Below are 57,671 nucleotides of genomic sequence, written 5' to 3'. Positions count from 1 at the left end.
CTTTGCTAGAGATTCTGTTTTTGCTTTATCAGCATTTATTTTTGCTAATTCTTCTTCAAATTGTGCTTTATTTTTTATTTCAGATGCATGCTCTTTTTCTACTTTTTGTAATACTGTCACAGTATCTTTAGCCAACTTATCAAACTCCATTGATAAATCTTTAGAACTTTTTGCCATCAGTGATGCATATTGTGCAGTCGAATCAAAAATAACCATTGCCTCATCAGTCCATCCATCTTTCATCCACTTGTAACTATCTAAAATTTCTCTTGTGATTTCTCTTGACTGACCTTTAAAAGCTGATATTGTTGCTTTACTTTTACTACATAATGTTAGTAATGACGCTTGTAACCCATCAAGATCTCCTTGCATATCTTTTCCATTTAAAGCACAAAATGCAACATATAATAAATCAACTGAATTATTCAGATTCATTAACATATCATCTAATTCTATTTCCTGTAATAGACTTTCTTTTGCTTCTACAACTAATGGAATCGTTTTTTCTGGCAATCCATCATATTTCACTTCATATTTTTTAATTCCATCATTCCATTGAATTTGACTATCTGTAACTTCATATTTCATAACTCCATCTCTCCTATTGTATGAACTTATCAAAACATCCACACTTACTCCATTTTCTTTCATTTAGATTTTTTTATTTGAAACTATACAACCTCTAGGATATGATTTTTGAACACAACCTTTCCACTTAGGTGTTGATTCAATCACAATCCCATCACCTACATAAATACCAATATGTCCTTCCATCCAAACTAACCAACCTGGTTGTAATTTTGTAAAATCAGTTGTGACATGAGAACACTTGTTAATCATAGTATTCGCATTAATATCAGGAACACCATTCTTTCCATATTTACCATTTTCTGGATATCCCCATAAAATACCTTTAATCAATCCACTACAATCAACCAAATAGTATCCATCACTTGTCTTGGCATTCATAAACTTTCCTAATTGATATCTTGTTTTCATTCTTTCAATCTGTTTTGCTTTCTCAATAAAATCATTAACTTTCATTTCCGTATCCTCCTTAATAAAAATATAGTTTGCAAGTTATATCACCTATTCATTAGGTGCCCTCACCTCCTTATCTTCTATATTAATTAAATAAAAAGAGGAAAATGCGCTTGCTTGTATTCAATACAAATACACATCTCCCTTTACAATTTCTAACAAAATTAAACCCTATTTTTTCTATTTTATAATTATATAAAAGCAACATAGAAAATATTTTTCATTATTGCTCATTTCCTTTTCTTTTTGTCCCTTATAAAAATTCCTCATCCCCTTTAACAATATAATCTTTAAACGAATCTGGATTCTTATTATATTCATTAATGATAGTCATATAAATTTCATTATCGAAATGAATCACCTCTGGTTCCTTATCTAATAATTCAAGAATTTTAGAACTTGTCACAACACCACATCCCAATTGGCTTAACCTTTCTTCCAATATAGAAAGATATAATACTTGATTAACAGAGTCAGAAATCTTCTGACGCAATATAGCTAATTTCTTTGTATCATCATCAATATTTTTATAAATTTTATTACATTCTTCTTGGTTTTTTTGACAAAATACCCTTGCTTCACTAATGTGGTTTTCTAGTTGATGAATCATATCCACAGCGTTTTCAAATTCTTGCAAATATCTATTATATTTACCTGACCTTTTATCCTTAATTGTCATAATTAATCCTACATATGGAATGAATTTTTTTGATCTCATATTCTTCAATTCTTTATCACAATTATCTCTTGCTTGAGTATATTGTTGGATATCAATAGTCCATTTTTTGATTTTGATATCATATTCCTCTATATTATTTTTTAATTCTTCAATATTTTTTCTTTGAACATTGATCGTATTATAAAGATTTGTCATCTCTTTTTTTAATTTAGGAGCATTTTGAGAAGTCTCCTGCAAATTTTTTTTAGCATCATCTAACATTTTTTTGATTTTTGGCATAAATTCATTTAAGACTTCCTGATATTTTTTTGAATTTGAATCTAGTGAAGCAAGCATCCTATATGTTTTCTTCCCTGTACTTAATTGTATTTTTAGTTGTTGAAGTGTCTCATTCATCTTTCATTCCTCCTTGTATCTCATATTTACAAATGAGAATTTATATAACATATATATTAATTAAATATAATATAAAAGGAGAAATGCTTGTCTTTTATACAAATAAATCGTTTCTTTTTCAAACATATTTTTTAATAGTAAAATTGACAAAAAAATATCTTTAAAGAATTTACACCTCAATTTATTACTAGCATGGTGTGTGTCCATCCTTTTGTTGATTGAAAAGAAAAAAACTGTAACGGTGAATAGTCCAACTATTTACACGTTACAGTTCTTATTGCATTATTTATATAAAGAATTCAATAGAATTAAAATATTTTCAAATAAAAAAAGAAAAATGGAATTTTTTTGTGTATATATAAGTATAGGGATATTTTAAATGATAAATCATTGTTTTCTTATAGCAAATATTATAAAATATCCTTATAGACATTCCTCATCTGTTTTTTTACTGCCTTTCATATAAAAAGGAGGAATTGTTTATGAATCAACTATTAGAAACAAAACCAGCAGATGTTGTCGCTGATTTTCTTAAGGATAAGCTGAGATTTGCTGATTTTGTGAATTTGTTTCTTTTTAACGGCAGACAGAAGATCGCACCTTCTGATTTACTAGTTTTTGATAGTGACAGCTCGACTGTCTTCTATCAGAATGAGGGGATTGCTTCCGTTGGTAAACGGAGGGATTCCATCATGCTTGCAAAGATCGATGATATTGATGTCATCATCGCTATTGAACATCAGCAGGCTATTGACTACTCCATGCCTTTTCGGGTTTTGCTGTATGATACAATTGGCTATAATCAGCAGTATAACCAGTCAGACAGAAATGCAAGAAGAGCCTTTCATCCTATTCCAGTGATTACCTTTGTATTATATACTGGGCAAAGACATTGGATACAGCCAAGAACGCTGACAGATATGATGAAGATTCCAGAAAGTATCAGAGAAAAGATAAACAACTGGAATTTAAATGTCATTGACATCAAGACCATTGAAGTGAATGAGAAACTCCACTGTGAGGATAATCAGAAAGTGATTGGAGCAGTTCAGCAGTTCTATTGCTGGGATGGGGATATCAGCCGTTTAACAGGAATGGTGATGTCGAAGGAAGCAGCGGTAGTCGTTGCAACGATTATTGGAGAAGAAAGAATATTAAGAATGATTGAACAGGAAGAAAAGGAGGAAATTGATATGTGTACAAGTGTAACGAACGCTTTAAACAAAGCGACACTGCAAGGAGAGCAGAAAGGTCGAGAATTGGGCTTAAAAGCTGGAAAGATTGAAGTCATTATGAATCTATTGAAAACGAAGTTAGGAGATTTATCCGATGAAGTGATGAATCAGATTCAGGCATGCAATGAAGAACAACTTGATTTATTGGTTAATCATTATGCTTCTATCAATAGTGAGCAGGATATATTTGATGCCTTATCATGATAATTTTAGATATCAAAGGAAGGGACAGTAATCGTTGTAACAATTATTGACGAAGAAAAGGAGGAAATTGATATGTGTACAAGTGTAACGAACGCTTTAAACAAAGCAACACTACAAGGAGAGCAGAAAGGTCGAGAATTGGGCTTAAAAGATGGCTTAAAAGTTGGAAAGATTGAAGTGATTACGAATCTATTGAAAACAAAGTTAGGAAATTTATCTGATGAAGTGATGAATCAGATTCAGGCATGCAATGAAGAACAGCTTGATTCATTGGTTAATCATTTGATTACTATCAATAATGAGCAGGATATATTTGATGCTTTATCATGATAGTTGTAAATATCAAGGAAAGAGATAGTAATCGCTGCAACAATTACTGAAGAAGAAAGGTCAGTATGGAGAACATAAACCCATGTCCATCGGTCGAGGCTGAGACATAAAACCTGCTCCACTTACAGAGAAAACTGCTACAAAATCAAAAAGGCGAGAAATCGCCTTTTAATTTTACTAATTATTCCTAGGAAAAGAAAATACGGGAGAAAGGAATTCATTTAAAGAACGAGTAAAAGAAACAGTTATTAACCAAAAATATATTATATTATTTTTGTTAAGAATCAATATCTTATTTACTCTCGTTATTTCGTAAGAAAAGGTTACTACATCCTGTCAGCTGAAAAAGATAATTTTTTTCCTATGCTTCCTATATTTATTATCTTTATGACCTTGCTGAAAAAAATGAGAAGGACTATGATTATAACACTATTCACACATCTATCTTTTCTATCTGTTTATCATTTTTCCCACCTATTGACACATTATAAGTCCGTATATAATGACATTGATGTTTCTATTAAGTAATTTAACAAATTAAACTCTCATAACTTATATTTTAATGATTAATTGCTAGTTCTTAAAACGTATTTACCCTGTGTTATTGTGGATGACCCCTTTATCCTCCACTCTTGACACAAAGTCAAAAGAAAAGGAAATCAAATAGAATTATTTCTACTTGGTTTCCTTTTTACATTAAATATTTACTTATATTCTATAATAGGAGAATTTATAATTTGAACATCTTCATTGATATGATATTTTGTAAGATGATGTCCTTTGGCATCAACAACAACTAACATCGTCATATCATTAATACCATCAGCTTCAAATTTTGCCTTATCATATTGAATTAACAAATCACCAGATTTCACCTGATCACCAACCTGAACAAAGACTTCAAAACCAACACCACCTAAATTCACTGTATCTAATCCAACATGAATCAAAATTTCCATTCCATCTTCATTTTCAATTCCAACAGCATGTTTCGTATTATCCATAACCATTGTGACTTTACCATTACAAGGTGCATAGATTTTCCCCTCTATCGGTTGAATAGCAATCCCATCACCCATCATCTTTGTCGCAAAGACTTCATCTGGTACATCTTCTATAGCAACGCTCTTCCCATTCGCCATTGCATAAAAGGCTTTGTTTTTCTTTTTAAAGAATCCCATATTATTTTAACTCTGGCCAATAATCTTTATTGGCTTCAATCATTTCATCCAAGATTTGTTTTGCAACTTTTGCACTTGGTACAATTTTTGATAAAGTCATAGCTTGCCACATTTTTTGGTAACTTCCTTCAATCCATGCTTCAACAACTAATTTTTCTACTGAAACTTGCTGTTCCATCATTCCCTTTTGGAATTGTGGAATGGCCCCTTGAACAACTCTTTCATAACCATTGATACCTACATAACAAGGAATTTCTACCATAGCAGTTCTATCAAAGTTCTCAATAGCTCCTTCATTAGGAACAATTAATAAGAATTTTTCTTTTGTATTTGTTGCAAGAGCACAAGCTAAGTCAACAATATATTCAGCATGTGCATCTGGTTCAAATCCACCATCTTTTGCAGTTCCTTTATCAATAATATTTTGACAAATTGTAAAGATATTCTTTTCACGATGTTCCATAACTTCATTAGCACGGGTATGATTTGGATCAGAATGTTCAACAACATAATCAGGATATAAATAATATTTTAAATAAGTATTTGGAATTGTATCTGGATCTAATGCATAAACATCTTTGGCTTTTGCAAATGTTTCAATCCAGCTTTGTTCAACATGTTGATTTGTTTTAGACAAAGCATCTGCAAATCCATTCGCAGCCACATGTTTTTTAATTTCTGGCATTAAATCATTTCCTTTTTGATCTTTAATAGAATGCCACCAACCAAAGTGATTTAATCCATAATATCCAACATCTAATTCTTTTCTTGAACTTAAACCAATCATTGAAGCCATTTTTTCTTCTAAGTCAATTGGCATATCACAGATATTTAAGATTTTAGAATTTGGACGTAATCTTCTTGTAGCTTCAGCAACAATAGCTGCTGGATTTGAATAATTTAACATCCAAGCATTTGGTGAATATTTTTCCATATAATCTAAGATTTCAATAACGCCACCAATTGAACGCATACCATAAGCAAGTCCTCCTGGCCCACATGTTTCTTGACCAACAACTCCATATTTTAATGGAATCTTTTCATCTTTTTCACGCATTGCATATAATCCAACACGAATATGACACATAACAAAGTCTACATCTGTAAATGCTTCTTGAGGATCAGTTGTATAACCAAATTCCACTTCTGGAGCATTTTCTTTTAAATAGATTTCACAAGCTTTTGCGATTGTTTCTTGTCTTTCTTTAAAATTATCATAGAACTTAATCTTTCTAATAGGGAAACGATCCATATGTTCTAATAATAACAAACAAATTCCTGGAGTAAATGTACTTCCTCCACCTGCAATTGTAATTGAATATTTTTTTTCTGCCATTTTCTTTCTCCTCCGTTTTTACATTAATCTTATAGTGGCAAACAAGCTAATACAGCTTACCAACATCACAAGCATACTTCCTCCACCATTGACAAAAGATTGCTTGATTGTTGAATTTTTAAGTGTAACTAAAACTGGAATATTGTAGTATTGGATAGCACGATAGAAAACATAAAGTAACATCATCAAATAGAATAGATTCATTGTTAACATTTGAGCAACTAATAATAGAATCATATTAATACAAACAAATTTTGTATTACCTTTGATTAAATTCTTTTGAATTAATTGGACAAGATAAGCAATATAAGGATTAATCATTGCGATTAAGAATACAACTGTTGTACTTGGATCTTGACTTAAAAGCTGTTGAAATGTGATACCATTCATCGATGCTTTTAATGATACATATAAGTAACATATTAAAGGAGTAATTGCTAGGAACACTTTTGCGATCATAAAGTATCGATTCATTTTTTGAAGTTCTTTATCTTGTTTTTTCATTCGTGCCATATTTTCTACCTTCCTCTTTCTATAATAAACCCTCAAATTCTTCTCTAACTGATGGAACTTTTAAACCAACAATAACTTGTATATTCGTTTTTGTCGCCTTAATACCATGAGTTCCAATGTTTTTAAAATAACTATCACTTTGTACTAAAGTTTCATCTTTGACATTCACACGTAAACGTGTTGCACAGTTTGTCACATCAACAATGTTATCTTTTCCACCTAATGCTTCTAAGATCATTGTTGCTAAACTTCCTTGAGTTGCTCCACCTGATTGTTTTTCTTTAAAATCAGCTTTACTGTGGAATGTAATTTCTTCATCATCTTCTTCACGACCAGGTGTTGCAAAATTGAATTTTAAAATTAAGAATCTGAAGACAACGAAATAAATACCTGTAAAAATTAAACCTATAACTAATAATGTTAAATATGTTGGCCAATGATTTGCCATTAATGGAATAAAGTTTAAAGCTGAAATTTCAATCAATCCACCTGACATTGCTCCAACAACTCCAAACATGTAGGCAACTGTTGAAAGTGTTGCTGCCAAAATTGCATGGACAACAAATAAAACTGGTGCGATAAATAAGAATGTAAATTCAATTGGTTCTGTAACCCCACAGAAAATTGCTGTTAAAGTAATCGGAATTAATAAACCTGCGATTTTCTTTTTCTTACTATCTTTAGCAGTCATATAGAATGCTAAGGCAATTCCAGGACAACCAAAGATTTTTGATAAACCTGTTAATGTTGGCCAGGCATATGGTGCGAGTGTTTTCAATGATTCACTACTTGATGCAAGTTCAGGTAATTGTGTTGCCCAAGTTGAGAAGACTCCACCTGCAACAACTGCTGAATCATAGAAGAATGGGAAATAAAGTAAGTGATGTAAACCAAATGGGATTAAGATACGTTCCATGAAGATGAACACCCAAACACCTAGAGCTCCAGCTCCAGCGATAAATCCCTGAAATGCTCTCATTCCTGATTGAACCATTGGCCATAAACTCGCTGATAAGAAAGCGACAGGTAAGAGAACAAAGAATCCAACAATAACGACAAATGATGAACCACTAAATGTTCCCATCCATTCTGGCAACTCTGTATCGAAATAACGATTGTGTAAGAAAATAACAATCCCTGAAATAAGTAGTGCTCCAATCATTCCCATATCTAATGTCTTAATGCTGGCAACCATTGTTAAACCACTTGTTCCACCAACTTCAGCAGCAAAGTCGACACCAAATGTAGATCCCCATTGACTTAAGATTGTACTTAAGAAATATTGGAATGTTAAATAAAGTACTAACGCTTCCATACAACATCTTGCCTGTTGTTTTTTAGCAAGACCAATTGGTAGTCCTACTACGAATATTAATGGTAATTGATTAAAGACTGTCCAGCCACCCTGTAAGATAACATTCCAGCATTGATACCATAAACCATCAGGACTAGCAAGCCCACCCATAATGGCTTCGGTTGTAAACAATGTTCCAATTCCAATTGTAATACCAGCAAAAGCAAACAGCAGAACTGGTGTGAACATTGCTCCTCCGAATCTTTGAATTTTTTGCATCATATCATTTTTCCTCCCTCGTGATATCTCTTGCACGTTTATAGTAACCCCTTTCAAAAAAAAGTACAATACTTCTAAGAGACATAGGAACAAGACCCATTTCCAATGATTTATCACATCAGGCGTGAATTTTCACACATTAAAAAAGTGTTGATCAATTCAACACTTTTTTAATTTATATAGATTGATCATGAATAATCATCAATGAACTGTGAAACTTTTTCTTCTCTTCCAACAACTGCAATTGTATCATCACATTTAAAATGATATTGAGGATTAATTTCTGTTTCTGTTTTCCCATCATGGTGAATAGCAATAATATTTAATCCATATTTTTCACGAACTTTCATTTCTATAATCGTTTGTCCGACCATTTGTCTAGATACCTTGATTTCCATCACTTCTATTCCTTTTCCAATAGAGATAGAATCAATCATATTATCTCTTAATATTTTCTTAGCAATTCTTAAAGCCATATCTCTTTCAGGATAAACAACCTGTGCACCTAATTTTTCTAAGACTTCTCCCTGTTCACTACTTGTGGCTTTGGCAATCACTTTAGGAATATTTAAATGAATAACATTCAAAGTTGTTAAAATACTTGTTTCAATCTTATCACCAATACAAATAATAGCCATATCACAATTTTGTACACCAATATCTTCTAAAACCTCTTTTGTTAAACTTTGTGCTACAAATGCATACTCTGTATAATCCCTTAATTCTTTCACTCTATCTTCATCTCGATCAATCCCAATGACTTCTTTTCCAGCCTGAGCCAGAGTTTTAGCTAATGGCATTCCAAATCTTCCCAAACCAATAATCGCATAACTTTTTTTATTTTTCATTTTCTTCACCTATCCTATCGTTATATCTTCTGTTGTATAAACAGCCGTTGTTGGCTCTTTATAACTTCCTAATGTGATAATTGTTATGGCACCAATACGACCAACATACATTGTGAAAATAATAATCACTTTTCCTATAATGCTTAAATGTGGCGTAATTCCAGTTGATAGACCAACCGTTCCAAATGCTGAAGTACTTTCAAACAATAATTGTAAAAAAGTATAATGTGGTTCAAACACACATAACAAGAAAGTACTTATCATAACAACACAAAGTGATAATAATGTGACTACAAAAGCTTGTTTAATCACACTATCTGAAATTCTTCTTTTAAAGGCAACACAATGCTGATGCTTGATAATACTGCGTACAACATTTCCTAATACAAACAACGTACTTGTTTTTATACCTCCTCCTGTCGAACCAGGTGAAGCACCAATAAACATTAAAATAATTAAAACAAAGAGTCCCGCATTACTAAAGTTTCCTAACGGATATGTTGAAAATCCTGCTGTACGCGCTGATACACTATGGAAAAAAGCACCTAGCCATGTCACTTGATCAGTCATTTTTATAAGAATTGTTCCAACTCCAATTAAAAATAAACTCACAGTTATGACTGCTTTAGAATGTAAAGAAAGTTTTTTGAATGATTTTTTATTTTTCACATCAATAATCACTAAAAAACCAATACCTCCTAAAATAATCAATCCACATGTTACCAAATTTAATAAAACATTATTTTGATAAGGAATCAAATTTGTTAATCCACCTAGAATATCAAAACCAGAATTATTAAACGCTGCAACAGAATGAAATACACTAATCCCTAGTGCCTCTATAGGAGGATAATCCTGTACAAAAACAATAAAGCTTAAAACTGCTCCAACAAACTCAAATAACAAAGTCATTTTTAAAACATCTTTCACTAATTTAACCAAACCACCATAGCCACCAATATTCCATGATTCCTTAATCAGTTTTCTTGCCTTAAATCCTACCCGCTTCCCAGTTGCTAAAATAATACTAACGCCTACACAAGTCACACCCAAACCACCAATTTGAATAAGCAACGCAACAATTGTTCGTCCAAACACAGTAAAATGCTCTGCTGTATCAATGGCAATTAAACCCGTTACACAAACAGCACTTGTTGAAGTAAAGAGAGCATCAATAAAAGTGACATGTGACCCCACTCTAATTGAAATAGGCAACATTAAAAGCAATGAACCAATTAAAATCACACTTGCAAACCCCAATGCGATTAATCGTGGAGGGGATGAATGCGCTCCTATTTGACTTACTCTTTTTAAAATCCTTTGCATAAATAATTTCCCCCTATCTTTCTATGAAAACAATTCATCAATTTTCAAACTATCTCTTTTAGAATATTCAAAAATTAATTGTCTATACCTTAAAAAACCAGATTCATCATAACTTAGAATCTGGTTTTTCTTATGCTAAAAATACATTTGTTGAATAAATAAAGTATAATACTTTATGCCAGACTCCACCACATATTCAACAAAACTATTCAATTATTCTTCAATCATTTCAGGTTTCATTTTCATTGCAGCTACCGCTTTTCTAATCTTATAGAAACTTTCTGCAATGTTTAAACCATGATCTCCAATACGTTCAAAATCAGTTAAGATTTTGGTATAAACAACACTATTTTCAGTTGTACATTTCTTTTGTTTTAAACGAATTAATTGATTAATATTAAATTCACGATTTGTTTTATCAATATTCTCTTCAATAATATCAACCTTATCAACAAGATTTTTAAACTCATCATATTTCATAATCTTCAATTCATCTAATATATTGGTACATAAACTACTCATAATGCCAATTTCATCCATTGCTTCATCAGAAAAATGTCTATTTTCATCATGTAACAATTTCGCACGATTTGCAATATTAACCGCATGATCTCCAATTCGCTCTAAATCAGCCGATACTTTCAAGAAAAGACCTATTGTTTGAGAACCTTCAAGTGGAAATTCATTAGAAATAGCATTGGTTGTAAAATCTACAATTTGTTTATTTAAAAAATTAATATAATCTTCACTTTTTTGTAATTTCTCATATTTTTCATCTTTATAACTAATCATCAGTTCAAAAGATCTTCGCACATTATCAATTGCTACATCCAACATATTTTGTGTTTCATTAAATAATTGCGTATTCGCAATAGCACTTGTTCCAATATGAAAATCATTTGTAAAAATATTAAAATCTAAATACTTCACATCCATACGATCTTCATGTCCTTCTTTTTCAGGAAGAATTTTATACGTAAGTTGGACTAATTGTTTTCCAAATGGAAGTAACAGCAATGTTGTGACAATATTAAAGACAGTATGCACATTTGCGATTTGAGCTGGAATATTACTTGGTGTTAAAGCTTGCATCCAATGAGCAAATGGCGTCACCATACTAATGAATACAAATATCAATGTTCCTATAATATTAAAGGACAGATGTAAAATCGTTGTACGTTTCGCATTACGTCCTGTTCCTATAGAAGCCAGCACAGCTGTAATACAAGTTCCAATATTTTGTCCAAATAAGACATAAATAGCAGAAGGTAAAGTAATCACTCCACTCATAGCAAGTGCTTGTAAAATACCAACTGAAGCAGATGAACTCTGAATAACAGCAGTGAATATTGCTCCAACTGCAATACCAATCAATGGATTTTCAAAATTAGAAACGATACTTATAAATTCTGGTGAACTTCTAAGTGGTACCATTGCCCCTGACATCATGTCCATTCCCATAAACAAAATACCTAATCCTGCTGCAATAGTTCCAATTGCATCCAATCGTTTACTTTTGAAAAATGCAATCAATGCAACTCCAACAAAAGCAATAACAGGTGCCAATGCAGTAATATCTAAAGCAATTAATTGTCCCGTAATTGTTGTTCCAATATTAGCTCCCATAATCACCCATACAGCATTTTCAAGCTTCATTAAACCAGCATTAACAAAACCAACTGTCATAACCGTTGTTGCTGATGAAGATTGAATAAGTGCAGTAATCAGAGCTCCAACTCCTACTCCTAAAAAACGATTTGTTGTTAATTTTTCAAGGATTGTTTTCATTTTATTTCCAGCAGCTAATTCCAATCCATTTGACATCATTGTCATCCCATATAAAAATAATGCCAAGCCTCCTAATAAAGCAAATACATTCGACATTTCCATCCCTTTTTTGCCTCCTAATGATATACAAACAAAGATTAACATTTCATTTACATATTGTAAATAAACTTAACACAAACTTAACATTTCTCAGCCACTTTTTTTATGATTACCAAAAAAATAGTGGTTTTATTCGTATATAAAGATTAAAAAAACATGCAGCAATAATATTTAATGTCTACATGTTTTTTTATCTTTTAATGATTATAAGAGGTACATCTTTCAAAAGCAGATCAATCAAAAAACAATTTACAAATTGACTAATATCTCTTTATTCTATATACACACCATATCAATTACTGTCATCACTTATTTATTCTTTTTAAACCAATAGTCTTTATTTGTTTAATTGATAAAAAGAAAGCTTATCATTCTTCATTCATATCCCTTTCACGTATCTGTAAATCTTCCATGACTTGAGGATATATTTTATCTAATTTATAAAAATGATAGATAATTGGAAGCAAGGATAAAGAAATAATTGGAATAATAAAATACATAATTTTTATAGCATGAATAACATTAGCTGATTGTACTGCTAATAATCCGTTATAACCAACTGACCCTAGTACTCCCATAGCAACAGCTGCTGCTAATCCTGCACCAATTTTAGCACCAAATGTTGTACTTGAATATAGCATACCCTCTACACGATATCCAGTTTTCCATTGTCCATACTCTATCGTATCTGCAATCATAGCAAATATAGTTCCAGATGTGCAGGCATTTCCAATCCCGCGAATTCCTGAACAGAACATAAGCCAAGAAGCTGATTCAGGATTAAAAAGCATAAGACCTTGTGCTCCAATTGAAACAAATGCTCCAATAACCGCAGTATTACGTTTACCAATCTTACGAACTATAGTAGGAAGAATAGGCATTGTCAAAATAACTACAGCTGTCGTAATTGCCATGAAGAACCCAGCAAAATTTTCACTTCCAAGAACATATTTTGCATAATAAGTTGCGCAACTCATACTGATTCCCATTCCAATAGAATAAACAACCCAAATTCCAACAATAACTAACCACTGATCATTTTTAAAACATAACTTCAAAGTTTTTACAAATGGCATTTTTGTTTCTTTTTGTTTAGATGATACACGAACACGCTCTTTTGTTTTAGCAAAACAAGTAAAAAATAAGATTGCTGCAATAAAACCATATAACAATGAAGCTAAAACCCATGATTTTTGATTGCTACTTCCACCTAAAGAATTGACAATGGGAAGTGTCATTGCATTAATAATTAACGATCCCATTTGAGCCATTGTCATACGAAATACATTAATAACCATACGTTGATCTTGACTGCGCGTTAATAATGAATTTAAAGCTCCATATGGCACATTAATTGCAGTATACAAAACAGTTGTAACTAAATTATATGTAATTGCAACATAAATATATTTTCCTGTATCCCCAATATTAGGCACCAAAAAGATTAATACTAATGAAATTGCAATCGGAATAGCTAACCACAATAACCATGGACGTGCTTTTCCGTATTTAGATTTAGTTTTATCCATTATAAATCCCATTATAACGTCACTAATACCATCAAATACACGCGAAAATAAAATAATCATACCAATAATTCCTGGATTTAATCCTAATGCATCCGTATAAAAGAAAGTCACATAAGTTCCTGATAATACAAGAATTAAATTGCTTGCCAAATCACCACTTCCATATGCAATCTTTTCAAAAAGACCAATTTTTTCTTCATTTTCATTTAATTTCATATCTTTTTTCATTTTTTCTCCATTCCACTACAATTTTCATGTAGATTCAAATATATATAAAATGATTTTCATTCCAAATACTATTGCCTTACACATAAGGGAGGTTGTATCTCGCAAAGCATTTGGAATGAGCACATCAATTTTAATGCTGTGATTTATTATCGCCCATTGCAGCCAATAGGGCTGCAAAAGTAACTTCAGGTAATGCCTCATGATAATGCTTTAGTAATGCTGTATCATAATCGTGGGCTGAACGACATTCTTTATCAAAAATCATTGTAACTTCATCATCTTCTTTACAAGCATCCCACTTTGGTATTCCTTCATGATTTGGATTTCCTGTGTAGGCAAAATTGATAATAGCTTTTGACATTTGATCTTCTAAACGATCAGTAATTCCTGGTGTATTGGCTATTGGTACTTTATCAATGTTATGAAATACAAATGGAATATCACTACAATGCCATGCACATCGTCCATGATCACATGGGAATTCATAGGCAAATACATAGGAATAAGTTGGTGCCTCTTTATATTTTGCTTTAGCTTTTACAAGTTCCTTACTAGAATCCCTAAAAAATGGATCAATAAACAGAGCATCAACAATTTTCTTGTCTGGATAAGCTATTTTAAAAGACTCGATAATTTGTTCAGTTTTATCTTTAAAACGTGCTGATAATATCTGTCTCATTTCATCTATCGTCAATTCTTGTTTATTAAATGGAGCAGGATTTAAACTTGCAAACTCACTATATACACTTCCTACAATTAATGGTGTTTTTTTAGCCTGTTCACTAAAGTAAGTAACTTGAGGTTCACCTAAAAAATAATCATTAATCATTGGATTATTTCCTACGTATTCACCTGTTTTTGCAACGTCTTTAACAACTTTTAAATATGCTCTTTGTAGTGTAGAAATTGGAACAGTTTCAATCTTCTCTATTTCTTTTTCTGAAATATCTAATTCTTTTAACATTGCTAAAACAATGGCTCTTCCATTTCCCTTAGCATAAGGCATCATGTTTCCAGCAACTCCACTCATCACAATTCCTTTATGGAAAAGTCCCTCAGCCTCAGGTATTTGCATTAAAGCCGTTACTTTCATTCCTCCACCAGATTGACCAAATAAAGTAATATTATCTGGGTCTCCTCCAAATTCACTTATATTGTCACGTAGCCATCTTAATGCCTGAACTAAATCAGCTAAACCAGCATTAGATGAATTTTTATATTTTTTATCAAATGATTCTAAATCCATAAATCCAAGGATATTTAAACGATGATTAACTGAAACAACAACCACATCCCCATATTCAGATAAATTAGCACCATCATACGCCAATTGTTCGATTGAAGATCCAGCAAAAAAACCACCGCCATGTAACCATAATAGTACTGGTTTTTTCGCATCTTTTTCTAAATGTCTTGTCCAAATATTAGCAAATAAACAATGCTCGTCCTCAGGCCAATACATATGTGGAATAAGCATTTCTCCCTTAGGATTTTCTGGAATAAGCAATGGACAAACTTTACCAAAACTCGTTGTCTCTTTAATTCCTTCCCATGTTTCAGGGTCATGCGGCATTTGGAAACGTTGTGCATCTCCATAAGGAACGCCTTTAAAAGTATATGTTCCATTATAACAGTATCCTTTAACATATCCTGCGGTTGTTTTAACTGCTGGTACATTATCATATTCAAATTTTGGTATCATAAAATTATCTCCTCCTGTTTCTTTTTTGATTGAATTTTAAAGTTGTAAAGTGCTCCTATTAAATTGGACTCATTAAAAAATTTGCAAGTATCAACATTACAACGAGGAATTTCAAATGGTAAAGAATCATAAATTTTCTGTAACTTTCTTTGAATCTCTTGTAACACAATGGGTTGCCTAGAAATGCCTCCTCCAATTAATACTTTTTGTGGGTTGAATAGTGCTGATATTGTAAATATACCACCAGCTAATGTATCTATCATCTCATCAAAACAGTTACATGCGATTTCATCTTGAGATAAAATCATCTCAAATACTTTTTCTCCATTTAATTCTTCAAAAGGAATTCCTTTTTGTTTTGAGACTTTTGTTATTAAAGATCTCACTCCTGCTTGAAAAGCAAAAGAATGTTTAAAATCACTTTTTTTAAAATCTGCCATCATATAGGATAATTCACCTGCAAAAAAATCTGTTCCTTTATGAAGTTCATGATTTAAGATAATTCCACCACCAATTCCTGTTCCCAAAACTATAACAATTCCATCTCTTATGTCGCACAACTTGCCTAACCACAATTCGGCTAAGGCAGCGCATTTCCCATCATTTTCGATTGTGATTGGAACAGGGAAATAATGTTTAGCTTTCTCTACAAAATTACAGTTGTAATTGAATGCTAAAGCTCCTGGAGAATAAATAAATCCTTTTTCACTATCTATCCTACCTGGCAAACTGAAGGCAATTCCATCAACTTGATCTTTTACTTTAACATAAATTGAATATAATGATTTCATAAATTCTTCAAAAGAAGTATCATTGGTCTGTATTTTACCTCTTCTATAAATTTTGGCATCCATATCCATCAAGGCATATTTAACCATCGTACCGCCAACATCAAATACAAGTTTTTTCATTTTCCACCTCTCTAAGCGCTTACATGAATAATAAAAAAAATATAAGCATCTTTAATATAGATACATTATATCTTATAAAAATAGTTCTTTGTTGTCATTAATTATCGGAAAAGTTGTCTTTTTTTAACATTCTGTACTGATATGGCGTTTTTCCATAATTTTTTTGGAAATCTCTAATAAACGATTTGACATTTGGAAAACCATGAATTAATGCAATTTGTTGGATTGTCTTATCACTCCCTATCACATCTTCATAAGCATTATACAAACGAAAATCAGTCACATATTTTTTATAATGAATTCCAAACACCTTGTAGAAAACACGACTAAAATGAACAGGGCTAACAGCAAATTCCTTAGCAATCTTTTCTAAAGATAAATCTTCATTATAATTCTCTTCAATATAATCCAATACATATTGTTTAGAATTTAAAAACTTTTTATATTTATGATTATCATTAATTGGAACAGCACAATACTTGACCAGTATATAGACAAGATCAAGTAATAATGCCTTGATTTTAATATAAGCATAATCATCTAAATTTTCATATAATTCAATTAACTGATTAAATATGATTCTTATATGATCTAACTGAGTATCATCTTTATATAAATCAAAATAATATTTATCTATCTCTGGATATGATTCTTTCATAAAATCATATGCTAGTACAACTATTAATCCTTCTATTTCACCAGAATCCTCAGTTTCTTCCACAGTATGTAATAATCCACTATTCACAAAAACAAATTCATTTTGATGAATAATATATTCTTCATTAACAACTTTTAAACGTACTGCCCCTTTCATAATCATCGTTATCTCAATACTTCGATGCCAATGAACAGGAAGTCTCTTTTTTCCTCTATCTGATTTCCAATCATTCAATAGTTCTCTATTAAAATAAGTTATTTTTGCAGGAATTTTATTCTCTAATTTGACTTTCTCGTATTTATATTCCATCAATGATACCTTCATATTCTTTGCATATTATCAAATAGATAACAGTAAGTTAAGTTTAAGTGACTCGATAATTTCATTAAATATGATCCTTTCTTTTTCTAATTGATAACTTATTTTTATAACAAGAAAACTCAATTAAAAAAACTTCATTGGTTTTTCAAATCGAGTTTTACTTGATAGTTCATTTATCCTCAGTAATAGTTTCAATAATATCTAAAATATATATTATAAGATAGCTTCTTATAAGTCAATATATTTTATGGCACTCCCACTGACAAAACATGAGATATCTTCAATATCCACATTCCTTGGCCTTACGTATAACTCGCAGCAACACTATCTAAACTATGCCATAGCCTATTGTTATGTTACGTGCTATCATATGGGAGCTTTTTTGATGTTGATTGCTACAATGGTGTCTCATTTATGCTTTTTTATACAATCTGGACATTCCCATTTCCTGATGCTTAGGTTCTTGACAGTGTTTCTACTGAAACATACGAAGCACGAATAGCTTCCATTTTCATGCACAACATGACCTTCTATCACCTAGTGGAAGTTTGATTTCCACCCATCCAATCTTAGTCTTATACAGTTATGAGAAGTACATATATATTCTTGATTGTTCTTGGTCATATAACTGCTGTCATATCACTTCTTCCTAAAATGTAGAAATTCCTTATGTTCCTTAAAGAACTTAACAAAGACAAATCTGTCTGTAAGACTATGAAACAAATAGGAAGCATTTCATTCACAGATCAAAGATGTGATATTCATCCTTATTTCAATAAAATATATGTAATCAGTTTATTTCAGTAACTCTGAGTGACTTATCAGTTGTTATTTTAATAAATCAATTCTATCTTAGAAAATTGTACTTTTACCAAAAAAAAGAAGGTTTCCCTTCTTATAAATCGCAAATACCTGTTCCTTCACCATACATTGCATACCAGTCACTATTGAAGTCATCAACTGCTTTTTCAATGCTTGGATTCTTAAAGATTGTCTTTAATACATCAACTGGTGCCGTAATTGCATGAGCTCCATAATTGAATGAATCTCTGACTTGTTGCACACCTTTAAAACTTGCTGCGACAATCTTGCATTCATATCCATCCATGATAATACGATTTGATAATTCATTGATCAGTTCCATTGGATCACTTCCTAAATTACCAATACGATTCACATATGGAGCAATATAATCTGCACCTGCTGCAAGTGCCATATATGCCTGCATTAAATCATAGACTGCTGTTGCTGTGACATGAATACCTTCAGCTTTTAATAACTTGATAGCTTTAATTCCTTCATATGAAACAGGAACCTTAATATAAACCTCTTCATCAATTTCTTCTAAAATACGATGAGCTTCTTTAACAATTGTTTCACAATCTTTAGAAATCACTTGAACATGTAAGCTTCTTTCTTTTCCAATGATATTTCTGATTTCTCGCATATGATCAAAGAACTGAGCTGGTGATGTTCTTTTGACAATCGAAGGATTGCTTGTTACTCCAACAATTGGCATATGTTCTACTGCATCTTTAATTTCTTCTAAGTCTACTGTGTCAATAATAAATTCCATTTCTTTTTTCTCCTATTCAATAATTAAATTTTTTAAACCTGTTTGATAAACCAAATCATAGAAATGTTGCATCTGTTGTTGATCAAACATTTTTAAATTGGTTGGTAAGCCATATTCTAATTCAACAAGATCATACTTAGATGAAGCCAAGGGATTATAATTTAATAATTCATACTTGACCTCTGGATAAGTTTTGATTAAGAATTGGGCTATAGCTGTTATATTGTCATCAGTAGCACTCATTGATGGAATCAATGGTGTTCTGATAATAACCTTATCTTGATATTGACTTTCTAATATATATTTTATATTGTCTTTGATTAAATGTGAAGAGACACCTGTATATTGCTGATGTTTTTTTTCATCATATATTTTCAAATCAGCATAAATAAGGTCTAAGTAAGGCAATGCCTGTTTGATGAAATCTAATGGGGCATATAATGATGTTTCAATGGCTGTATGAATGCCCTCTTCATGGCAGCGTTTTAATAATTCAATCAAGAAATCCCCTTGCATAAAAGGTTCTCCACCTGAAAATGTTACGCCGCCTTCTTCTCGAAAGAAAACTTCATCTTGCTTGATCTTTATCAATAATTCTTCAATATCGTAATATTCACTATCATAGCGAATAGCACCTGTGGGACAATACTTCACAAGATTATCAAAGTTATCAAAATCTTTATGAAAATAAGGACGATCATTTTGATAAATCATTTGACCTTCTCTTGCATATTGTTCACAACGACGACAATGAATACAACTCTTTTGAAAATAGAGTGGTTGACGCTGTGCTGATAATCCTTCAGGATTTTGACACCAGACACATCTTAAAGGACAACCTTTGAAAAAAACAGTTGTACGAATACCATGTCCATCATGAACAGCAAATCTTTTGATATCAAAAACCAGTGCCTTAGATATCTTCATATGCTGTTCTCTCAATAATTTCATCCTGCAGTTTACCAGCTAATTCAACGAAATAAGCTGTATAACCAGCAACACGAATAGTTAATGATTTATGGCGTTCAGGATGAACTTTCGCATCTAACAAATCTTCTCTTCTGACAACATTAAATTGAATATGTGGGATTTCCAAATCCACAAAAGCACGTAAGAAATTTTCAAACTTTAACATACCTGTCTTGGTTTTGAAGAATTCTGGTAAAAATTTCATATTTAAAAGTCCACCATTTGTCGTTAAACTATTATTCAAGCGTGAAACTGATTTTAAAACTGCTGTTGGTCCTGACAAATCACGACCATAGACTGGTGACATTCCACCATCAGCAAGTGGTGTCAAAGCATTGCGACCATCTGGCGAAGCACCTACATTCTCTCCCATTGGAACATGAGCAGAAACTGTATACATACCTGTATGATAAGGACCACCACGATAATTCGTAAATTCTTTCATTCTTGCTCTAAAATATTCAGCCCATTTTGCTCCTAGAAGATCAACCCATTCAATATCATTTCCATATTTTGGTGCTTTATTTAATAACATTGCCTGAGTCATTTCATGTCCTTTAAAATCATCTTGTAAAGATGCAAGTAATTCATGTCTTGAAATCATCTTTTCATCATAAACCAATTCCTTGATTGCAGCTAGAGAATCAGCTAAATTTGCGACTTGAATCATCTGTATACCAGATAAATTATATTTTGCTCCACCACGAGTCACATCCATCCCCTTTTCTAAACAGTCATCAATAACTGTTGATAAGAAAGCTGATGGTAAGCAATCTTGATGAGCTTTTTCTACAACTTCTTCTGCTTTCATCATTTCATCGATAAAATAATCTATTTGTTTTTGGAAAGCATTTTCTAAATCCTGAAATGTTTCATAAGTTTCAAGACCACCTAAATCTAATCCTATTTGCTCTCCTGTCAATAAACATTTCCCATGATTCAATGTTAATTCTAATGCTTTATTCAAATTGAACATGGCAGCATCTGACCAACCTAAATTATTTCCATGTGTTGTCAATTCAACGCAACCAACAATTGCATAATTCAAAGCATCTTGTCTTTCTATTCCTAAATCATGAATCATTGTTTCAACAATAGCTTCATCATTAAAGAACTGAGGCATTCCACTCCCCTTTGCAACAACCTTAATCGCTTCTTGCATCAATTCATGTGACGAATTTTTATTCAAGCGAACTGATAAGTTTGGTTGTGGTAATCCTAAATGATACTGAGCTTTTAAACAAAGTAAAGAAATCTCATTATATGTGTCCTGACCTTTTTCATCCAATCCACCAATTGCAATATTAAAACCAATTGGGAATCCAGCAAAATATTTTGCACTATGTTGATTTCTCAAATAAACAATTTCATTAAACTTCAACCATAAACATTCTAATAACTCCAAAGCATATTGATCATCAATAAGTCCTGCTGCTTTATCTTTTTGATAAAATGGATAAAGATATTGATCAATTCTCCCTGGTGAAAATGATGATGCATTGGATTCCATGTGTAAAATCACAAAGAGGAACCATAATGACTGCAATGCTTCATGGAATGATTCTGGTGGACGATTTGATAAGTTCAAACAATTATCAGCAACCGTTTTTAATGTCACTTGAAATTGAGGTTCAACATGCGGAATCATATCTTCAATATAATCATGATATCTTGTCATAAATGTACAAGCTCCTTGTAAAACTAAGAGTGTACATTCATAATATTCTTTTTGATCTTCAGAACATGTTTTTAATTTTTCCTGTGTTTTTTCAATTAGACCTTGTGGTCCTAATTCTAACCAAAGCTTAGAATCTGGACAAATATGACCTTGAGCATGATCTTTTTGATTGATTTTGACAACCTTGGCAATGGCATTAATTTCTTGACCATATTGATTGAAAATGACATCTTCCATTGAATGACCTTTCCAATATGGATAAATCTTTTCTCTAAATTCTTTCATATCTTCTTCTCTTACAAGAAATTTATCTTGAGGGCGATAGGGTAAGTTTTCAATTTCTTTATCCACCCATGAACAGCCACTTTCAGGAAAAACAACACCATAACGAACACCTTTTGTTCTATTTCCAACAATGAGTTCTTCTTTTTCTACCCCTATTTCTAATTCTTCTAAAGCTGCTTTTAAAGATAAGGCTCTTTTTTTAGGAACGGATAAATCTTCATTTTCTTGATAGACACGGGTAATAATTCTGGCTTGTTCAATAGAAACATAGCGTGGTTCATTAACCATTTTCTCTTTTAAAGTCTTGATTCGTTTTGTTTGATATAACTCTTCCATAACTTCCTCCTATATTATCACTAAACCATAGTCTTCTAAAGTCGCTTTCATCTTTGTATGCACGTCTTTAGAAAGAATGAGACCACTCACATCATTCAATGATGCAAAGACATAACTTCCATCTTCTTTTAACTTTCTTTCTTCACATAATAAATAGTTCATTTGTGTTTGCTGGATAATTGCTGCTTTCATAAAGCCATCTTCAACATGATAAGTCGATAATTCTCCAGTCACTGTATCAACACCAACCACTCCTAAAAAAGCTTTATCAAGTTTAAATGATTTGACCATTTCAACAGAAAGGGAACCCCAAAAGCCATCCCGTTCTTGATTTAACTGACCACCAATAAAAATGATTGAAATATGAGAACATTGATTTAAGATATTCAAAACTTCTATCATATTGGTCATAACCGTGATTTGAAGTGATGATTCTCTTAACAGTTTTGCAATTTCCAGACTTGTAAGCGAAACATCTAAAAAAATCGTATCTTGTTCACGAATAAGCGTCATAGCCTTTTGAGCAATCATCACTCTTTCATCATTAGGGGTATTTTTACGTTCTTCACTATTATACATATGTGGATTTTGACGAATACTGACCGCTCCCCCATAAGCTTTTTTTAATAATCCTTTTTTCTCTAATATAGCCAGATCTTTACGAATACAATCTTCCGTCACAGCAAACTTGACACTTAAATCCTTGACTCTGACACTACCTTCCATATTCACTTGATTCACAATACTTTCTTGTCTTTCTTGAGCAAACATACATTCTCCTTTCTTATTATTTTTTATTGTTTATTATTATTTCATCTTTATTATAAATCATATTTTTAAGATTTCAAGACTTATTTTCATAAAAAGTAATAAAAATCAATAATAACATAAGAATTTCAATATCCTACTCAATTTCATTATCAATCACGTAAAAAAGAAGTAACGTCAATGTTACTTCTCAATCAAATCAATATAAATAATGAGTATCTATTAAGTAGCCAATCAATCGCATTGATTTGCTTTATACCATTATGGGAAATAATAGGTGTATAATCCATTGTTAAGAGATATTTTGGATGATGGTCTTTTATTGCTTTCAATGGATCAAATGCTCATTCTAAAGTATCACTATTTATGAATATACAATTTATACAAATAATTTGTTTTTCTGTAACTCCCACACGTTTTTATCACATTTTTATAAAATCATTTTAACAAATTGCATATTATTTTTAAATTTGTAAAATACATTTTACAAAAATATATATCATAACAACATATTATCTTATAGAAAATGATCAAATTATGTGTTCTAGAATATGAATTAATCATTTTGTTCAATCGTTTTCACAACACGACAAGGGTTACCAAATGCCACAACATTTTCAGGAATATCTTTATTCACAACGCTTCCCGCTCCAATGACTGAACCACTTCCAATTGTTACTCCAGGTAATACAATAACATTTGCTCCTAACCAGACATTATCACCTATCGTAATAGGTTTGGCTTTTTCATAACCAGCATTTCTCTTTTTATAATTCAGAGGATGAATCGCCGTATATAAACCAACTGATGGTCCAATAAAGACATTATCTCCAATTGTAATTTGCGCACCATCCATAAAATAAGCATGAGAATTAACAAAAATATTTTTACCAAACTGAATATATGGTCCACAATCACATAAGAATGGTGGAACAATTTCTAAATTGTGAACTTGAGATTGAAATATTTCTTCAAGAATTGATTGACGTTTTTTTAATTCCAATGGATCTGTTTGATTGTATAAATAACAAAGATGATGTGTATTTAATCTATCTTCAACGACTTGAGGATTATGATTAGGATCATACCACATACCTAGTAACGCTTTTTCACGTTCACTTACTGCTGGTATATCAAAAATTTCTAATAGTGTCTGGATAACGCCATGTTCATTGTTTGATGGAACAATATAATCAGCAATATCCTTAATCGCCTGACTCCCGTTTTTCATAGCAAAGCCATATTTCACTTTTTGAATCATTTTTATATCATTACCACCATCACCAAAAGCCGCACATTCATCTAACGAAATATGATATCTTTCACATAGAAATTCAATAGCTGTTGCTTTATTAAAACCTGAAACAATTAAATCAATACTTCCATGCCCACTTGATACAGGTTCAATCACATGACTTAAATCCTTTATGAGTTCTTGTAAAATATCATCAGTTTCATCTTCAGGAACCATTAAAGCAATCTTTAAGATTGTATCATCTATTTCCTGTAATGATTCAATCATTTCTAAACGATAATAATATTTAGAATAACAATGATAAAATTCTATACTTCCATTGAGTATATATGCCGATTTCATTCCACATAAACAAATACCAATGCGTTTATCTTTTTGTAATCTTTGAACAATCACTTCAACATCCTGACAAGAAATTTCATTATGAAAAATCTCTTGTTGCTTTTCAATAATCAATGCTCCATTTTCACTTATATATGTTAATTCATCTTGAAAATCATCAAAAAAAGATTTTAATTGATAGTATTGATTTCCACTCGCAACAACAAAATGAATATCATTTTTCTTAAAATACTCATATATTTTTCTAAAAACACTTCTTTGATAATTCATTTGGTCATCTAAAAAAGTTCCATCCATATCTACCGCAATAAGTTTAATCTTTGCTTGCATTTCTTTCATATCATTATATTCCACTATTCTAAAGCCCCTTTCACTTTCTTTTTTGTCAAACAGCGATTTTGACGATTTGCCAAAGCATGTATTCTTCCTTGCAATAATATTTGTCTTCCTGCTTGATTTCTCGTATAAATAACCTGATATTTGCCAATAAACGATTTCATATATTGAGCAAAAATTTCAGCATCGCTTTTCCGTTTTGCAAAAATCTCAGGAATTGCAAAATAACCATCCATTTTACGTTTTCTTCGTTCCTTATATAATATATATCTTTGATTATCAATAGCATCAAAAAATTCATACATACACTTAGCAAATAAAGTTTTATCGTGTCCTGTTCCACCAGCCAAATAAATTGTATGATAAATTCCTGTCAACTCTGTTTTCACTATACAGTTCATTGATTCTAAATGTCCAGTTGAACGCATTGCCTGTAAAATGCCTTCACCTAGTATCTGTAAACGAGCTAAAGGATTCTTATACATTATTATTTTTTTAATACATAAAAATAAGCAATATAAGATAATAAACAGATATACACCTAAAATAACTGCTGATATTCCCAACATTGGCAAAAAAGAAATTCCAGCAAATATTCCTAGACATCCACAAACTATTACAATAATCATATTCCTAATGGCATCTGTTAGTATAACAGCAGTAATCATTTCCTCTTTAGTTCCTATTTCCTCTACCACTTCAATTTTATCATAAACTGCTAAAGACTGTTTCCATCTTGATAGAAGTTCTTGTCTATGAGAAGATAATTTTAACATCCTTTGATTGGTAGACTGAATGTGATGTTTACTTAAAGGAAGTTTAATTGCTGTTAAACGCTCTGTTCCATTCTCAATAATATTTTCTGTATAATGTAATCCTAAAAAATGCTCCATACGTCGACAAAAAGTTTGATAATCTTCACTGCCTTCCAACCCTTCAAATGAATTGGCTTTTTGTGGGTCTACACAAACCAAATGCCAGATATGACTTGTTTTTTGTGGATTGTTTTCAAGCGTACGAATGGCTCTTCCTCGCATTTGATTACTTAACATAAATGATCCAACAAAACTCGCAAGAATAAGCGTATTCACACATGGTGAATCCCATCCTTCTCCTAATAAAGACTTCGTACCAATTAAAACTTGAATATAGCCCATTTCAAATAATGAACTCACTGCTTTGACAATAAAATGTTTATCGCCAATTACATTGACTTTTACGTATTCATCTTGCGCTATATGACCAACTGATTCAAACTGAATTCTATCTGGTTCATCGACTATATACATAAGTTCTTCTTTTGCATGACTAGGAATAATAATATAGGTTCCACAAAGAACACCATATTGAATATCTTCTTTACGTTTTTGATTTTCTCTTCTTAATAATTCAAAAAATGGTAAAACACCTAAATTATAGACATCTCTTGTTTCATCACCAAGAGCATTTTCATATTCTTTACGTATATAATCAGTCAAAATTAATAATCTTAAATCTCTTTGCATTGACTTGTATTCATGAAAAACTATCTCTTTGATACTTTCACATTTTCCAACTGATTTGACTAACATTTTTTCAATGGCCTGATTGACAACTAACATCACTTGATTTCTTTCAATAAAACCTTGTGATTTTAATTCTTTGATGAGTTCTTCTTGATAGTCCCGATCTATAATATATGATGATGTATCTTCATACAATAATCCTTGTAATAAAATCTGTAACCATTTTAAAGACATTTTTTCTAGTTTTTGATAACCTAGAATTTCTTGAAATTGAGAAGGATAAGGAAGTCCTTTTTCATGAAGATAAATAATAATCGATGATAAATACTCTGGTTTTTCTAACAAAGCATCTAAATCAATTCTTCCATTTAAACACAGATGTGTTTGAATAACGGATTGAAATTGTGAATCATTCATGATTCTCTCTAAAAATAATTCACTTCTATTTTGAAAGACTTTAATATCTTTTTCTTCATCTTTCGTTGGATAATTAAAGTAAACATAGTCTTGATGTGGACATAGACTGCTTTCTTTAACCAATTCAGGAACGGTAATTTCTTCATCAATCTCACCACACATATCTATATAACGATTCCACATTGAAAGAGAAGAATCATAAGGTGGCGTTGCTGTTAAAGCAATCGTATAATCTGGTTTTATTTCCTTCTTGAATGTTTCTAACGCTTTCCACCATTCACTACGTAGATGGTGACATTCATCTAAACAAATTGTTTCTATCTTAGCATCACGCATTGCTTGTAAGAAATCATAATCATGATAATCAACAATTTCTTTACATTCCATACCTTCATTTTCATCTTCAATGAGTTCTCCCTGATATCTCGACATAGCACTATAAACCGCCTGATATGTTGTCACTGTTATTAGTTTTAACTCTTTAATATCCTGTGATATATAATCATCGGCTTTAATACCTGTACATAAAAAAGCTTCTTCTATTCTCTCTATCCATTGTTCTCTTATAGTAATTGTAGGAACAAGTATAATAGCTGGTTGATCTAACAAGCGAATGAATTCAATCCCTAATGTTGTTTTTCCAGAACCTGGAGCAGCCACAATATGGATTTTTCCATCAGTTTTATACTCTGAAAAATGACTAAGCACTCGTTGCTGATAAGAACGCCATTCTCCTTTAAATTGTAGAATATGATCATATATCATAAAATCCCCTCCATTATTAAAAACATCATATCATAAATAATAAGATGAAACGAGAAAAACATCTCTTGAAAAGAAATGAAAAAAAGAGCGGCAACGCAGGCATTGTTGCTCATAAAACATTTGTTTTTGTTCTTCAATATATTTTCTAATAAATAGTCAACTATTTTATTATGAATGAATATCTTATATCGACTTCACGAATTCTAACTCTTCTCTATTCAATTGAAACATAAGATATTTTTAAAATGAGTATTCTTCATTTGTTAACAAACAATCAACGATGTTATAAACCATTTCAGATTTCATAATTTGATTGATACAACAAACTTTCTTCCCTGCATCTTTACTTGATGCTCCACAATGATAGACTTTTTCTGTATCCAATTTATAATCTAAAATAATAAATCTATCATGACATTGCCCATTATTTTTCTTTATTGAAATTGTTGGATATTCTTTATTAAAATTATCAAATTCTAATTCATTTAATTGATTTCTTCTTATTCCTTTATTATCAGAGAATATAATAACTTCTACATCTTTATGCTTAGCAGTTAATAAAGATAATGTATGGATATTAATATAGTCATCAACAATATAAATAGAATGTTTGGCTTTCTTATAGATTTCTATATAAGCATCATTGGCTTCAAATTGCTGATTATTTAAAATAACAATCTGCTTTATATTATCTACATCAACAAACTTATCCATAATCACTTTGATATCTTCTTTTGTTGCCATATATTCTTTTATTTGATTTATATCTTCTTCATGTTTAACTAGTCTATGACTCATAAAAAGAATATCCTGATTATTAAAAAGTTGATTATTTTCTGCAATATAATGTCTCATCTCTTTAAAGGTTCTCATAATTAAAATACTTTGTTCTATTGCTAAATCACCTTTCAAAACAGTTGATAACATGTAAATTCCTTGTTCTGTAAATGCAAATATCTTATAAGTTCTTCCTCCTTTTATACCAATTGTTTGTATCGAGGTCGCAAATTGCGACCTCGATACTTCAATCATTTCTTCATGCGTCAATTGAAACATAAAATCCTCTGGAAACCTTTCAATATTTCTTTTAACTTGCTCATTTAGTCTTTTCACAGTATAACCATACAATTTTGCTAAATCAGAATCTAACATTACTTGTTGTCCTCTTATTACATAGACTAAATCTTTAATCTCAACCTTCTCCATTACTGCAATACTTTCTTCATTTCCGTTCATTTCAAATTCCTCTCTTTCTTAAAATAAAAGAGGCAAAGTGAAAACACATATGAGCATGTATTATTCATTTTACCTCGAAAACTTCCGTACTTTTATTATAACACGTTAATTGCAAAAAGCAACATCCCTTTTAACCATTGTTAAAGAAGAGATTTGAAATCAATAACCAGAAATCACCATTGAAGAAATATATTGGGCATAGTGTTTTTTCCATAAATAATGACTTCTGAATCATCAAACTCTTGCAAAGCTTTTTTTCAACTTCTATCATCAAAGAAACACTAGTGACAATTCCTTTAACATAAGTGATATCATACCTAACATCATACTTTCATTGTATCACCACATACCCATAATTATTTTATATTCTTACCCTGCTTTCTTCATACTACGACTTGCGATGATATCAATACCTAATCCAAAAATATCTTTCACAATAACATCTTTTTCATGAACTGGTGCTTCTACTTCTACTTCTTTTAACAACTTCATTGTATCCGCTATTTTCCCAAAAGGAATAGGTGAAGAAGATATGACTGGTAGTTGATGATAAATCGCATTTTTAATCACAACTGTCGTTGTCAACATACGCGTTGGGTTTGTCATTTCTGCAATTGCGTATTGTTTTCCTCTTGGACAAGTATTGCCTGTAACTTCAATATCGTCTCCCTCCTGTTTAACAGTCAAATGACATCCAACTGGACATGTGATACAAATCATTTCTTTTAACATTCTCTCAACTCCCATTCTATATCATCATGAATTTGAGCTAAATCACTCGCCTTTAAAATGACTTTTTCCATTTCTGCTGGAGCCACACTACGTTTTTTCACAACTTTTTCAAAATCACCACTCTTGATAATGATTTGACAAGCTTTATGAGGATTGCGCACTCTTAATGAACATTCAATATCTTCATTTGTATCTGCATGAATAAATTGTGGAAGAACATAAGAAATACCAGCACCAGCAATTTGTTTCAAAAGTTTCCCACTTGCAGTTTTTCCATTGATATATTGCACAGCATAATAGCCTGCTTTATTTGCTTCAGAAGTCACAAAATCCACAAGATCATGAACATGTAATACATTTCCACAAGCAAAAATACCAGGAATAGATGTCATATAACATTCATCAACAATAGCACCTTTCGTCTGTGGATGAATACGAATACCTGCATCTTCACTTAATTTATTTTCTGGAATTAATCCCACTGATAATAACAAAGTATCAACTTCAAATTCTTTTTCAGTTCCGGGTATAACTTGTCGATTTTCATCAACCTTAGAAATGATAACTTTTTCAAGATTATCTTTCCCAACAATTTTTGTTATGGTATGGCTGAGATAAAGAGGAATATTAAAATCTTCTAAACACTGTTTGATATTACGGGCTAATCCATTGGAATATGGCATTAACTCTGCTACCCCTAAAACCTTTGCTCCTTCCAAAGTCATTCTTCTTGCCATAATCAAGCCAATATCTCCACTCCCTAAGATAAAGACTCTTTTCCCAACCAAATAACCATCTAAATTCAAGAATTTTTGTGCTTGACCAGCATTATAAATTCCATTAGGGCGTGTCCCTTTAATATCAATAGCTCCACGTGTTCTTTCACGACAACCCATTGCTAAAATAATGGCTTTTGCCTGAATATCTAAATAACCATATTTTGGCGAAACAACTGTGAGAGTTTTATCATTTCTCATTTCAATGACTGTACTTTCCAACCATATATCAATATCTGGGTTATTTTCAACACGATCAATAAATCGCTGAGCATACCCTGGTCCGCTGAGTTCTTCTTTAAAAGTGTGCAGTCCAAAACCATTATGAATACATTGCTGCAATATGCCCCCACATTCAACACCTTGCTCAATAATTAAAATATCATGACAGCCATTTTGACTTGCAACGTACGCTGCTGCGAGTCCTGCACTTCCTCCACCAATAATTACGATATCATGTGTTTCCATTAAAGTGCCTCCTTTGCCTTCGCAGGTAATATATTGGTATGCTGTCCTTTATACTCAATATTCTGCTTATCTTTATGAAGCTCTCTTGCAAGTATTGCAAGAACCTCTGGTGAACAAAATCCACCTTGGCATCCTCCCATTCCAGGACGACATCTTTTTTTAACACCATCAATGGTTGTCGCACCACAATAACGGTGTATTACATCAACAATTTCACCTTCACTGATTTTTTCGCAACGACAGATGATTTTTCCAAAACGTGCATCTTTTTGTATCATTTGATTTCTTTCTTTGGATGACAAATGTGATAAAACAATATCTCCGCGACGTTTTTGATAATGTTCTTTTTTAGTTAATGGAAAAACTTTCGCAACATAGGTTTCTTTCACATATTTTGCAATTGCCGGTGAAGCCGTTAATCCTGGTGATTCAATACAAGAAACATGAATAAAATTTTTATAAAGATCATCTTCTTTAATCACAAAATCTCCAGTATTTCCTGTTGGACGCAGACCAGAAAAAGTTCTAATGACTTTTTCAAATGGAACATCCTTAACTGTTTTTACAACATTTTTTTTGACTTCATCTAAGGCATCCGTTGTTGATACATCATCTTTATCAGATATAGGTTCGCTATTTGGTCCTAACAAAACATTTCCATGAATTGTTGGAACAACCAAAACACCTTTTCCTTTTGAAGAAGGAGTTGGATAAATAACATGATTAACAATAGGCTCTGTTAATTTTCCAAGAATATAATATTCACCTCTTCGAGGTGTAATCTGATAATGATTATTTTCTAAATATCCAGCAATCTTATCTGCATAAACACCAGCTGCATTGATAATCATTTTTGTCTCAAATGAGTCTTGATTTGTGAAAATACGGTATCCGTTTGATATCGGTTCAATTCCTTTGACTTCATGGTTTAAGAAAAGTTCAACTCCATTTTCCATCGCTTCTTCCATTGCTGCAATTGTCACTTTCCAAGGTGTTATAATTCCTGTTGTTGGAAGTGATAATGCTTCCTTGACTGTATCTCCAATATGTGGTTCTTCAGATATAATTTGTTCACGATGAAGTCTTGTGTAAGGGATTTTTCGCTCTTTCGCCTGTTTTTCAAGTCGGTCTAAAGTTTCTGATTCTTCATCACTTGTTGAGACAACAAAAGCACCAATTTGTTGATAATCAACTTGTAATTCTTTACATAAATCCGGGAACATACGATTTCCTTCTAAATTAAATTTTGCTTTTAAAGTATTTGGTTTAGGATCATGTCCCGAATGAACAATGGCACTATTTGCTCCGGTTGCTTCTAAAGCAACATCATTATTCTTCTCTAAAACAACAACATTCAATTGATATTTTGATAATTCATGAGCAATTAAACTTCCTGTAATCCCACATCCAATAATAACTATGTCTTTCACTTTAATCCTCCTCAAAAGCCTGACAGCTCTTTACTGCTTTTTGCCAGCGTTTGTACATTGTTTCGGATTCTTGATTATCTATATGAGGCTGATAAGTTGCAAGAACATCGGCTGTAAAATCTTCTATTTTCCAAAAACCAACTGCAAGTCCTGCCAGATGCGCAGCTCCTAAAGCTGTTGTTTCATTCACTTTCAAGCGTGTGACTGGAATTTGTAAGATATCACTTTGACATTGTAAAAGGAATTTGTTTTCCGTTGCTCCACCATCAACAAAGAGTTCTTTAATCTTTATATTTGTATCTTGCTGCATTGCAATGACCAAATCTTTACTTTGGTAACACATCGCCTCTAAGGCTGCTCTTGCTAAATGTTCTTTTGTCGTACCACGTGTAATACCAACAATAGATCCTCTTGCCTGATCATCCCAATATGGAGCACCTAATCCAGTAAAAGCAGGAACAATAACGACTCCATTCGTATCTTTGACTGAAAAAGCCATTTCTTCAGTTTCACTTGCTTTATGAATAATCTGCAGTCCATCTCTTAACCATTGAATTAAACTTCCTGATACAAAAATACTCCCTTCGACTGCGTATTTTGTTTCACCATTCAATTGCCACGCAATGGTTGTTAACAAACCATGATTTGACAAAACAGCCTGTTCACCGGTATTCATCAATAGGAATCCACCTGTTCCATATGTGTTCTTCATCATGCCTTTTTCAAAACAATTCTGACCAAATAAAGCCGCCTGCTGATCACCAATCATTGAAGCAATTGGCACTTCATGATTATAAAAATGATAAGGTGCAGTATGACAATAAATTTCACTTGAGGAAACAACCTCTGGCAACATGCTTTCAGGAATCCCAAACAATTCTAACAATTCACTATCCCAGCATTGTTCATAAATATTATAAAGTAATGAACGTGAAGCATTTGTAATATCTGTAATATGGCGTTTTCCGCCACTCAGTTTATAGACTAGCCAAGAATCAATTGTACCAAACATGAGTTCCCCGTTCTCTGCTTTCTCCCTGACCCCCGACACATTTTCAAACATCCAAACAAGCTTCGTTGCCGAAAAATAAGGATCTAAAACCAATCCTGTTTTTTGTCGAATCATCTCTTCTTTTCCAGCGTCTTTGAAACGCTGACAAATTTTATCACTTTGGCGTGATTGCCATACAATCGCATGATAAACAGGAATTCCTGTGTTCTTATCCCACACAACTGTTGTTTCTCTTTGATTTGTAATCCCAATTCCAACTACTTGTTCAGGTCTAATTCCTGACAATTGAATCGTTTCTGTCATAACCGCTAATGTTGATAACCATATTTCATTAGCATCATGTTCTACCCAACCTGGATGGGGAAAAAACTGTTGAAATTCTCTTTGGGAAGACATAACAACTTCAGAGTTATGATTATATAAAATTGTTCTGGTACTTGTTGTTCCTTGATCTATCGCAAGGATATATTTTTCCATATATTCCACCTACCTTATTTTAATTAAATCACAATTTCATACCTTAAACAATCAAAAGACATCTTCCCTCTAAAAGAAAAAGGTTAAATAATCATTTCTATTATTTAACCCACTTATTATAGAATCATTTTCTTTTGATCCAGCAATTTTTCTATAATTGGATGGAAATGATAAATATCACTTATTTGATTGATTCCACATAACCTTCTTTCACCCACTCCAATTGAGGTGCCTTTTTGGCACCTCATAACATCAAAATACTCTTCATTTGTCAATTGAAACATGAAATCATTTGGAAATCTTTAACCTGTCTGTTAAATTGCTTAACTTCAGCCAAATCTGAATCTAACATTACCTGTTGCCCTTATATTTTATACATTAAATCTTTAATTTCTGTCTGTTTTATACCTTGTATAGGAGTATTATCCATATTTTTCATCCTTTCTTCATAACTCTTTATTAATGATATAAGTCCTCTTCTTGACTTATTCATAAAACACACAAACCATATTTATAAATAACTTTTAACAATTTTTATATTGAAAAAAACATCCCCATTGGAGATGTTTCAATCACTTACGAGTAATTAAATATCTCTGGGGTTTTTACTGGCACTCAAATTTATTGGGGTGCCTTTTCTTTTTATATTGTTTCTTCTTTTCATTTCTATGGGGTTCTTTCTCTTTATATTTTCTCTAAATCATTATATGATTATTTTATAAAATTTACAGAAAGAAAATGGATAAACAATCGCCCCGACCAAAGTTTGATTATTTATCCTGTCCTATTGAAGAACACTATGATAATAATTCAAACTCACAAAAAAATCAAGCCTTTCAATCAGTTTGTTTATGACAGATTGATTAGAAGCATCAACTTCAATAAAATTGAGTGCTCCAGTTGTCATTCCCACAGCTGGACTTTTCATGCCTACTATGATCGTCATACTGATTTCTTCAATAGAGATATTGTTATCAGAATACTGAGAGTTCAATGCACTGATTGCGGTGTGACTCATGCAGTTCTTATTCAGGAAATGATTCCCTATTCAATTGCCGATTTCTCTGTTATCTGTTCATCTGTCAATTATTCTCAGTTCACTTATTCCTCTCATCGCTTTTTTCTCATCCATAAATATCACGATATCCCCCTTAGATACATAACCTTATGCTGGATGAACCGCAGAAATCATCCTTGTCTTTTCTATTTTCCCACATGACTTTTGTATGCCTTTCCCTTTTTCTATGTTACTTTTGTCTTAGAAACAAGATGAAAGGAGATTTTTATATGAAGGCTATCGATGCACCACCTCTTTTGGAAGATGGTGAACTGCTCAATACTACCATTATGCCTATTATTTCCGAAAATGATATTCTCAAGTTCTTCAATCTTGAAAAAGATGATATTCAGGAATTCAGAATCACCCATCAGTCAGATGGAATTTACATCTGCATCAGACTGAATGTCAAATATCATCAGTGTCCTGTATGTGGTCAGATGACTGATAAAATTAAGGATTATTCTCAAAAAAAGATTATTCATTCCGTTCTTAATTATTCCCAGTGCTTTATCATATACGAAGCCAGAAGATATCGCTGTCCTCACTGTCACAAAACATTCTTTGAACACAATCCCTTTGTATTTGGAAGTTCCAGAATCTCTGTAGCGACTGTATCCAATATCCTCAGAGATCTTAAGCTTCCCAATGAAACATTCACATCTGTTGCCAGGCGTTATCATGTTTCAGTAACCTCCGTCATCAATATCTTTGATGATCATGTCCGTATTTCCAGGAGACCTCTTCCTGCATGTCTGGGTATTGATGAGGTTTATGCATTCAAGACTTATAAAAGCAAATTTGTCTGTGTGCTGGTTGACTGTACTGACCAGAAGATTGTTGATGTCCTGCCAACACGTAAAAAGGATGACCTGATCAGCTACTTTATGCTTATTCCCAGAGAAGAGCGTGAAAAGGTGCTGTACTGTTCGTTTGACATGTGGGAAACCTACAGGATTGTTGCCAGACACGTCTTTCCCAATGCAAGCTGCTGTATCGACAAGTTTCATGTTGTTCAGGAACTGGGGCGAAGAATGGATAAAGTCAGAATATCAGCTCAGAAAAAGTACATGACACAGATCAGGGAACTTCAACAAAAAAAGAAGAATATCGGCCTTACAAAAGAAGAGGAATATATATACGAGGAAGCATCCAGACACTACTATGTGCTTAAAAAATTTAACTGGATGTTCATCTCAACTGACAACAGAATATTTGATCCCAATGAGGAAAAGAGATACAACAGAAGACTGGAAGGATACTACAACTATTATGATCTGTTTGATTATATGGTGAAGTATGACAGAGAACTTGATATCGCCTATGACCTTAAGGACAGTGTTACCCGTTTCTACAGACAGTGTCATTATGAAGACGCAAAGAAAAAACTGGAAGAAATCATTATCGACTTCAGGTGCTGTCCTATAGAAGAGATGAGCCAGTTCGCCAACACTCTGACAAGATGGAAGCAGGAAATCATCAATTCCTTTATGATTGTAGACAGGGAGAAAAACAGAAAGATGAATACTGCGATTGTAGAGAACCGCAATAAAAGCATCAAGCTGATCAAACATGCATCAAATGGATACCTGAACTGGGAACGTTTCAGAAACAAAATCTTATTTTCACTTAACAGTGATACAACCTATTATCTCAATATTATAAAAAAGGAGGACAAATAATAATGATAAAGACATACAAGCTTATTCTGGAGGACGATGAGAATAGGATTCTTGAAGAAGATGAAGTTCTGGAAGAAATACTGGAAGACATAAGTAATATGTATAGAAGAATCATGATAATATCTTCAAAAGTAGATAAGATTTTAGAAAAATCCAATGAACGATTCTAATTAAAAAAGTCTATACAAAAAAGTGGGGTCAGTTAAGCCCCACTTTATTTGATAGATGAGATTCACGAAATCCCAAGTTATTTTAGATTACCTCACTTACTTTAACTTTATATCAGCTAAAATATTCGCTAAACCAATATAAGAAGCGGGTGTCATATTCACAAGCGTTGCGCGATCTTCATCAGATAAGATTTCTAATCCCTCAGCAAACTTGATAATATCTTCCTTAGAAATACTTTTTCCTCTTGTTAAAGCTTTTAAAGTATCATATGCATCTGATCTTCCATATTTTCTTAACATTGTTTGAATAGGTTCAGCAAGAACTTCCCATTTTTCATTTAAGTCAGCTGCTAATTTTTCTGTATTCACAACACATTTTGCTAAACCATTCATTGTTTCATTAATTGCCTGTAAAGAATATCCAACTGCTAATCCCAAGTTTCTTTGTGCTGAAGAATCTGATAAATCTCTTTGCATACGAGACTTAGGTAACTTATTAGATAAAGCAACACAGATATTGTTTGACATATCAACATTAGCTTCACTGTTTTCAAAACGAATTGGATTAACTTTATGAGGCATTGTACTACTTCCAACTTCACCTTTCACAGGAATTTGTTTGAAGTATTCCATTGAAATGTATAACCACATATCAACATCAAAATCAACCAGGACATTGTTAAAATGACGAATACCATCAAGAATATGACAAGTATAATCATGACTTTCAATTTGAGTTGTTAAAGGATTGAATGTTAATCCTAAATATTCCTCTACAAACTTTTTCGCCATTGCTTGCCAATCAACATTAGGAAACGCTGTTAAAATAGCACTATAGTTTCCAGTTGCACCATTGAATTTTGCTTTGATTTGAACATTTTCAACATTTTCAATGCTTGACATGAAACGATAAGCATAAACTTTAAATTCCTTACCAATTGTTGTTGGTGTTGCAGGTTGTCCATGTGTATGTGCCAGCATAGCATCATCTTTATGCTGTAAAGCCCATTGGTCAATGATATCAGCAAATTCTTTAGCTTTAGGTAACCAGACATCTTTTAAACCATATTTTAACATGCAGGCATAAGATGTATTGTTGATATCTTCAGAAGTACATCCAATATGAACAAAACTGATTAAATAATCATATCCCATATCTTTTAAAGTATTGCCAATAAAATATTCAACAGCTTTGACATCATGTCTTGTTGTAGCTTCAATTTCTTTAATTTTTGCAAATGAATCATAGTTAAATTCTTTTGATATAGCTTCAATCTTAGGCATATCAGCTTGATTGAATTGTGATAAAATATCACTTTCAACATTTTCAATTAAGAACTTTAACCATTGAATTTCAACAAAAACTCTATATTTGACTAAAGCATATTCAGAAAAATATTCACCTAATGCATCTTTAATACCTGAGTAACGTCCATCTAATGGACAAAGTGTCATACTTTCAAACTCTTGTCTTTCCATTTATTTACCACCTTTAAAATATTTTACACCAGCTTCAAATAATTGTTGGTCCATTTCACCATAAATATTCTTATTTCTATTTTCACCCTGACGTTCACTATGTGCCATCTTTCCAAGAATACGTCCATCAGCAGATAAAATACCTTCAATTGCACATAATGATCCATTTGGATTATATGGTGATTCCATTGTTGGTTTTCCTTCACTATCAACATATTGTGTAAAGACTTGACCATTATTAAATAATTCTTCAATCACAGCTTGTGGTGCCACGAAACGTCCTTCTCCATGACTAATTGGAACTGTATGAATATCTCCAACTTGGACATTAGCAAGCCAAGGAGATTTGACTGAACAAATTCTTGTATCAACCATTTGTGATAAGTGACGTCCAATTGTATTGAATGTTAATGTTGGATCTTCTTTATCCATTGTCTTAATATGACCATAAGGAAGTAATCCTAATTTGACTAAAGCCTGGAATCCATTACAAATACCAATCATCAATCCTTCACGATTATCTAATAAATCAGTAATTGCATCTTTCAATTTTGGATTTCTTAAAACAGTTGCAATGAATTTACCAGATCCTTCTGGTTCATCACCAGCACTAAATCCACCTGGTAACATGACAATTTGTGCTGAGCGTATAGCAGCTTCTAATTCATCAACAGATTTTTTAATATCTTCTTCTGTTTTATTTCTAATCAATACCAATTGAACAGTTGCTCCGGCTTTTTCAAAAGCACGTGCAGAATCATATTCACAGTTTGTTCCAGGGAAGACAGGAATGACAACCTTCACTTCATCATATATTTTTGAAGCATGTAAAGGTGTTCTTTCTTCACAATCTTTCACAATCATATCTGTCGTTGGTGCTTTTTCTTTCGTTGGATAAACGTCATCTAAAACACCTTCATAAATTGCATAAGCATCATCTAATGATAATGATTCACCTTGATAAGAAATCACATGAGTATCATTTGTATGACCAATAATTCTTGTATGTTCTAAATTTACAATACTATCATTTTCAACTTCTAAGATGATATTTCCATAGTTCTTAGCTGTTAACTTAGCTAATTCTATGTCTGCTAACTCAACCCCAATAGCATTTCCAAATGCCATCTTATAAACGGCTTCAAGTACTCCACCATCTTTAATTGTATAAGCACTATAAACTTGACCATCTTTCATGAGTTTCATAACAGCATCATATTGCGTTTTTAATGCATCGAAATCATAAACATGGAATTGATCTTTTGGTAACATGACTTCAACCAATGTATGAGTTGCTCCTTTTAATTCTGGTGTCATAACATCTTGAACATCAGCACCAGTAATCGCAAATGATACCAATGTTGGAGGAACGTCTAAATCTTCAAATGTTCCAGACATTGAATCTTTTCCACCAATTGAAGCTAATTTCATTTCAGATTGTACTCTATAAGCACCAAGTAAGGCTGCAAATGGTTTTCCCCACTTGCTAGGATTATCTAATAATTTTTCAAAATATTCCTGGAATGAGAAACGAATTGTATGATAATCTCCCCCCATAGCAACAATCTTCGCAATAGATTCTACGATTGCATACATAGCCCCATGATATGGTGACCATTTAGAAATAAGTGGATTATATCCATAACTCATCAACGAACATGTTGTTGTCTCTTTTCCTAATACAGGAATTAAAGCAGCCATACCTTCTGTTTCTGTTCTTAATGTTTTTCCACCAAATGGAGATAAAACAGTTCCATTTCCAATTGAAGAATCAAATCTTTCAATTAAACCTTTTTGACCACAAACTGATAAACGACTCAAAACTTCTTTTGATGTTTCAACAAATGAAGTTTGTGTTTGATTGTCAAATGGGGTATTCTCAAAATCAGGTAATTCAACTTTGACATCCTGGAAACGAGAAGCTCCATTCTTATCTAAAAACGCTCTATCAATATCAACAATTGTTTGACCCATATAACGCATTGTTAAACGATTATTATCAGTCACAACCGCAACTCTTACAACTTCTAAGTTTTCTGACTGACAAGCTTGTTTAATCATTTCTTCATCTTTTTGATCAATGACAATAGCCATACGTTCCTGTGATTCAGAAATTGCTAATTCTGTTCCTGTTAAACCTTCATATTTCTTTAAAACTGCATCTAAATTGATATCTAGACCAGGTGCCAATTCACCAACAGCGACACAGACACCACCAGCTCCAAAGTCATTACAACGAACAATTTTTTCAGAAACAGCTTTATTTCTAAATAATCTTTGAATTTTTCTTTCTTCTACTGGATTTCCTTTTTGAACTTCTGCTCCAGCAGTCGTTGTTGTTTTTAATTCATGTTTCTTAGAAGAACCGGTTGCTCCACCAATTCCATCACGTCCAGTTCTACCACCAATTAATAAGACAATATGATCTTTTAATGGTTCTAAACGTTTCACTTGATCTTTAGGTGCAGCAGCCACAACAGCTCCAAGTTCCATACGTTTTGCAACGAATCCTTCATCATAAACTTCATGAACAAAACCAGTTGTTAAACCAATTTGATTTCCATAACTTGAGAAACCATGTGCAGCTTCCTGACAAATCTTTCTTTGTGGAAGTTTTCCTGGCAATGTATCATCTAATGATGTTCTTGGATCTCCAGCCCCAGTAATACGCATTGATTGATAAACATATGCACGTCCAGATAATGGATCACGAATAGCTCCACCTAAACATGTTGCTGCTCCACCAAATGGTTCAATTTCAGTTGGATGATTATGCGTTTCGTTTTTAAACATTAATAACCAGTTTTCATCACCATCAGATGTATGAACTGTTAATTCAACTGAACACGCATTGATTTCTTCAGAAACTTCTAAATCATCTAAGTATCCTGTTTTTCTTAATTCTTTCATAGAAATTGTTGCTAAATCCATTAAAGTTAATGGACGTTTTGTATCAATTCCATAAACCAAATGTCTAGATGTTTTATAATCCTCAACATCTTTTTCTAAAATTTCCTTGAAAGCACCACTTTCAATATCTAATTGACTAATAATTGTTGCAAATGTTGTATGACGACAATGATCAGACCAATATGTATCTAAAACTTTTAATTCAGTTTCACTAGGATCTCTTTTTTCTTCATTTTTATAATAATCTTGAGTGACTTTTAAATCATCATAGTTCATAGCCATTCCATTTTCTTGAATATAAGTTCTTAATTCTTCATCACTAAAATGGATAAAACCATGAATGACTGGTACAGCATCAATATGGACATCTCCATCTGCCAAATCATCTGCTTTTTCTAAACTTGCTAATCTTTGATCAACTGGATTAATTAAATAATCTTGAACACGTTTCACATCTTCATCTGTCAATTCTCCAATTAAAACAATTAATTTCGCACATTTGACTTTGACATTCTTTTCACCTGTTAATAATTGAAAACATTGTTCACAAGCATCTGCTCTTTGATCATATTGACCAGGTAAATATTCAATTGCAAATACCTTTGCACCAACTGACACAGGGTATTCTTCCTTATAAACATCATCAACCATTGGTTCACTTAAAATCGTTGGAATTCCCTGATTCAAAACATCAAGAGATACTCCCTGAACATCATAACGATTCACAACACTTAAAGATGTTAATGTATCTAATTTTAATTGTGTTCTTAAATTATTTAAAATTTCATCTGATTCTACAGCATAATCTTTTCTTTTTTCTACATATACACGATAGACTTTACTCATCTTTTCACCTCATTAAATAAGACCAATGTCTTTACGATAATATTTACCTTCAAAATCAATAACTTCAGCAGCTTTATATACTTTTTCTCTTGTTTCCTCCAAAGAAGAACCAAGTGCACAAATATTTAAAACACGACCTCCATTTGTAACGACTTCTCCTTTGTCATTAAAAGCAGTTCCAGCATGGAAAACAATAATATCACTATCAACTTTATCTAATCCTGTAATGACACTTCCTTTTGGATAACTTCCTGGATATCCTGGAGATGCAAGAACGAGACAGGCAACATGTTCATCTTTCCATGATACATTCACTTGATCAAGTGTAGATGTAGATACTGCATACATAATGTCAAACAAATCACTATCAAGTCTTAATAAAATCGATTGGGTTTCAGGATCACCAAAACGGACATTAAATTCAAGAACTTTTGCTTTTCCATCTTCAATCATTAAACCGATAAAAACAACTCCTCTATAATCCATTTGATCAGCTGCTAAACCAGCCATAAATGGATCAAGAATATCTTTTTGAATGACTTCATCCATATTGTCAGGCATAAATGGATTTGGCGATACTGTTCCCATACCACCAGTATTAGGTCCTTTATTTCCATCATATATTTGCTTATGGTCTTTTGCACTTACCATTGGTACAATTGTTTTCCCATCAGTAAAGCAAAGTAATGAACATTCAAATCCCGTTAAGAATTCTTCTAAAACAACTTTACTTCCAGCACCATCTAAGCTTCCATCAATCATCATTTCTTTTAATGTCTCAATTGCTGTTTTTTCATTATCACATATCACAACACCTTTACCAGCAGCAAGTCCATCAGCCTTGACAACGACAGGATAGCTAAATGATTCAAGTGCTACAATAGCTTCATCATAAGTATTGACTTCCTTATAAGCAGCTGTCGGAATATTATGTCTAGCCATGAAATCTTTAGAAAAAGCTTTACTTCCTTCTAAAGTCGCAGCATGTTTTGTTGGACCAAAGACTTTATGACCATGACTTTCTAATAAATCCGCTAGTCCCATGCAAAGAGGAACTTCTGGACCTATCACTGTAAAATCAATATGATTATCTTCAACAAATTTTAAAATCTCATCTATTTCTTCTACACTCCCAGGATGACAAGTTCCTATTTGAGCAATCCCTGGATTTCCTGGAATTGCATGAATTTCATCAACACGAGGACTTTTCTTCAATGTATAAGCAATCGCATGTTCACGACCACCACTCCCAATAACTAAAACTTTCATGGTTTCCTCCTTAATGTCTAAAGTGTCTATAACCTGTAAAGACCATTGGAACATTATGTTCATTACATAAGTCAATTGAATCTTGATCTCTGACACTTCCACCTGGTTGAACAATAGCTGTAATACCAGCATCAATTGCAACTTGTGCACAATCATTAAATGGGAAGAAAGCATCACTTGCTAAAACAGCTCCTTTAAAATCTTTATCAGGATTATTAGCAATCGCATTTTCTAAAGCCCAAATACGTGATGTTTGTCCACCACCAATGGCTAAAGTAACACCATTTTTCACAATACAGATTGCATTAGATTTTACATATTTAACAACTTTCATACCAAATTCCATATCTGAGATTTGTTCTGCTGAAGGTTGTGCAGTTGTGACAACTTTCATTTCATCAATCATTTTTGTATTTAATTCTTGAACCAATACTTTTCCTTCAAGATATTTAATATCATATTTTGCATCTCTTGCATCTAAATTCTTTAATTTTAAAATACGTAAATTTTTCTTTTTCTTTAAAACTTCTAAAGCATCATCATCATAATCAGGAGCTGCAACAATTTCCAAGAAAATCTTATGCATTTCTTCAGCAGTTGCTTTATCGATTTTATAATTCACTGCAACAATCCCACCAAAGATAGATTGTGGATCAGCTTCATAAGCTTTCATATAAGAATCATAACCAGTATCAGCAATAGCAACACCACAAGGAGTAGAATGTTTAATAGCAGCTGTGACAATTTGATCTTTAAATTCTCTAACCACTGCAACGGCTCCATAAAGATCATTGACATTATTAAATGAAATTTCTTTACCATGTAATTGTTCATAATCTAATAAAGATTTTTGAACAAAAGGATCTTCATATTTATTTGCAGCTTGTTGAGAGTTTTCACCATAACGTAAATGTTCAACTTTCTTTAAAGAAATATTTAAAGTATCTGGGAAATCATCACCAACAACACCAGCAAAATAACGAGAAATCATAGCATCATAAGCACCAGTTGTACTAAATGCTTTATAAGCTAAATTTAATCTAAAATTATAATCATCAGTTTTATTTTCTAAAGCTTCTAATACAGATGTATAATCTTTTGGATCAGTGACAATCAAAACATCTTTAAAATTCTTAGCTGCACTTCTAATCATTGATGGTCCACCAATATCAATATTTTCAATCATATCTTCCATTGGTTTCCCTGCTTTTAATGCTTTTTCAAATTCATATAAGTTGACACAAACCAAATCAATTGGTGCAATTCCATGTTCTTCAACTGTTTTCACATGTTCAGGTAAGTCTCTTCTAAATAATAAACCACCATGAACTTTAGGATGTAATGTTTTCACACGTCCATCTAACATTTCTGGAAATCCAGTCACATCATCAATCGTAATTGCTTTGATTCCTGCTTCTTTTAATTTATGAAAAGTTCCTCCAGTAGATACAATTTCAAATCCTAATTTTTCTAATCCTTTACAAAAATCAACAACACCATCTTTATTTGTTACACTGACTAATGCTCTTCTCATAATATTTCTACCCTTTCATTTTCAACTTTTAATTTCCCTAAGCAAAATAATCTAACTGCTTCTGGTAATATGCGATGTTCTACTGATAAAACCATTTGTTGCATTTCTTCAGGTGAGCGAGCAGATGAAACATCTATGGCTTCTTGAAGAATGATTGGTCCTCCATCAACAACTGGTGATACAAAATGAACCGTTGCTCCAGCAACTTTGACTCCGCGAGCAAATGCATGCTCATGGACATGTAATCCATAAAATCCAGGACCACAAAAGGCTGGAATCAATGAAGGATGAATATTCATAATCTTATTGTGATAAAGGGCTGTCAGTTCATCACTTAAGATTGCTAGATATCCCGCTAAAACAATAAAATCAACACCTTCTTCTTTTAAACGCTGTATTAATAATTGATCATCTTTAATGCACTCAGCTTTGATCCCTGCATTTTTAGCTCTTTCTAATCCATAAGCTTTTTTTCTATTAGAAACAACCAAAACAATTTCACCATTGATGCTACCATTTTGGGTAGCATCAATCAGTGATTGCAGGTTTGTTCCTCCACCAGAAACAAAGACTGCCATTTTTAGCATAGTTTAACTCCTTTGTCTCCTGCTTCAATATGACCAACAACATAACATTTATCACCAGCAGCCTCAATAGCTGTCATTGTTTTTTCTACGTCAGCAGGATCAATTGCAATAATCATTCCTAATCCCATATTAAATGTATTATACATCATATCTTCAGCTATATTTCCACTCTTAGCAATTAAGTTGAAAATAGCTGGCACTTCATAACTGTCTTTTTTCACAACAGCTTTCACACCATCTGGTAACATTCTTGGAATATTTTCATCAAATCCACCACCAGTGATATGACTGCATCCTTTAATAGTCACTCCAGCATTTTTGACATTCTTTAATGCTTTCACATAAATTCTTGTTGGTGCAATTAAAGCTTCTCCTAATGTTTTTCCTAATTCATCATAGTATGTGTCTAAAGATTCTTTGCTCATTTCAAAAACTGAACGAACAAGTGAGAATCCATTGCTATGAACACCACTAGAAGCAATACCTACTAAAACATCACCAGGTTTTATATTTTCACCATTAATAATATCTTTTTTATCAACAACGCCTACTGCAAAACCAGCAAGATCATAATCATTTTCTGGCATTAATCCAGGATGTTCAGCTGTTTCACCACCAACAAGAGCACACTCAGATTGCTTACATCCTTCAGCGACACCACTCACAATTGTCGCAATTTTTTCTGGATAGTTTTTCCCACATGCAATATAGTCAAGGAAAAACAATGGTTCTCCACCAGAACAAGCAATATCATTCACACACATTGCAACAGCATCAATACCAATTGTATCGTGTTTATCCATGACAAATGCAAGTTTAACCTTTGTTCCACACCCATCAGTTCCAGATAAGAGAACAGGTTCATCCATATTTTTAATTGCACTTAAATCAAATGCACCGGCAAAACCACCAAGTCCACCTAAAACCTCAGGTCTCATTGTTTCTTTGACATGTTTTTTCATTAATTCAACTGACTTGTATCCTGCTTCAATATCGACTCCAGCTTTTTTATAATCCATCATTAATCTCCTTTTATTTGTTTTGCATACGTGCTAAAACAGCTTTATATGTTTCAATTAAATCTCCAATATCTTGTCTAAAGACATCTTTATCATATTTTTGGTTTGTATCAACATCCCATAAACGACATGAATCAGGTGAAATTTCATCAGCTAATAAGATTTCTCCATCTGCTGTTTTCCCAAATTCAATTTTGAAATCAACTAATTTTAAATTGAATTTCAAGAAGAATTCTTTCAATAATTCATTAATTTGTAATGTTTCTTTTTTAATAAATGCATATTCTTCTCTTGTACATAATTTTAATGCGACAGCATGATCTTCATTAATTAATGGATCACCATAATCATCATTTTTATAACTTAATTCAAAGATTGGTTCATCTAAAACAATGCCTTCAGGTGCTCCCAATCTTTTACAGAAAGATCCAGTTGTAATATTTCTAACAATCACTTCTAATGGGAAGATTTCAACTTTTTTAACTCTGATATCTCTTTCATTGATTTTTTCAATCATATGTGTTTTGATACCTGCTTCTTCTAACATATCAAAGATAATACAAGAAATTGTATTATTTAAAACACCTTTTCCTTCAAATTGATCATGTTTAACACCATTTCCTGCTGTTGCATCATCTTTGTAATGAATTAAATATTCACCTTCTTTGTCTGTTTTATAAACTTGTTTTGCTTTTCCTTCATACAATAATTCTGCCATTTTCGTTTCTCCTTCTTATTTATATTTTTCTATAACTTCATCGTTAGCACGCATTGCTTGTGCTTCCATGTCTTTTCTATAAGCTAATAATTTTTCTTTGATATCATCATGTTTGATGGCCATGATTTGTAATGCCAAATAAGCTGCATTCTTACTTCCATTAATCGCAACAGTTGCCACTGGAATACCAGAAGGCATTTGGACAATTGATAACAATGCATCCATACCATCTAATGTTGCACCACTAAGAGGAACCCCAATCACTGGTAATACAGTTTGTGAAGCAACAACGCCTGGTAAAGCTGCTGCCATTCCAGCTGCTGTAATAATCACTTCTGTTCCATCCGTTTTTGTTTCTTCAATGAATGCACTTAAACCTAAATGTGCACGATGTGCAGAAAGACATCTCACATTCACTTCTACACCATAATCCTTTAAAATCTCTACAGCTGGTTCTACTTTTGATAAATCACTTGTTGAACCCATAATAATTGCAACTTTCATCTTTTATCTTCCTTTCTTTTTAAACGCCAAAAGAGACAATTGTCTCTTCTAGAATAAACCTACTATTTTTCCTTCCTCATCAATATCCATATTGACAGCCGCTGGCACTTTTGGAAGTCCCGGCATACGCATGATATCACCACTAATTGCAACTAAGAAACCGGCTCCAGTATTCGGAATTAAATCATTGATTTCTACAACAAAACCACTTGGTCTTCCTAATAATGTTGGATCATCAGATAAAGAATATTGTGTTTTTGCAACACAGATTGGTAATTGTCCTAATCCCTGTGCTTCATATTTCTTCATCTTATTCAACACTTTCTTAGTGAAAGTGACATCATCTGCACCATATATTTCTTTAGCAATTGTCTTGATCTTATCAGCAATTGACAAATCAAGATCATAGATAGGTGAAAAATGAGCTTCTTTTGTTGCTAAAACATCTAACAATTTTTCCGCCAATTCAATTCCACCATCAGCACCTTTTTCCCATACTTTACTAATGGCTACATCAACACCTTTAGCCTGACAGATTTCGTTTAATAATTGTAATTCAGCCTCTGTGTCAGTTGGGAAAGCATTAATCGCAACCACACTTGGTAAATTGTATTTTGAAATATTTTCAATATGCTTTTCAAGGTTTTCAATTCCTTTTCTTAAAGCATCTAAGTTTTCTTCATTTAAATCTTTCTTAGCAACTCCACCATGCATCTTTAATGCACGTACTGTTGCCACAATGACAACTGCATCAGGTGAAAGTCCAGCCTGACGACATTTGATATCTAAGAACTTTTCAGCTCCTAAATCAGCTCCAAACCCAGCTTCAGTAATCGCATAATCACCTAATTTCATAGCTAAGTTTGTTGCCATAACAGAGTTACATCCATGAGCAATATTCGCAAATGGTCCACCATGAACAAACACTGGTGTATGATCTAATGTTTGCACTAAGTTTGGTTTGATCGCATCTTTTAATAATAAAGTCACTGCTCCTGTTGCTTTGATATCATCCACAGTAACAGGATCCCCAGCATGATTATAAGCAACAATCATACGTCCTGCACGCTTCTTTAAATCTTCTAATGAAGTTGCTAAACATAAAATAGCCATGACTTCACTTGCCACACTGATATCAAATCCATCTTCTCTAGGGACACCATTCACTTTACCACCAAGACCAACAACAATATGTCTTAATGCTCTATCATTTAAATCAACAACACGTTTCCAAACAATTTGTCTTGTATCAATATCCAAAGGATTTCCTTGTTGAATAGAATTATCCAACATCGCTGCAATTAAGTTATTCGCAGTTGTAATTGCATGAATATCTCCAGTAAAATGCAAATTAATATCTTCCATTGGAACAACTTGTGCATATCCTCCACCAGCTGCCCCACCTTTCACACCAAAACATGGTCCTAAACTTGGTTCACGCATAGCCACAACAGATTTTTTCCCCAGCTTATTTAAAGCTTGAGATAAACCTATCATTGTTGTTGTTTTTCCTTCTCCAGCTGGAGTTGGATTAATTGCAGTCACTAAAATCAATTTCCCATTTTCATTGTTTTTTAACTTCGTGATTGCTTCTAAAGAAATCTTAGCTTTATACTTTCCATAAAGTTCTAAATCATCTTCATCTAAACCAACTTTTTGAGCAATTTCTTTAATTGGTTTCATCTTCGCACTTTGTGCAATTTCTACATCAGTTAACATAATGCCACCCTTTCTTTTTATACTTTTTTATTAAGGACTTCGACACTTCTTTTATACCATAAATTGAGGTTTTTCTCCAGTGATATCGATATCATTTCAAGAAAAACAAAAAAAAGAGCGTACTCATCCAGACTTTTGCCCAGACGGTCGACTCTTTCCTATTATACTCCATGTGGTTCATTCCACTTCCGCCAGTTGTATAACTAAGTGAATAATATCATTTCTTATATGATTTTTCAACCACTATTCTACAATTTTTTTACCTATTTTTAATATTAAATAAAATTATTCTTTATTAAGAAAAGATTAACCATTTACAAGCTAATCTTTTCATTTTATTTTAAATTTGTTCTTTTTTTCTTTTTAGCACAAATACTCCAGCAAGTCCACTGACCATAATTAGTAATGAATAGAAAGCAATTGGAGACATATCAGCTGTTTGAGGTGTCTTTGAATTGTTTGTCTTATCTTTTTGATTAACTGGTGGTTTTTTCTTGCTGTCATCAGCCAAAATTTTAAAAGTTGTTGTAACGGAAACATTATTTTTATATTGGAATTTTAATGTATGTGTTCCTGAGGCCAAAGTATTTAAATAATTGGCTTTCAAAGTAAGAATTGTACTTCCAGATTGAACAGTATAATGACTTGGGTTAACCAATGCATTATCTACATAAATACCAACAAAATCATCTAATTTTCCACTACATGTAAATTTTAAATCACCAGTAGTACCAGTTTTATGTGATGAATTAGTTCCAGCAGTTATTTTGACACTTCCAATATCATATTTAGCATTTGAATTAGCAGTGACTTTTAAGAATTCTCCACTCTTTAACCATTCATCAGGAATTGTGAGTTGAAGAGTCCCTTTTTCACTAGCTAATGGTGTTCCAGTCACACTAACAACAACATGAGTTTCATCTATTAAACGAGAATACACCACAAATAAATCACTCGGAAGATTTGTTTTGAGATTAGATGTAGCACTTAAATTTTTGACAAATTCATCATTTTTAATTGTAATCTTAAATGTTTGATTTGTTATTGTTTCTCCTACAGAACCTGTGATTACAACATTTTCTACAGTTGCTTCACGTTCTCCTATTTCAAATTTAGCATTGGAATTTGAAGTTACTTCTAAATTTTTACTTGCACCATCAATATCTTCCTTAGGAATAACAATTTCCATTGCTTCACTTACCGCCGTTGTTGCCTGTCCATATATTTTTAAAGTAATTATTCCATTTTCAGAATCATCACTATCAATAATTGCAACCAGTCCAGCAGGTAGATTTTTAAACCAGCCTGATACTGTACCACCCACAGCTTTGTTGATTTCTACATTTGTATGAATTTTAACTAATGTTGGCTCAATTTGTATATTTTGTCCTATTCCACCTTTAACGATAACATCATCAACTGTCGCAGTAGAACGAATTCCCTTTAAAGTCATAAAATATCTATTTGTTGAATTGTTATAAAGTGTTATGCTTGTAACTTCCCATTGATCATAACTTGCGGTAGAAACATTAGACGGTACTGTATACGTTCCACTATTATAATTCATTCCTGAAGCAATATGTCCACCATTGTGTTTATAATAAGCTACCTCTTGTATTTGTTCATTGTTTTCAGACAAATTAAAAGTATCACCTGCTTTCAAGATATCTCCAACTTCGATATTTGCAAATTGATAACTTATAGCATGAACTTCTTTCATTGGCATCAATGCTAATGACATCATCACGGCTAATAATGCCACACTTGCTTTTTTCAATAATTTCTTTCCCATTCCTTTTTTCTCCTTTTCTTTGAATTTTAATCAGTAAGCGTTTTCATAAATATGTAAACATTTCCCTTTATCAAATCCTTTCCAATCATTTATTCATATAATTATTATAAATACCTATGGACATCAAAAGGGTGACAAACAACAATGAAATTATATAAAAATGATACCTAATCATATAATTAAGTATCATTTTTATTATTCACTTATTAAATTCTGTCCATAAATGATTGAATCGCATCATCAATGACTTCTCTATTCATTGCTGAAGTTGGAATACAATCCCCATTATCCATAACCAATTCACCACTTCTCACCAATTCAATATGCTCCATATTTACAAAATATTGTGGATGCATCTGAAAGAAATGATATTCTAATAATTTTTGTTTGAGTGGCTTTAATTTTTCAAAATAACCACAATAACGTTCCCCCATTGTAATGACTGTTGTTGTTTCATCTGTTGTTTCAATATAAACAATTTCAGCTGGGATAAAATCATGTGTTGTTTCATCTTCAAGATGAAATAATACATGAAAATGAAGTTTTTGATAAACTGTCAAAGCTCTTTGAAACTCACTAGCTAATAATTTTTCCTGAGTCTTCAGTAACATTTGGAAACCATATGCTCTAAAGACTTCATGCATATATTTATAATCTTCACAAACATAAAACAAAATACAGTCTGGATAATGTTGATGAATCATTCTCCCTAATTCAAAACCATTTCTACCATGAATAACTGCTCCTAAATAAGCAATATCAAAATTTTCAGTTTCAATTCGACGAGCAATTCCAGGTGTCTCAGTATAACTTTCAAAAAGTAATTCCTCATCACAAGGAAAAGATTTAATCTTTTCTATTAAATATTCAATATATTTTTCATCTTCATCACAAATTAATATTTTCATATGCTCTCCTTTCAATCAGATATATTTTACTACAAATTCTGACAAAAAAATGTCACTTTTACGCCATTTTGTGCACTTTTTACGCCATCGTTTCTTTTTTTGACATTTTTTTTGTTAATCTGTAAAAGATTATATATCAATTAAAGGAGGAAAATATGAAACAAACAAAGCAATTATGGTCTCCTTTTCTCACAATTGAAAAGGGATTATTGGTATTGGGAATTCTTGTACTTATTTTAATGAGTATATCAACTGTTTATCATAATTCGATTTATTCTTATGATCAATATAGTCAAACCTATCCCAATGCTGGCTTAGAATTTTTTTATTATCTTTATTGTGTTGGCGTTAATCCATTTTTATTTATATTACTTATGTTATTGATGCCGAATCTGATATCTTATGATTTTTTAAATATTCATCAAAATCATGCGGACTATATGATTGAAGCTCGTATATCTAAACGAAGTTATTATCATAATATTTTTATCAAAAATATTATGATCTCTATAATGACTGTTTTCATTATTCAAATATTCATTTTAATAACAATTCATTTCTTTTATGCACCTATTCAATTCAATACAATGACATATCCTGAAAATTATTATTGTACAACACAACTTTTTTGCCAAAATGAAATTCTAAGTCTTTTCTTGTTTACTGTATTGACAGCAATTGGTTACGGAATTGTCTCTAGTCTTTTATTTTCATTACAAGTCATTATTACAAATAAATATATTTATCGTTGTTTTGGTGTCATTTTTGGGATTCTACTTGTCCTGATTCCAGCTTTAATTCAAGGTTACTTACCTAATCCTGATCTGGCATTTATTTTACAAATTAATAATCTTGTTGCGATTGGTATGGAAAATGTACGAGCCAATCCATTTGGTTTTTCACATCTTACTCTCTATCTTGTGAGTGCTGGCATTTATAGTGGTTTCTCTTTTGGATGTTTTCAAATATTAAAAAAACGGAGAGAACAATATGATTAAAAAACTCTATCAACTATTAGATAAACGAATACTTTTATTATTAATGATTATGCTTATTGCATCCCCCACTTTATGTGGTCAAAACACTTATACAATATGTTTAATTTACTCTCATTATTTAACTGTTTATATGAATAACATTTTTCTTTTAATGACTTATCAGTTTGCTTATCGACTCAATGTTTTCTTTCAACCAATGGTCATTCGTCTTGGAGAAAAAGCAGTTTATATATGGACATATGTAGCATTGTTTCTATTAGGAGCACTATATACACTTATCATTTATATAAGTTATGCTTTCTTTTTTGGAGCAATTCCTAGTGAATCTTTTCAAATCACTGTTGTTTTTATGATTTATAATTTTATTATCATGGGTATAGAAACAACGATTATTTATTTACAGATTGGTCAAAAGAAAAATTTTATTTATTTAGCATTACCTATTTTTGTTAATTTTTTATTTCATATTTTATTTATTAATTTATCATAAAGGAGTTTACTATGTTAGAAATACATGATTTATCAAAATCTTTTCATCATCATCTCGTTTTAGATCATTTAAATTTAAAAATTCAAACAGGTCAATTGGTTTATATCCATGGTATTAATGGTTCTGGTAAATCAACTTTATTTAAGTTGATTTGTGATATATTAAAACCTGATTCAGGAACAATTCAAATATCTTCTGATATACATATTGGTGCATTGATTGAAAATCCTGGTTTTCTTGAAAATGAAACACTTGCATTTAACTTAAAATTCTTAGCTTCCTTAAATCACAATCATGATCCTCAAAAAATAGAACAACTTTGCCAATTATTTCAATTAGATTATCAAAGTCGAATAAAATTAAAAAATTATTCTCTAGGGATGCGTCAGAAAGCTGGTATTATTCAAGCGATTATGGAAGATCAGAATCTTATTTTATTAGATGAACCAACCAGAGGACTGGATGCTGAATCCATTCAAACATTTTGTCAAACAATAAATGAATTCAATGCCCAAGGAAAAACAATTGTTATTGCAGCACATGACTATCTCAAAGAAATTCATTATACACATATATATCATTTAGAAAATGGTCAATTCAAACAAGATGAAATGGATTAAAACAAGTCTTGTTTATACATTATTATTTGGATATTTATATTCGCTTTATAAAACTATGTTACCAGCTATTCTTTTACATTATCCAATAATTGATTTTCGTTATTTTATATTTATAGCTATCCAAATTTTTTGGTGTACATATTTTTATCAGATCGTTTATCAATATATTATTCTTTATACTTTTATTCGCATTCGTCTTAATCGTATAGACTGTTTGAAACTTCTTTTCAAACAATTCTTAAAATATATAGTTTTTTTCATTTTTTTACATTTTATCTTATTTTTCTACTTTTTTCGACAAATCCCATTTGGTGTCTTATGTATAAACATAGCAATTCAATGTTTTGGTTTTATTTTTGTTTTATTTTTAAAAAAAGTTTGGAATTATAGCTACATCTTGATTGTCTTTATAATTCTTTGTTGTCATTTTATAGTATAATTCAGATATAAAGAAACGAGGTATAAACAAAATGAATAATAACAGCGTAGATAAAGCAAATGATTTATTATATGAGACACTTTTGACTTTAGTTAAATTTAATAACGATGATTTATCATTTCAGCAAAAGCAACAAATTTCATCAGTTATTGACAACTTAGAAGAAGTGAGACATTTACTGTATGAGCTTAAAAATGAGATTCAAAAAAATGTAGCCTAGATTATCTATAACCAATCATTACATGAACTAAAACAAATTTGTTTTAGTTCATGTTTTTTCATTGATAATTTTCAATAAATCGATAAATTGTCTGATAATAAATATCTTCACCTACTGAACAACTATTGGCATGCCCTGCTCCTTCAACCACCAATTTTTCTTTTTGACAATTTGCTGCCTGATACAGTTCATCAAGCATAGAAAAAGGAACAAAATTATCCTGATTGCCATGAATAAATAAAATAGGTGTTTGACTTTTTTTCACTTGTTCAATTGGTTTTACATCTTCAAGATAATATCCAGCACGCATTTTTGTCACAAAACTAGCCATATGCAAAGCAATCTCACTTTCTACTTCATTCATATTAATATGTGTTTTAAAGACATCCCAGACACTTGTATAACCACAATCTTCTATAATTGCTTTGACTTGTTTAGGAATTTTTTCTCCAGCGACATTCATAACAGTAGCTCCACCCATTGATACTCCATATAAAATAATAGAGGCATTTTGATCCTTTTGGATAAGATAATCAATCCATTGAATAATATCCAAACGATCATCCCAGCCCATCCCTATATAATCACCATCACTAAATCCATGTCCTCTTAAATCAGGAATCAAAAGATTATAGCCCTGTTTCTTAAAGTTTTTAATAGGTGAAATAATACTTGCTCCATCACCTCGATAACCATGTACCATAATTACATAAGTTGAACTTCCCTGATCAATATAACACCCATATAAATTCATATGTTCTTCATTTTCTAATGAAACATTCACACCATTATCACTTAACCACTGACGAGATGCTTCTTCCACCGTTTTGTTTGTTTCTATTTTTTCAGAAATATTATGTTTAGAATAGGGATTTAAAGTATAATCATACAAATAATTTCCAATATATAATGATAAACAACTTATCATTAATATGAGAACCAATATAAAAACAATCACAATTTTTAAGATTTTTTTGATGTGAATCACCTGCTTTCATTTTGTTTTTTACTATTTTCGTATTTCATGTGATATAATATCATATAAAGGAGGAATGATGATGGCATTTCAAAAAATAAATATTCAGGATTTAGATATGAATCCATTGACTGCAATAGGTAAGGATTGGATGTTAATTACTGCTGGTAACCAGCAAAAAATCAATACAATGACCGCTTCTTGGGGTGGTATTGGTGTACTGTGGAATGAAAATGTTGTCACTGCTTATATTCGTCCACAACGTTATACAAAAGAATTTGTAGATCAGGAAAGTTGTTTCTCACTATCTTTTTTTGATGGATATAAAAAAGAATTGAGTATTCTTGGAACAGTTTCTGGACGTGATACTGATAAAATAACAGATGTGCATTTTCATCCAACTTTTTTAGAAGGTGTTCCTACTTTTGAAGAAGCAAAACTTGTATTCATTGTTGAAAAGATTTATGAAGATACGATTAAACCGGAGTGTTTCTTAGACCAAACATTAGATGAAAAATGTTACCCAGAGCATGATTATCATATCATGTATATTGCTAAAATAAAAAGTATCTATCAGAACATTTAAAGGCGAAAGCCTTTTTTTGTATAAAAAATAAATATACCACCATATTATATATGGTTATACAAATGATTTTAGAAACAATTTTCTTAGCTTTCATTTCTCTAGTGGTCTTATTTATTTTAACCAAAATTAAAGGATATAGACAGATAACATCATTAAGAATATATGATATATTATAGAGACAACACTTATTAAAATGATATATAAGCGGATAACGAATCAGTGCATATGAAAAAGAGATTTTGATGTCTATTATGACCGAAAATCTCTTTTTTACTCAAAACAATTTTAATCTCTTTCTTTTTCATGAAACAATATTTGACCATTGATTTTATCAATATGATACTCATATTCATATTGCCCAACTTCAAATTTCACTTCATAGTATTTCTTTTCTAGTTCGACTTCTAAATTTTTAACTTGTGTAGCTTTCACATTTGCATGTTGAAAGGCTTTATTTTTAGCCTCTTCTTGAGTAACCTTGATTTCACCCATATCCTTTTTTTCATAATCCAATATTTTTCCATCATGAGCACGAATCGTATATTCATATTTATATTGACCACTAACAAATTTCATTTCATATTCCAATTGTCCATCTTCATCATCTTTATGGAATTCATATTGAGTAATATTTTGAACACTTGCATGATTCATTGCTATTGTTTTTGCCTTAGCTTCTGTTATTTGTTTTTGTGATGAAGATTGATTATTGGTATGATTTTTCTTTTTTTCCTCTACTTCTTTCTTAAGTATTTTCCCGTGACTTGCTTGAATATCATACTCATATTTTATATCTCCTTTTACAAACTCCACTTCATAAATCATGACATTATCATCATAATCCAATTCTACATGTTGATTTGTTGGTTGTGAAACTTTGGCATCAT

49 protein-coding genes and 1 riboswitch (2 of these 50 cut by a window edge) are annotated in these 57,671 nt (G+C 31.8%); of the genes, 9 read left to right on the top strand and 40 right to left on the bottom strand.

Translation table 11 applies throughout. From position 1 onward, the window contains the following. The 3 genes from BN1865_RS04440 to BN1865_RS04430 form a co-directional block, all read right to left on the bottom strand. Window positions 1-588, bottom strand: the 5' end (the start) of a protein-coding gene (locus tag BN1865_RS04440) for a coiled-coil domain-containing protein (RefSeq protein WP_050636059.1). The gene continues 1,188 nt to the left of window position 1, outside the view; the window shows 588 of its 1,776 coding nt (coding positions 1-588); it begins with the start codon at window positions 586-588; its stop codon lies off the left edge, out of view. A 63-nt stretch (window positions 589-651) separates the two neighbouring features. Next, a complete protein-coding gene (locus BN1865_RS04435) occupies window positions 652-1,044 on the bottom strand; it encodes an NlpC/P60 family protein (protein WP_050636058.1) in 393 nt (130 codons plus the stop codon). A gap of 250 nt (window positions 1,045-1,294) precedes the next feature. Beyond that, window positions 1,295-2,116, bottom strand: a complete 822-nt coding sequence (locus tag BN1865_RS04430; RefSeq protein ID WP_050636057.1) for a coiled-coil domain-containing protein — start codon at window positions 2,114-2,116, stop codon at window positions 1,295-1,297. 482 nt (window positions 2,117-2,598) lie between these two features. Between BN1865_RS04430 and BN1865_RS04425 the strand changes: the two genes are divergently transcribed. Next, window positions 2,599-3,555: an Rpn family recombination-promoting nuclease/putative transposase gene (locus BN1865_RS04425; protein WP_050636056.1), complete on the top strand. Its 957-nt coding sequence runs from the start codon at window positions 2,599-2,601 to the stop codon at window positions 3,553-3,555. 72 nt (window positions 3,556-3,627) lie between these two features. Continuing rightward, window positions 3,628-3,885 carry a DUF4351 domain-containing protein gene (locus BN1865_RS04420; protein WP_050636055.1) on the top strand — a complete coding sequence of 86 codons (258 nt, stop codon included), beginning with the start codon at window positions 3,628-3,630 and terminating at the stop codon, window positions 3,883-3,885. 704 nt (window positions 3,886-4,589) lie between these two features. Here BN1865_RS04420 and BN1865_RS04415 read toward each other — a convergent pair. The 24 genes from BN1865_RS04415 to BN1865_RS18295 form a co-directional block, all read right to left on the bottom strand. After that, the gene (locus BN1865_RS04415) at window positions 4,590-5,066 is read right to left on the bottom strand and encodes a PTS sugar transporter subunit IIA (protein WP_050636054.1); all 477 of its coding nucleotides are present in this window, start codon (window positions 5,064-5,066) and stop codon (window positions 4,590-4,592) included. 1 nt (window position 5,067) lies between these two features. Further along, window positions 5,068-6,402, bottom strand: a complete 1,335-nt coding sequence (locus BN1865_RS04410) for a 6-phospho-alpha-glucosidase (protein ID WP_050636053.1) — start codon at window positions 6,400-6,402, stop codon at window positions 5,068-5,070. 18 nt (window positions 6,403-6,420) lie between these two features. Beyond that, complete coding sequence (locus BN1865_RS04405; RefSeq protein ID WP_050636052.1) at window positions 6,421-6,915, bottom strand: hypothetical protein; 495 nt, start codon at window positions 6,913-6,915, stop codon at window positions 6,421-6,423. 19 nt (window positions 6,916-6,934) lie between these two features. Further along, window positions 6,935-8,491, bottom strand: a complete 1,557-nt coding sequence (locus BN1865_RS04400) for an alpha-glucoside-specific PTS transporter subunit IIBC (RefSeq protein ID WP_050636051.1) — start codon at window positions 8,489-8,491, stop codon at window positions 6,935-6,937. Between the two features lie 185 nt (window positions 8,492-8,676). After that, window positions 8,677-9,336, bottom strand: coding sequence for a potassium channel family protein (locus BN1865_RS04395; RefSeq protein ID WP_050636050.1), 660 nt, complete (start codon window positions 9,334-9,336; stop codon window positions 8,677-8,679). A 9-nt stretch (window positions 9,337-9,345) separates the two neighbouring features. Further along, a complete protein-coding gene (locus tag BN1865_RS04390; protein WP_050636049.1) occupies window positions 9,346-10,662 on the bottom strand; it encodes a TrkH family potassium uptake protein in 1,317 nt (438 codons plus the stop codon). A gap of 213 nt (window positions 10,663-10,875) precedes the next feature. Further along, window positions 10,876-12,552 (bottom strand): Na/Pi cotransporter family protein, encoded by a 1,677-nt coding sequence (locus BN1865_RS04385; RefSeq protein ID WP_050636048.1) that lies wholly within the window; start codon window positions 12,550-12,552, stop codon window positions 10,876-10,878. 365 nt (window positions 12,553-12,917) lie between these two features. Next, complete coding sequence (locus BN1865_RS04380; protein ID WP_050636047.1) at window positions 12,918-14,306, bottom strand: MFS transporter; 1,389 nt, start codon at window positions 14,304-14,306, stop codon at window positions 12,918-12,920. A gap of 130 nt (window positions 14,307-14,436) precedes the next feature. Beyond that, window positions 14,437-16,008, bottom strand: a complete 1,572-nt coding sequence (locus tag BN1865_RS04375; RefSeq protein WP_050636046.1) for a carboxylesterase/lipase family protein — start codon at window positions 16,006-16,008, stop codon at window positions 14,437-14,439. Continuing rightward, window positions 16,005-16,919 carry an ROK family protein gene (locus BN1865_RS04370; RefSeq protein ID WP_050636045.1) on the bottom strand — a complete coding sequence of 305 codons (915 nt, stop codon included), beginning with the start codon at window positions 16,917-16,919 and terminating at the stop codon, window positions 16,005-16,007. Before BN1865_RS04370 ends, BN1865_RS04375 begins: the two co-directional genes overlap by 4 nt. 97 nt (window positions 16,920-17,016) lie before the next feature. Next, the gene (locus tag BN1865_RS04365) at window positions 17,017-17,886 is read right to left on the bottom strand and encodes an AraC family transcriptional regulator (protein ID WP_050636044.1); all 870 of its coding nucleotides are present in this window, start codon (window positions 17,884-17,886) and stop codon (window positions 17,017-17,019) included. A 907-nt stretch (window positions 17,887-18,793) separates the two neighbouring features. Next, window positions 18,794-19,474, bottom strand: coding sequence for a fructose-6-phosphate aldolase (locus BN1865_RS04360; RefSeq protein ID WP_050636043.1), 681 nt, complete (start codon window positions 19,472-19,474; stop codon window positions 18,794-18,796). Between the two features lie 12 nt (window positions 19,475-19,486). Beyond that, window positions 19,487-20,401 (bottom strand): glycyl-radical enzyme activating protein, encoded by a 915-nt coding sequence (locus BN1865_RS04355; protein ID WP_082189894.1) that lies wholly within the window; start codon window positions 20,399-20,401, stop codon window positions 19,487-19,489. After that, on the bottom strand, window positions 20,388-22,742 hold the full coding sequence (locus BN1865_RS04350) for a glycyl radical protein (RefSeq protein WP_050636041.1): 2,355 nt from the start codon (window positions 22,740-22,742) through the stop codon (window positions 20,388-20,390). The genes BN1865_RS04355 and BN1865_RS04350 overlap by 14 nt, the downstream gene beginning before the upstream one ends. Before the next feature lie 9 nt (window positions 22,743-22,751). After that, complete coding sequence (locus BN1865_RS04345; protein WP_050636040.1) at window positions 22,752-23,513, bottom strand: DeoR/GlpR family DNA-binding transcription regulator; 762 nt, start codon at window positions 23,511-23,513, stop codon at window positions 22,752-22,754. Between the two features lie 191 nt (window positions 23,514-23,704). Beyond that, window positions 23,705-23,842: a hypothetical protein gene (locus BN1865_RS18560; protein ID WP_198527234.1), complete on the bottom strand. Its 138-nt coding sequence runs from the start codon at window positions 23,840-23,842 to the stop codon at window positions 23,705-23,707. Window positions 23,843-24,066: 224 nt separating this feature from the next. Continuing rightward, window positions 24,067-25,461: a Cof-type HAD-IIB family hydrolase gene (locus BN1865_RS04340; protein ID WP_232780325.1), complete on the bottom strand. Its 1,395-nt coding sequence runs from the start codon at window positions 25,459-25,461 to the stop codon at window positions 24,067-24,069. Beyond that, entirely contained in the window at window positions 25,461-28,130 is a 2,670-nt protein-coding gene (locus tag BN1865_RS04335; protein WP_050636039.1) for a DEAD/DEAH box helicase family protein, read from the bottom strand. Before BN1865_RS04335 ends, BN1865_RS04340 begins: the two co-directional genes overlap by 1 nt. A gap of 240 nt (window positions 28,131-28,370) precedes the next feature. Next, the gene (locus tag BN1865_RS04330) at window positions 28,371-29,366 is read right to left on the bottom strand and encodes an ORF6N domain-containing protein (RefSeq protein ID WP_050636038.1); all 996 of its coding nucleotides are present in this window, start codon (window positions 29,364-29,366) and stop codon (window positions 28,371-28,373) included. A gap of 369 nt (window positions 29,367-29,735) precedes the next feature. Beyond that, window positions 29,736-30,098: a DUF1667 domain-containing protein gene (locus BN1865_RS04325; protein ID WP_232780324.1), complete on the bottom strand. Its 363-nt coding sequence runs from the start codon at window positions 30,096-30,098 to the stop codon at window positions 29,736-29,738. Beyond that, window positions 30,092-31,342, bottom strand: coding sequence for an NAD(P)/FAD-dependent oxidoreductase (locus BN1865_RS04320; RefSeq protein WP_050636036.1), 1,251 nt, complete (start codon window positions 31,340-31,342; stop codon window positions 30,092-30,094). The genes BN1865_RS04325 and BN1865_RS04320 overlap by 7 nt, the downstream gene beginning before the upstream one ends. Then, window positions 31,342-32,772, bottom strand: a complete 1,431-nt coding sequence (locus BN1865_RS04315) for an NAD(P)/FAD-dependent oxidoreductase (protein ID WP_050636035.1) — start codon at window positions 32,770-32,772, stop codon at window positions 31,342-31,344. The genes BN1865_RS04320 and BN1865_RS04315 overlap by 1 nt, the downstream gene beginning before the upstream one ends. Before the next feature lies 1 nt (window position 32,773). Beyond that, window positions 32,774-34,261 carry a glycerol kinase GlpK gene (gene glpK, locus BN1865_RS04310; RefSeq protein ID WP_050636034.1) on the bottom strand — a complete coding sequence of 496 codons (1,488 nt, stop codon included), beginning with the start codon at window positions 34,259-34,261 and terminating at the stop codon, window positions 32,774-32,776. Window positions 34,262-35,045: 784 nt separating this feature from the next. After that, window positions 35,046-35,279 (bottom strand): hypothetical protein, encoded by a 234-nt coding sequence (locus tag BN1865_RS18295; RefSeq protein WP_157844080.1) that lies wholly within the window; start codon window positions 35,277-35,279, stop codon window positions 35,046-35,048. Between the two features lie 269 nt (window positions 35,280-35,548). On the opposite strand from BN1865_RS18295, the gene BN1865_RS04305 reads away from it, so the two are divergent. Together BN1865_RS04305 and BN1865_RS18290 are read left to right on the top strand one after the other, a co-directional pair. Then, window positions 35,549-37,000, top strand: coding sequence for an ISL3 family transposase (locus tag BN1865_RS04305; RefSeq protein WP_232780323.1), 1,452 nt, complete (start codon window positions 35,549-35,551; stop codon window positions 36,998-37,000). A 2-nt stretch (window positions 37,001-37,002) separates the two neighbouring features. Beyond that, window positions 37,003-37,170 carry a hypothetical protein gene (locus BN1865_RS18290; RefSeq protein ID WP_157844079.1) on the top strand — a complete coding sequence of 56 codons (168 nt, stop codon included), beginning with the start codon at window positions 37,003-37,005 and terminating at the stop codon, window positions 37,168-37,170. A 96-nt stretch (window positions 37,171-37,266) separates the two neighbouring features. Here the strand turns inward: BN1865_RS18290 and purB are convergent, their stop codons facing one another. The 11 genes from purB to BN1865_RS04250 all read right to left on the bottom strand — a co-directional run bounded on the left by purB (window position 37,267) and on the right by BN1865_RS04250 (window position 52,455). Continuing rightward, window positions 37,267-38,649, bottom strand: a complete 1,383-nt coding sequence (gene purB / locus BN1865_RS04300; protein WP_050636033.1) for an adenylosuccinate lyase — start codon at window positions 38,647-38,649, stop codon at window positions 37,267-37,269. Next, entirely contained in the window at window positions 38,650-42,405 is a 3,756-nt protein-coding gene (locus tag BN1865_RS04295) for a phosphoribosylformylglycinamidine synthase (RefSeq protein WP_050636032.1), read from the bottom strand. It abuts the gene before it with no gap. Between the two features lie 12 nt (window positions 42,406-42,417). Further along, window positions 42,418-43,674: a phosphoribosylamine--glycine ligase gene (gene purD / locus BN1865_RS04290; RefSeq protein ID WP_050636031.1), complete on the bottom strand. Its 1,257-nt coding sequence runs from the start codon at window positions 43,672-43,674 to the stop codon at window positions 42,418-42,420. 10 nt (window positions 43,675-43,684) lie between these two features. Then, entirely contained in the window at window positions 43,685-45,208 is a 1,524-nt protein-coding gene (gene purH, locus BN1865_RS04285) for a bifunctional phosphoribosylaminoimidazolecarboxamide formyltransferase/IMP cyclohydrolase (RefSeq protein ID WP_050636030.1), read from the bottom strand. After that, entirely contained in the window at window positions 45,205-45,795 is a 591-nt protein-coding gene (gene purN / locus BN1865_RS04280) for a phosphoribosylglycinamide formyltransferase (protein WP_050636029.1), read from the bottom strand. Before purN ends, purH begins: the two co-directional genes overlap by 4 nt. Further along, entirely contained in the window at window positions 45,789-46,814 is a 1,026-nt protein-coding gene (purM, locus tag BN1865_RS04275) for a phosphoribosylformylglycinamidine cyclo-ligase (protein ID WP_050636028.1), read from the bottom strand. The genes purN and purM overlap by 7 nt, the downstream gene beginning before the upstream one ends. 13 nt (window positions 46,815-46,827) lie before the next feature. Then, complete coding sequence (gene purC / locus BN1865_RS04270) at window positions 46,828-47,532, bottom strand: phosphoribosylaminoimidazolesuccinocarboxamide synthase (protein WP_050636027.1); 705 nt, start codon at window positions 47,530-47,532, stop codon at window positions 46,828-46,830. Window positions 47,533-47,547: 15 nt separating this feature from the next. Then, window positions 47,548-48,036, bottom strand: a complete 489-nt coding sequence (purE, locus tag BN1865_RS04265; protein WP_050636026.1) for a 5-(carboxyamino)imidazole ribonucleotide mutase — start codon at window positions 48,034-48,036, stop codon at window positions 47,548-47,550. Between the two features lie 48 nt (window positions 48,037-48,084). Next, window positions 48,085-49,755: a formate--tetrahydrofolate ligase gene (locus tag BN1865_RS04260; protein WP_050636025.1), complete on the bottom strand. Its 1,671-nt coding sequence runs from the start codon at window positions 49,753-49,755 to the stop codon at window positions 48,085-48,087. A gap of 130 nt (window positions 49,756-49,885) precedes the next feature. After that, a riboswitch (ZMP/ZTP riboswitch) is annotated at window positions 49,886-49,964 on the bottom strand. A gap of 131 nt (window positions 49,965-50,095) precedes the next feature. Next, entirely contained in the window at window positions 50,096-51,547 is a 1,452-nt protein-coding gene (locus BN1865_RS04255; protein WP_050636024.1) for a sortase B protein-sorting domain-containing protein, read from the bottom strand. 206 nt (window positions 51,548-51,753) lie between these two features. Continuing rightward, a complete protein-coding gene (locus tag BN1865_RS04250; RefSeq protein ID WP_050636023.1) occupies window positions 51,754-52,455 on the bottom strand; it encodes a LytTR family transcriptional regulator DNA-binding domain-containing protein in 702 nt (233 codons plus the stop codon). Window positions 52,456-52,610: 155 nt separating this feature from the next. Here BN1865_RS04250 and BN1865_RS04245 point away from each other — a divergent pair, with 155 nt between their 5' ends. From BN1865_RS04245 to BN1865_RS04230, 4 genes are all read left to right on the top strand, one after another. Then, entirely contained in the window at window positions 52,611-53,453 is an 843-nt protein-coding gene (locus tag BN1865_RS04245) for a hypothetical protein (RefSeq protein ID WP_050636022.1), read from the top strand. Next, window positions 53,446-53,943: a hypothetical protein gene (locus tag BN1865_RS04240; protein WP_050636021.1), complete on the top strand. Its 498-nt coding sequence runs from the start codon at window positions 53,446-53,448 to the stop codon at window positions 53,941-53,943. Before BN1865_RS04245 ends, BN1865_RS04240 begins: the two co-directional genes overlap by 8 nt. An 11-nt stretch (window positions 53,944-53,954) precedes the next feature. Beyond that, window positions 53,955-54,563: an ATP-binding cassette domain-containing protein gene (locus BN1865_RS04235; protein ID WP_050636020.1), complete on the top strand. Its 609-nt coding sequence runs from the start codon at window positions 53,955-53,957 to the stop codon at window positions 54,561-54,563. A 470-nt stretch (window positions 54,564-55,033) separates the two neighbouring features. Next, window positions 55,034-55,222, top strand: a complete 189-nt coding sequence (locus BN1865_RS04230) for a hypothetical protein (protein WP_050636019.1) — start codon at window positions 55,034-55,036, stop codon at window positions 55,220-55,222. Between the two features lie 58 nt (window positions 55,223-55,280). Here BN1865_RS04230 and BN1865_RS04225 read toward each other — a convergent pair whose 3' ends face one another. Beyond that, window positions 55,281-56,180, bottom strand: a complete 900-nt coding sequence (locus tag BN1865_RS04225) for an alpha/beta hydrolase (protein ID WP_232780322.1) — start codon at window positions 56,178-56,180, stop codon at window positions 55,281-55,283. A gap of 100 nt (window positions 56,181-56,280) precedes the next feature. Here BN1865_RS04225 and BN1865_RS04220 point away from each other — a divergent pair, with 100 nt between their 5' ends. Further along, window positions 56,281-56,784, top strand: coding sequence for a flavin reductase (locus tag BN1865_RS04220; RefSeq protein ID WP_050636018.1), 504 nt, complete (start codon window positions 56,281-56,283; stop codon window positions 56,782-56,784). A 285-nt stretch (window positions 56,785-57,069) separates the two neighbouring features. On the opposite strand, the gene BN1865_RS04215 is transcribed toward BN1865_RS04220, so the two are convergent. Then, a protein-coding gene (locus BN1865_RS04215) for a PepSY domain-containing protein (protein ID WP_050636017.1) crosses the window boundary here: on the bottom strand, window positions 57,070-57,671 show its end. The gene runs 769 nt beyond the window's last position; 602 of the gene's 1,371 nt are visible here — the last part of the coding sequence; its start codon lies beyond the right edge, outside the window; its stop codon occupies window positions 57,070-57,072.

This window comes from Candidatus Stoquefichus sp. SB1 (assembly GCF_001244545.1).
Taxonomy (GTDB): domain Bacteria; phylum Bacillota_I; class Bacilli_A; order Erysipelotrichales; family Coprobacillaceae; genus Stoquefichus.
Note: the sequence above shows the minus strand (reverse complement) of the source record. Positions and strands in the feature narration are given on the sequence as shown.

Excerpts from the sequence above, each read along its gene's own strand:
- BN1865_RS04435 (WP_050636058.1), bottom strand. The coding sequence starts at position 1,044 with ATGAAAGTTAATGATTTTATTGAGAAAGCAAAACAGATTGAAAGAATG.
- BN1865_RS04430 (WP_050636057.1), bottom strand. The coding sequence starts at position 2,116 with ATGAATGAGACACTTCAACAACTAAAAATACAATTAAGTACAGGGAAG.
- BN1865_RS04425 (WP_050636056.1), top strand. The coding sequence starts at position 2,599 with ATGAATCAACTATTAGAAACAAAACCAGCAGATGTTGTCGCTGATTTT.
- BN1865_RS04420 (WP_050636055.1), top strand. The coding sequence starts at position 3,628 with ATGTGTACAAGTGTAACGAACGCTTTAAACAAAGCAACACTACAAGGA.
- BN1865_RS04415 (WP_050636054.1), bottom strand. The coding sequence starts at position 5,066 with ATGGGATTCTTTAAAAAGAAAAACAAAGCCTTTTATGCAATGGCGAAT.
- BN1865_RS04410 (WP_050636053.1), bottom strand. The coding sequence starts at position 6,402 with ATGGCAGAAAAAAAATATTCAATTACAATTGCAGGTGGAGGAAGTACA.
- BN1865_RS04405 (WP_050636052.1), bottom strand. The coding sequence starts at position 6,915 with ATGGCACGAATGAAAAAACAAGATAAAGAACTTCAAAAAATGAATCGA.
- BN1865_RS04400 (WP_050636051.1), bottom strand. The coding sequence starts at position 8,491 with ATGATGCAAAAAATTCAAAGATTCGGAGGAGCAATGTTCACACCAGTT.
- BN1865_RS04395 (WP_050636050.1), bottom strand. The coding sequence starts at position 9,336 with ATGAAAAATAAAAAAAGTTATGCGATTATTGGTTTGGGAAGATTTGGA.
- BN1865_RS04390 (WP_050636049.1), bottom strand. The coding sequence starts at position 10,662 with ATGCAAAGGATTTTAAAAAGAGTAAGTCAAATAGGAGCGCATTCATCC.
- BN1865_RS04385 (WP_050636048.1), bottom strand. The coding sequence starts at position 12,552 with ATGGAAATGTCGAATGTATTTGCTTTATTAGGAGGCTTGGCATTATTT.
- BN1865_RS04380 (WP_050636047.1), bottom strand. The coding sequence starts at position 14,306 with ATGAAAAAAGATATGAAATTAAATGAAAATGAAGAAAAAATTGGTCTT.
- BN1865_RS04375 (WP_050636046.1), bottom strand. The coding sequence starts at position 16,008 with ATGATACCAAAATTTGAATATGATAATGTACCAGCAGTTAAAACAACC.
- BN1865_RS04370 (WP_050636045.1), bottom strand. The coding sequence starts at position 16,919 with ATGAAAAAACTTGTATTTGATGTTGGCGGTACGATGGTTAAATATGCC.
- BN1865_RS04365 (WP_050636044.1), bottom strand. The coding sequence starts at position 17,886 with ATGGAATATAAATACGAGAAAGTCAAATTAGAGAATAAAATTCCTGCA.
- BN1865_RS04360 (WP_050636043.1), bottom strand. The coding sequence starts at position 19,474 with ATGGAATTTATTATTGACACAGTAGACTTAGAAGAAATTAAAGATGCA.
- BN1865_RS04355 (WP_082189894.1), bottom strand. The coding sequence starts at position 20,401 with ATGAAGATATCTAAGGCACTGGTTTTTGATATCAAAAGATTTGCTGTT.
- BN1865_RS04350 (WP_050636041.1), bottom strand. The coding sequence starts at position 22,742 with ATGGAAGAGTTATATCAAACAAAACGAATCAAGACTTTAAAAGAGAAA.
- BN1865_RS04345 (WP_050636040.1), bottom strand. The coding sequence starts at position 23,513 with ATGTTTGCTCAAGAAAGACAAGAAAGTATTGTGAATCAAGTGAATATG.
- BN1865_RS04335 (WP_050636039.1), bottom strand. The coding sequence starts at position 28,130 with ATGATATATGATCATATTCTACAATTTAAAGGAGAATGGCGTTCTTAT.
- BN1865_RS04330 (WP_050636038.1), bottom strand. The coding sequence starts at position 29,366 with ATGAACGGAAATGAAGAAAGTATTGCAGTAATGGAGAAGGTTGAGATT.
- BN1865_RS04325 (WP_232780324.1), bottom strand. The coding sequence starts at position 30,098 with ATGTTAAAAGAAATGATTTGTATCACATGTCCAGTTGGATGTCATTTG.
- BN1865_RS04320 (WP_050636036.1), bottom strand. The coding sequence starts at position 31,342 with ATGGAAACACATGATATCGTAATTATTGGTGGAGGAAGTGCAGGACTC.
- glpK (WP_050636034.1), bottom strand. The coding sequence starts at position 34,261 with ATGGAAAAATATATCCTTGCGATAGATCAAGGAACAACAAGTACCAGA.
- BN1865_RS18295 (WP_157844080.1), bottom strand. The coding sequence starts at position 35,279 with ATGAGTCACACCGCAATCAGTGCATTGAACTCTCAGTATTCTGATAAC.
- BN1865_RS04305 (WP_232780323.1), top strand. The coding sequence starts at position 35,549 with ATGAAGGCTATCGATGCACCACCTCTTTTGGAAGATGGTGAACTGCTC.
- BN1865_RS18290 (WP_157844079.1), top strand. The coding sequence starts at position 37,003 with ATGATAAAGACATACAAGCTTATTCTGGAGGACGATGAGAATAGGATT.
- purB (WP_050636033.1), bottom strand. The coding sequence starts at position 38,649 with ATGGAAAGACAAGAGTTTGAAAGTATGACACTTTGTCCATTAGATGGA.
- BN1865_RS04295 (WP_050636032.1), bottom strand. The coding sequence starts at position 42,405 with ATGAGTAAAGTCTATCGTGTATATGTAGAAAAAAGAAAAGATTATGCT.
- purD (WP_050636031.1), bottom strand. The coding sequence starts at position 43,674 with ATGAAAGTTTTAGTTATTGGGAGTGGTGGTCGTGAACATGCGATTGCT.
- purH (WP_050636030.1), bottom strand. The coding sequence starts at position 45,208 with ATGAGAAGAGCATTAGTCAGTGTAACAAATAAAGATGGTGTTGTTGAT.
- purN (WP_050636029.1), bottom strand. The coding sequence starts at position 45,795 with ATGCTAAAAATGGCAGTCTTTGTTTCTGGTGGAGGAACAAACCTGCAA.
- purM (WP_050636028.1), bottom strand. The coding sequence starts at position 46,814 with ATGGATTATAAAAAAGCTGGAGTCGATATTGAAGCAGGATACAAGTCA.
- purC (WP_050636027.1), bottom strand. The coding sequence starts at position 47,532 with ATGGCAGAATTATTGTATGAAGGAAAAGCAAAACAAGTTTATAAAACA.
- purE (WP_050636026.1), bottom strand. The coding sequence starts at position 48,036 with ATGAAAGTTGCAATTATTATGGGTTCAACAAGTGATTTATCAAAAGTA.
- BN1865_RS04260 (WP_050636025.1), bottom strand. The coding sequence starts at position 49,755 with ATGTTAACTGATGTAGAAATTGCACAAAGTGCGAAGATGAAACCAATT.
- BN1865_RS04255 (WP_050636024.1), bottom strand. The coding sequence starts at position 51,547 with ATGGGAAAGAAATTATTGAAAAAAGCAAGTGTGGCATTATTAGCCGTG.
- BN1865_RS04250 (WP_050636023.1), bottom strand. The coding sequence starts at position 52,455 with ATGAAAATATTAATTTGTGATGAAGATGAAAAATATATTGAATATTTA.
- BN1865_RS04245 (WP_050636022.1), top strand. The coding sequence starts at position 52,611 with ATGAAACAAACAAAGCAATTATGGTCTCCTTTTCTCACAATTGAAAAG.
- BN1865_RS04240 (WP_050636021.1), top strand. The coding sequence starts at position 53,446 with ATGATTAAAAAACTCTATCAACTATTAGATAAACGAATACTTTTATTA.
- BN1865_RS04235 (WP_050636020.1), top strand. The coding sequence starts at position 53,955 with ATGTTAGAAATACATGATTTATCAAAATCTTTTCATCATCATCTCGTT.
- BN1865_RS04230 (WP_050636019.1), top strand. The coding sequence starts at position 55,034 with ATGAATAATAACAGCGTAGATAAAGCAAATGATTTATTATATGAGACA.
- BN1865_RS04220 (WP_050636018.1), top strand. The coding sequence starts at position 56,281 with ATGGCATTTCAAAAAATAAATATTCAGGATTTAGATATGAATCCATTG.